Raw genomic sequence first — 53,406 nt, forward strand, 5'->3', positions numbered from 1 at the left:
ATCAGCGCCAGGGCGCCGAAGGCCGATATGAGATATTTGTTCATTTTCATCTTGTCGAATCGTTATTATCGCGTGGTTCCGGCGTCGTCGCCGTTTTCGGCGTCGTCTTCATCGGTCATGTTGGCCAGTTTCTTTTTCGGATAGGCCTGGTAGTAATAGTCCATGTTCGCGGGTTCGTTGGAGAAGCCGGCCAGATTGCCTTGCTCATCCTTTCCTTCCTGGTTGAACAGCAGCGTGAAGGGGTCCCACCAGTCGAGAGCCGGGTGATAGAGCACCCAGTCGGGCAGGGCGCCGGTCATACGGTTGAGGTTCAGGGCGAGCATCCTCAACTGGGGCATCACGCGCTTGATCCGGTTCTTGACCAGGATACACTCCCCTGCAGCATCCTTGAGCGAGTCGGGAGCCTCGGTGTAGACGGGTATCGACTCGTCGTCCTTGAAGTCGGGGATCGGTCCCTGGAGATAGTTCACCGAGAGGATCAGCGTGTCGAGGCCCGTAACGGTCTGCTCGCCTTCGGATGTCGTGACCTCTCCGGGCTCCCATTTGAACAGCCACGAGGGGAATTCTCCGAAGCTGCCCATATTCGAGTCATATTTGGTATGCTGATAGAGGCCTCCGAAGTTGGTGGCGATGTTGTTGCTCAAATCGTAGACCAGGCGGCGCTGGTTGTTTGCCATGCGCAGGACGTGGAGCTTCGGGAAGTTCGTCGGGTTGATGATGTCGGGGATCTTCTCGAAGTTGTTGCTGCTCAGGTCGAGGTACTCAAGGTTCCGCAGGTTGGTGAAGTTCTCGTCGAGTTCCGTCAGTCCGTATGCACCGATGGTCAGGCGCTTCAGCTGGCTGAGTTCGCAGATGTACGGGCCGGTGCTGAGGCTGAGTTGGAAGGTGTTGACGTTGCTGTAGAACTCCAGTTCTTCGGCTGCGGTGAGGTATTTCACCTCGAAGGGAATCCCCTCCTTGATGGAGAACATGTAGAAGCGGGCGGCCTTGACACGGCCCTTGAGCGAGTCGACATACCCCTCCATTCCCTCTTCCCAGAGGGTTACGCCGGCCCAGTTGTCCATTTTTTCGCCGGAGCTTTCCCAACTGGATGCCCAGACTTCGAGTGTGCGGGCGATGCTGAGCAGGGCCACGGAGTCGCCTTCGCGCGAATTCGGGGTGATAGGCTCTGCGGCGCTCTGTTCGATGGTGAGCTTGTCGTTGCGGGCGAGCATTTCGGAGGTCACGTTGCTCTCCGAGGTGGGGACGAAGGAGACTTCGGCGGAGCGTTCGTCTCCGGAGTTGATGCCCCAGTTGAAGCGGATGGTGACCTCGCGCGGGCGGAGCCCGTGGTCGAGAGCGACGTCATAGCGGTCGAACTTCACCCAGCTGGTCTTGTCGTCGGGGACCTTGACGTCGAAATCGACATTGGTCCTGACCTTGACGTCGAAGTAGCGTTTGTCGAGCGAGGCGTAGTTTTCGATATTGACCGTCGGCTCGTCGAGCGTGATGGCGTAATCGAATCCCTTCTGTTCGATCCGGATTTCCTGGTATTCGGCGCTGTTTCCGGTTTTGACGATACGCACGACGCCGTTTCTGACGGTGTTCGTGATGGCCGAGTCGATGTTCAGGCTGCACTCCGTGGACTTGTATCCGTTTGCAGGGGATACGGTGATCCAGGGCACGTTCGAGATGGCGACCCAGTTTTCATTGGCCGAGACCTTGATTTTTTTCGTACCTCCGACGGCATCGATGGAAATCGAGTTGGTGTCGGTTCCGAAAGCGACGGATTCGTCGGCCGTGGAGCAGGCTGCCAGAAGTGCCGCTGCCGCGAGGAGCGAGGTTGCGATATGGTTGCGTATTTTCATGGTTATTCGAGCATTTCGGGACAGTTGATGATATTCTGCGTTTTGTCGTAGATCAGGTTGTAGGCGCCGGCCTGCCAGTAGTAGCAAATATCCGAGGCATCGAACGTGATGTTGGGGTTGTCGCTGATGTCGAGGTTGTAGATCAGGTAGGAGATCGTGTCGTCGATTTTCCGCAGGTCGTTCGAGCCGACGAAGAGCCCTCTCAGTCCGGTGTGCTTGTAGATTCCCGTAGGCCACTCCTTCAGGCAGCGGTTACCGTTTGCATCGCGCTGGCCGCGGACGGCGTAGACCGTCAGGGTCAGGGCATCGGTCGCCTCCCAGGGGAATGACGAGAAGCTGTTGTAGGAGACGTCGACTCCGTAGAGATAGGGCAGCGATCCGGCATGGAAATCCTTGGGGAATTTCGTCAGACTGTTGTATGTCAGGTCGATCGAGATGAGGTTGGCCATGTGGGTGGGCTTGGGGCTGGTGAAGCACTCCTCCTCGAATCCCGTCATGCCGTTACCGGCCAGCAGGATGTAGCTGATCTGCGAGTTGCTCTTGGCCAGGCAGGCGGGGTACTTCTCGATCCGGTTGCCCGAGAGGGTGAAGGTCGTGACGTTGATACCCTGATAGGTTCCGTCGTCGGCGTTTTCGAAGCCGTCGATCTGGTTGTATGCGAAGTTGGCGCTTGAGAGGAAATACGCGCTGGTGCTTGAGAAGATGTCGGGGACCTTCGTGAGCTGATTGTACGACGCCGAGAAGGTATCCAGGTCATCGGTATTGCAGAAGATCCTGCGGCTGTTGTGGTCGACGGTCCTGAAGCCCTTGATCAGGTTGTTGTCGAGGTATAAATCCACGGGTCTGAAGTTGTTGCCCGGGGCGTCGATATAGCCGTCGCCGGTCGATCCGATCTTGTTGTTGGCCAAGTCGAGCAGTCCGAGACGTCCCATTTTGGCGAGGTCTGCGGAGGGGAACTCTTCGAGGAGGTTGTCGCGGGCGTAGAGCATCTGAATGACGCCCTGCGAGCTGCCTTCAGCCAGATTGTGGATGGTCTGCAACATCTCCTCGTTGCTCCAGCCGGGGTTTTCGGCGGTGCCCTTGTTGCAGGAGAGGTTGACCTGGATCAGGGCGGGCATCTCTTTGACCTCATCGGGCAGGCCGTGGAGGTTGGGGCAGTTGTAGACTTCGAACAGGGTGCAGGACTCCAGTTTCCCGATCGTCGAAGGGAGTTCCGCGATGGGGCTGTTGGCGATGTAGAGGTATTCGAGCTTGGTCAGGTTGCCGATTTCGTCGGGCAGGCCCGTGAGGTTGTTGCAGAACCGTCCGGCGATGACATCCTTGGGCTGGATTTCGAGTTGTTTTCCGGTTTTCCGGTCGAAGATCTGGTCTTCGGTATACCCCTGTTCGTAGAGGTACATGGCCGGGCTTGTGAGGCTGTGCTCCTTGAGGGCCAGGGCGCAGGGGTAGGACATCTGGGGCTGGATGTGCGTAGCGGCCAGATATTGGCGGTTGTACTCCATCCGGTTCCGGTTCCGCTCTTCGAGCGACTTCGACTGGTCGAGCATCGGGTCGTAGGTTCCGGTGTTCATGTCGTTGTGCGTACCGAGATAGAGCTCGACGAGCTCGGTGAGCTGGCCCAGGGCTGCGGGCATGTCGCCGCTGATCCCGAACTCGCTCAGCACGAGTTTGGCCACGCGGCCGTTGGAGTGCACCTCGACACCGGGCTGGGTGGTCCAGAGGTCGGGGGACTTGTTGAAGTCCCAGTTGCAGCCCTTGGCGTAGGTCTGACCTCCGTAGTACCAGTTTTCGCCGTCGAGGGCCTCCCAGATGGCCTTCAGGGCGTATCCGTCCTGAATGTACTCGTCGGCCTCGTAGAGGGTTACGGGGACTTCGGCATCGACGGTCTCGTTGTCCGCAACGGTGAAGTTGCTGTCGGGGAACTCCTCTCCGGTGTGGGATTCGAGCACGAGTTTGTTGGAGTCGTAGGTGACGAACCCGGTGATTTCGTAGGTTGCGGCGGGGAGCGAGAGGAGCGAGTCGCAGGTGATCGACGAGGTCTGATACCCGAAGTCGTCGCTTTCGCGGTCCTCCTCGTCGAAGTGGATCGAGAAGGTGGACTCCAGGTAGGTGAAGGTGATCTCCTGTTCGTCGGAGTTCACCTTGTGGACGGTGACGTCGAAATAGGCGATTTCGTCGAAGGTATACTCCCGGGTTCGCGAGGAGGCGCGGGATTTCCACTCGCCGGTGAGCTGTGAAATGTCCTTGATCAGGTTGAAGCGGACCTTGCCGCGGGGGGCGACATTGGCCGTGAGGTCGTGGACGGTCAGGCCGCCTGCGACGATATTTACGATATTGTTGTTATTGGAGTGGTCGGGCGTACCGCGGTAAATCTCCTCATCGTCCACGTCGTAGAGGCTGAAGGATACGATCTGGTACTCTCCGGCCAGGAGCTGGAGCTTGTCGCTGCGCAGGCCGAATTCGGCGCTTTGGTTGTCGGCGGCGCTGAGGACCATGGTCTGCACGATGGATGTATTTCCGGAGCGGAGCTCGACGCTCAGTTTCCGGGCGGCATGCAGGTAATCGAGTTCATCGACAACGGCCCGGGACTGCGAGGCGGGAGCTCCGGGATAGGAGGCCTCCTTGTAGATTTTGAACTGGATGTATCCGTAGTCCCTTTCGCGGTTGTCGATACCGTCGTCGTCGGAACAGGCTGCGGAGCAGAGTGCGGCACAACCTGCGGCGAAGGCGAATATGGTTTTGAAATTGAAAAGTTTCATGGAAAACTAATGTCTTGTAAACTCTTTAATTATAGTTTTTGAAAACAGGGGCCCCGCCCCATTCAACGGGGCCCTGTTTTGCTTTCTGTCGGTGTCAGAATTCTCGGATGCAGATGATGCAGGCCAGCTGGCTGTTGTTCGAGTCGTAAATGCGGATGAATCCCTGACCGCCGGTGTACGTATTGCCTGGAGCATCCATGGTGACATAGATTTCGTTGTCATAGGATTCGGTACCCAGCCAATTCCCCGCCGATGAGGCTGTGATGTTGGCGTATTCTCCGTTCAACAGGAAAGAGATGCTTCCCATCAGGTCGAAAGATTTATAGGTCAATCGGTACAGTTTGCCTCCGGCTTCGATAACATCCCAGTTGTTGGCGATGTCCTCATCGGCATCGGGATCTCCGTTGGTCAGATCCTCAAACGTATAGTAACCCAGTTGTTGATACATCTGGTTGCTTTCACTCTCCGAGATGGAGAATCCGCCTTCGCTTCCGCCTTCACCCGCTTGTTCAATGGTGGCGCAGACATACTGTTTGTACTCCTCCTTGACGTCGGTACTTTCGGTGTTGAAAAGGTCAAAGTTGGGATCGGTGATCTTCTCGGCGAGGACCTTCGGCAGGGCAATTACGAGCACTTCGCGGGTTTCACCCTCGTTGGCCTTGACGCTGACGGTATAGTCGTGCAGCTGGAAGGCACTGCCCTTCTCATCCCACGAATCCGCGATTGTCACCCAATCGTGTTGGGATGCCTCGTAGCCATAATACCACTCGCCTTTCTTTTCGCCGATATAGAATACCACGTCTTTGGCGCTGTACAGACTTCCAGTGCTCGACTTTTCTTCGCTGACCGTACCGTTGGAATCGACGGCATACCCTTCGGCATTGAACGAGAAGGCGGCGGTTGCTGCGCCCGAGCCGTTGCGGACTACCTTGGTCAAATCGGGCAGGACGAAGCAGTAGCGGTTGTGGGCGTTGTTGCCCGGATCCGTAGCGGGGTCGATGTTGCTGTCATAGAAGTCGATCATGCCGATGGCACCGTTGATCTCCTGTTCGGTGATCTGTGCGAAGTCGGCCGTGACGAAGTACTCGCCCTCCATGGGACGTGCCGTAAAGGTGAGCCAGTCGGGGGTCGAGGCGAGCCACTCGAAGTTGCTCTCCGCCTTGAATACCTGCATGTATCCGGTCTTTCCGGTGAACCAGATCAACTCCGGTGCTCCCTCGGGGGCCACTTCGGGCACGCTGCTCTCCGTGTATTTGGCAACCGGGGTTTCGCTGTATTCGTAGGAGAAGTCATACGCCTCCTGCGTACCCTCGTCCGTGAGGAATCCCGACAGATAGATGTCGAATTCGCGTGCGGCGGTCTGACGGGTAACCTTGGCGATGACCTGGGTCTGTCCGCCCATGGTGAGCGACACTTCGCACGAGGGGGTCTCGTCATAGACATCCTGGTCGGTCGTGATTACCTGGATGGTGACGGGTTCGGTGCTGGCCTTGCCCGAGATCGAGGAGGTCTCTACGACGCCGTCGCTCAGGCTGAACCACTTCGAGGTTTCGGCATCGGTCGGGATGCTCACGGTCCAGTCCATATTGGGAGTGAATGAGACGTTGCAGGAGGTCTCACCCGCCGGGATGTTCAGTGTGGCCATATCCGGGAATACGGGGGTAGGATCACTCGTGTCTTTGCCGTTGTCCTCCGAGCAGGCGGAGAGCAGCAGGGCCGAACTTGCCAACAGAACCGATGTCCAGTGTAAAATCTTGGTTTTCATAAGACATTGCGTTTAGTTGTACTATAATTAAAGAGAATGGGATTTTTGAATCGTTCGCATGTTATTCCCGATCCGCGTTGCCCTGATTGTTGCGGGGATAATCCGGATCGTCTCTGGGGTCCCGAGCCCCCGACATGTTGTTTTCGATTTTCAGCCGCACGGCCTCTTCGAGCGATACCCATTCCAGGACATTGTAGTAATGTCCGACCGTTCCCACCATCGTTCCGAGGTCTTTCAGATAGACGTACAGCCAGATGGATGCGTATTTTTGGCACGTATTGTAGTAAGAGTCGTAATAGGGGCTCACGGTACCCAGGATCTTGTTGTCGGCATTGATCTGCCCGAAGACGGTCTGTTCATCGCTGAGGACCTGATCCTCGTCCATTTCGATGACGGGTTCCATGGGGTCGTCGTTCGTCAGCCGCATGGTGACGTCATAGCCGTCGTAGAGGAAGTCGTGAAGGATGATCGTATTGGGCTCCGTGGGGTGCTTCTCGGTGAGGATCAACCGCTGGTAGTTCTGATCCAGCGCGCTGGGGTAGTCGTAGAGCAGCAGCGACGTGACCACGCACCAGCCGTCGAAGGCGTCCAGATCGTAGTCGCAACCCTTGTAGAAGACGACTTTCGTGTAGTCGCTGCCGGCATAGAGCCCGGTCCAGTGTACCTGGTCGGGGACCAGCAGGTGGAGCTTGAATCCCAGGGAGTCGGTATCCTGAATATGGTCATAGATACCTGCGACCTCGACATTGGCGGTACGTTCTCCGGCGGGGATGGTGATCGTGTTGGATTTCAGACGGTAGTGGTAGCCTTCGATGGCGTTGCTGCCCTGGTCGATGACCTCGACGGCGAAGGTGCGGTCGTAGTCGCAGGCGACGGTCGATGCAACCGGAATCGAGAAATAGGCCCCGTCCGGGAATACCATGTTGGTCGACAGGGTGTCGGCGAACATGATGTATTCGGCATCGGAGTAGGTTTTTTTATCCGAGTTACATCCTGCAGCGAAGAGGCCGGCCAGGGCGGTCGCACACAGTATTGCGGTAATTCGTCTCATATTGGGTATAGGTCTTTGAAATCGTTGAATGCGTTAGTTGTTGCTCTCGTTGGGCTCGATTTCTGAACCGGGAGCTTCGAGTTCGTGGCGCGGGATGGGCCATACGAACCGGGGGTCATCGGCTTCGATCTTGAGCGAGCTGCCTTCGGCGAGCGAGCACGACTGGGGCGTGCGCTCGAATCCCATGTGCCAGCGTTTGAGGTCGTTGAGGCGGAATCCCTCCATGTAGAGCTCGCGCACGCGCTCCTCGGAGATGGTTTCGAGCCAGTTGTCGGCGCTGACGGTGATGGCGCCGGCCCCTCCGCTGTATCGTTTCTGGCGCAGGTCGGAGAGGTCCTTTCCGGCAGCGGCGAAGTTGGGGGTATCGAGGCGGCAGTAGGCCTCGGCCCGGATCAGATACTGCTCCGACAGGCGGAAGAGCTTGGGCATGCAGTACATGTAGAGTTTGTCGGCAGCGATGAGCTCCTGGTTACCGAAATACTTGACCAGTACGGGCCATGTCAGGCCGTTGGCATATCCCGTCGTTACCTCCTGGAAGTAGGTGCTGTACCGCAGGTCGTAGCCTGTGGCGTAGGCGTCGAGCACCCACTGTGCGGGGACGTAGTCGGGATAGTAGTGCTGGTAGTCGCGGTTGATGTTGAGGAACACCTGTCCGAGGGCTCCGCCATAGGAGGTGGATGTGTATCCGATCTGCCAGATGATCTCGGTACCCCAGTCGTATGCCCACATGTAGGCGAGGTAGGTCGTCGAGCCGGAGATGACCGAGACGTCGGTGAGTTTGATTCCGGCCTTGTTGTCGATGACCTTCGAGGCGTAGTCGATTGCCGTCTGGAAGTCCTGCATGTAGAGGGCCACGCGGGCATGGAGAGCCTGTGCGGCGGCGGCGGTGGCGTAGATGGAGTTGTACTGGTCGTAGTCGTTGTCGAGCAGCTCCTCGGCGTGGCGGAGGTCCTCCAGTACGAACTCGTAGGAGGCCTTGAGCGAGGCGCGCTTCATGGGCTCGGGCTCGGAGTACTTCGAGCGCAGCACGACACCGAGTTCGTTCTCGGCCGTATCGGGATCGTAGGCCTTGCAGAAGCACTCGATGAGTTTCGAGTAGCAGAGGGCCCGGATGGTGTACACCTCACCGGTGTAGAAATCCAGATAGGTGAGGTTGTCGACATCGGTCTCCTGCTGCTTGACCTGGCCGATGCGCTCCAGGAAGAAGTTACAGCGGCTGATGATGGCGTAGAGCCCGGCATAGACGGATTCGACGTCGCTGTCGGTGGAGAGGATGTTCCAGAGCCAGGCGGGTCCGTATGTATTCGAGAAGTCCTCGACGGCATAGGCCAGGTCGGCCTGGATGTCGGGCATGACGGTGAGGGTCCCGCTGAAGAGCGAGCTGCTTTTCAGTCCGGCATAGATTCCGGTCAGGATCTGTTCCGCGTCTTCGAAGGTCTGCATGGCCTCGCCTTCGGGGATGGCCGATTCGGGCAGTTTGTCGAGACACGACGAGGTCGCGCCTACCAGCAGCATTGCGGCGATAAGGGTTTTTATATTTCGTAACATGGTTGTCGTCAATCGTTTTAGAACATGAGGTCGAGGCCGAAGGTGAATTGCCGCGACATGGGGTACTGGGCCTGGTACATGTTGCCCACGCCTTCGGGGTCGAGACCCGAGAACTTGGTGAACGTCAGCAGGTTCTGCGCCTGGGCATAGATTTTCAGGCCGCTGATGAACCGGGTCTTGCGGATCAGTTCCTCGGGGAATGTGTAGCTGATCATGAGGTTCTTCAGACGCAGGAAGGAGGCATCTTCGAGCAGGCGGTCGTCGAATTCGGTATAGACGCCGTGGCGGGGGATGTCGGTGTTGTCACCGGGCTGTTTCCAGCGGTCGAGCAGTCTGCGCGACTGATTGTAGGTGCTGAACCGGCCGTTCGATTCGTCGAAGTAGCGGTCGTTGTTCATCATCCAGCGGTCGGCGACCCAGGAGAACTGCGCCGAGAGGGAGATTCCCTTCCAGGCGAGGGTCGTCCCGAAGCCTCCGGCCCAGGGGGCGTACATGCTTTTCCCGACGAGGACCTTGTCTTCGTCGCGCATTTCGGTGGTTATTTCGCCGTCCTTGGTGTACCAGAGGGCGTCGCCGTTGGCGGGGTTCACGCCGGCGAAGCGGTTGACGTAGAACTCTCCGGAGTCGTGTCCGACGACGAGTTTCATCGACGTGGCGGCCATTTCATACTCCTGTACGCCGTTGTAGAGCTCGACGATCTTGTTTTTGTTGTAGGAGACGTTCGCGTTGAGGGTCCAGATGAAGTCCTTCGCGGCGACGACCGTACCGGAGAGGTTGATTTCGGCGCCGCGGTTGACCATCACGCCGATGTTGTCCCAATAGTATCCGTAACCCTTGTAGGCGTAGGACTGGGGCACCTGCATGAGCATGTCGGTGGTGCGTTTGTTGTAGAGTTCGAGGTCGACGTTGAGCCGGTTCCAGAATCCGAGGTGGAAGGCGAGGTTCGTGGTCCAGAGCTTCTCCCACCCGAGGTCCTCGCTGGCGGGCTGGCTGGGGGCCATACCGGCATTGCCGTAGTAGTCGAGGCCTCCGCTCACGAGGGCCAGGTGCACGTAGTTGTTCGGTACGGAGGAGTTGCCCGAGGTACCGGTGCTGACGGCGATCTGGGCGTTGGTGAGCCAGCGCCGTGCCCCCTCCATGAAACCTTCGTTGCGGAGGTTCCACATGAAGCCCAGGGACCAGAATCCGGCCCAGCGGCGGTTGGCGCCGAAGCGCGACGAGGCGTCGGCACGGATCGAGAAGTCGGCATAGTAGCGGTCGTCGTAGTTGTACTCGCCACGCCCGAAGAACGAGAGGTAGGCATAGTCGTTGTCGGTGGTGTCGAGCCACGACGAGGTGCGGGTACCGGAGGAGATATTGACGAGTTTGTCGTTGTTCTGGCCTTCGGTGAGGATCGAGAAGTCCTCGTAGTGGTAGTCGAGGCCCTCCTGGCCGAGGAGGAAGTTGAAGGCGTGCTTGCCGTTTACGCGGAACTGGTAGTTCAGGGTATTGGTGACCGAGAGCGTGAGGCCGTCGGTGGACATGCGCTGGGCGCTTCCTTCGCCGAGGTTGGGGGCATAGCTCGGGGTGGAGGAGCCGAACCCGGTCATGTGGGTGTAGTCGACGTTGAACTGCGACTTGAAGGTCAGGCCGTCGATGATGGTCGCTTCGGCGAAGAGGCTCGACACGAGTTTGTATTTCTTGTATTCGCGGCGGTTGTTTTCGAGCCATTCGAGGGGGTTCTGCCCGTCTCCGAGCCAGGAGCCGTCATTTACCGAAGCGAGCGATCCGTCGGGACGGTACGGGTTCCAGTAGGGGAGCATGAAGCGGGCCGCGGAGATCGGGGTGACGAGCCTGTATTCGCCGTCGTCGGCCTGCTCGATGTTCTGGTAGTTGAGCATGGTGTTGGTCCCGATTTTGAGCCACTTGGCGGCTCTCTGTTCGATGTTTGCGCGGAGCGAGTAGCGGTCGAAGTTCGATCCGAGGGCGATACCCTCCTGGCTGTAGTAGCCGCCGGAAACGAAGTAATTGGTCTTTTCGTTGGCGCCCGATACGGAGAGCTCGTAGTTTTGGAGCATGGCGGCGCTGTTGTATACTTCGTCGAGCCAGCAGATGTCGGTTTTGCCCAACAGGTCGTAGTCCTTTCCGGAGGAGAGTCCGATCTCCTTTTCATACTGGATTCGCTCGGCGGTGTTCATCAGGTCCCAGTTTCCCTTTGCGAGCTGGGAGAATCCGAGCTGCATGCGGTATGTGATGTTGGGTTTTTCGGCCATTCGTCCGCGCTTGGTGGTGATCACGATCACGCCGTTTGCGGCCCGGGCGCCGTAGATCGAGGTCGACGAGGCGTCCTTCAGCACGGAAATCGACTCGATGTCGGCGGGGTTGATGGCGTTGAAGTCACCGCTTGAGATGGCGATACCGTCGAGGATGTAGAGGGGAGCCGTCCCGGAGTTGATGGAGTTCGTACCGCGGATATTCATGGTTGCGGCGACGCTGGGTTCACCGGAACTGGAGAGGACGGTCAGGCCGGGGACCTGTCCCTGGAGGGCCTGGTCGAAAGCCGCGGTGGGTGTCGACTCGACCTTTTCGGCCTTGACGGTGGATACGGATCCGGCGATGGTTCCCTTTTTGCGGACGCCGTATGCGATTACGACGACATCGTCGAGGGCCTGTGCTTCGGGCTGGAGTTCGACGTTGTGTGTGATCCGGGCATTCCCGTCGGGGACGGTGAATTCGACGACCTTGTAACCGATGTAGTGGTAAGAAAGGATGGTTCCGGGCGCGACGGCGATGGAGTAGGAGCCGTCGGCGAGCGTACTGACGCCGCTTGCGTTTCCGGAAATCACGTGTACGCCGATCAGAGGGCTTTTGTCCTCGGCCGACGTGACGAGACCGCTAACCGTGATGGATTTCCCCCCCCCTTGGGCTAAGGCGGGAAATGCACACAACAGGAAAGCGAATTTCAGGAGTAAAGATTTTGTTTTTTGCATGGTGAAATTCTTTCTGTCGGTGCAAAAGAAGGGATTATAAATGATTAAAACAAGTCGTATGTGAGGCTGGAATGTAAGTGCGGTGGGCTGAATCGTGTTTTCAGCTGCATTTCTCAAATAATTTAATATATTGATTGACAGTTGTTTGTTTTGATGTTACGATTTGTAACCGAAAAGGTGAAAAAATAGATAAAAAAAATTTTCAAAATTTGAAAAAAGGGGGGAAACGGCCTGTTTTTGCGGAAAAGCGGTTGGAGAAACGAGGGTCCCGGAGGGTGCGTTGTTTTCTTTTCTTTGAGCCCCTGAATCTACCAAAAATGGCTTTATGTGCGTATTTTAGAGGGTTTTGTGAATTGGTTCTCCATTTTGGGAGCCGGAAAACAGGTGCTGTTGCGACCGAAAAAAAGGAGCGGCATATCGATCGCGTTTATAGGGGATATGAAAAGTTACGATTTGTAATCAAATTCGGGAAAAACGCTGACGAACCGGAATTTTTGTCGATTTGAAAGGGCTCTTCAAAGCGCACCCTGTCCTGGAAACTTTTTCGTCCGTTTCTGCCCGGGGCTTCGGATCTGTTCAACCGGGTCTCCGCGGGTGCGGTTCCGGCATCCGCAAGGGGGTGTGCCGACACTTTTCCGGGCCGTCGGTCGGGTGTTTGCGGCGGAACGGGGATCAGCGGATCAGTCCGGCTTCGTAGTAGATGATGATCTGCTCGATCATCCGGTCTTCACCCTCCTTGTCGTAGTGGGATTTGAGGTCCTGCCCGAATATTTTGGAGATTCCCTGCCAGAATCCGGCGACGAATCCTCCGCGGAACTCCTTGAGGACCTCATAGGCGGTATATTCGGTTTCGCGGTCGATGAGTTTGAGCAGGACGCGTCCTTCGGTGCGGGTCATGCGTTTTGCTACGGGGGTGTACTCCTCCTTGATTTCGTGGTATATTTTCCGGATGTACTCTTTCTGTGCCTTTTTGGTCGGGAGCCGGCAGAGTTCCTCCTCCATGTCTGCCATTTTCGCGCGGGCGATCTTGGCGATGGGGTATACCTTCTTGACGGCCTCGACCAGCCTTCTGTATCTGCGCAGGTCGACCGGGCGGCTGAACACATAGACGGGGAGGATGTGTACCATCGGGATCGAATCCCCGTTCTCGACCTCCCACTCCTGATGCCAGAACCCGCGGCCCCCCTGTGCCTGCACTCCGGAGAGTGCGGCCCCCAGGGCGAGGAGGAGCAGGATCCACTTTTTCACGGCCATCGATCTTATCTCTCTATTCACGGGGTCCATCCCCGGGACATCCGAATCCGAAAATGACGTTTTCATTTGGCCCGGCGCACGACTTTGCGTATCTTTGCACGGGCTCCGGGTCTGTGCAAAGATAGGAAAAGTTCCGTGGAGGAGCAAATCTCCGCGTCGGGTCAGCGGATCCGGCGGGCGGGGCGATGCAGACCGACGGGGTTGCGAATGAACGGATCACGAACAGTAAAAAAACGAAAAGAAGATGCTTGAAACAGGACTTTCAGCCCGCAGCGTCACGACGGTGACGGCGGAGAATACGGCGGCCGCGATGGGCTCGGGCGACCTTCCGGTGTTTGCGACGCCGGCGATGATTGCACTGATGGAACACGCGGCGATGGATGCGGTTGCGGGTTCGCTGCCTGCGGGTTCGACGACGGTGGGTTCGGAGATGAACGCCACGCACCTGAAACCGTCGGGACTGGGGGCGGAGATCTCGGCGACGGCGGTTCTGACGGCGGTCGAGGGCCGCAAACTGACCTTCAACGTCGGGGCGCGCGACGCGCAGGGCATGATCGGCGAGGGGACGCACGTGCGTTATATCGTCGACCGGGAGAAGTTCATGTCGAAACTCGGTTGACGGTCCCGGCATACGGGAGACTCGTCGTTGGTTCGGGGCGAATATGCGGATTTTTTGATGCCGGGATTTGGAATTGTAAATTTTTCGTTATCTTTGTCCCGCTTTCGAGCGCGAGTTTGAGCTGTGGTGTAATGGTAACACAGCAGATTTTGGTTCTGTCGTTCTGGGTTCGAGTCCCGGCAGCTCAACCTGAAAAAGGTGGTCGCAAGACCACCTTTTTCTGTTTTATCGAGAGATGCCGGTCCGGTATGGGCGGAGCGGTTTCTGGCGGGTTTCAGCTCCGGGGCCGGGGTATTTCCTGTTTTCCGGCCTTGTCCCGGGGCATCTCCTTTGCCGGTGTTTTCTGTGCCGATTGTCTTCGGTCCGGGGATTCGGGGTTCTTCGGATCCGGGAGGTCGGAGCAGCGGGTCGATCGGTCGATTCTGCCGTTCAGGAGCGTGATGGCATCCAGGTCTTCGGCATCGGGATCGTGCTTCGGGGCACTCATCGGCTGTTCTGTTTTTTCGCCGCATGTGTTTTGCGGCGGGAGATCCATGCGGCGATCCAGAGCAGGAGGATGGCGCCGATTACGGCCGTGGCGAGACTTCCGAGGGTTCCGACGGGGATCCAGCCGATCAGGGAGAAGATCCATCCGCCGAGGATTCCGCCGATCAATCCGACGATGAGGTTTACGATGAGTCCGGAGCCGGAGCCCTTGACGATCAGATTGGCGAGCCACCCGGCAGCCAGTCCGATAAGCAGATACCAGATAAAGTACATTTTTCTGTAAGTTTGATTCGGGAAGCGGAGGTGCAAAATCCGTTCCGAACCGGCTTTTCGGTCTTACAGATCCATTTTCTGTTGCGCGGCAGGGGGGGGTGCGGGTTATTCAGGGGCGCATTCCGCTGCGTTACAGGGCGGATTTGAGGGCCCGGGCGAGCTGGTCGGGACAGGATGTTCCCTTGTGGTTGCAGTCGATTCCTTCGAGTCGACGGATGACCTCGCCGACCTCCATGCCGCAGACGAGGGCGGCTACTCCCCGGGTATTTCCGTGACAGCCGCCGGTGAAGGAGACCCGGCGGACGATACCGTCCTCGATCTCAATATCAATCTGTCGGGAGCAGGTTCCCTGACAGGTGTGCGTGATTTTCTGGATCATGGTGTGTTCGGATTTTCGTTGCGGGTGGCAAATATACGAAAGCGGATCGTTTCCGCCAAACGGAGCCGGGGTCGGGGAGGGAAAAGAGCCGCATCCAGCGCGTGGATGCGGCTCTTTTTCCGGTCGATGGTAAGCGGTATTTCGGCTTCGGGGGGGCGACTTTACGCCCAGCGGAACTGCGGCCTTTTCGGCCTGACGGCTGTTTCGGCCCCTCCCTTCGGCCCGCCGGTTCTCCGATTCCGGGACGGCTGTTTCGGCCCCTTCCTTCGGCCCCGCCGGTTCTCCGATTCCGGGACGGCTGTTTCGGCCCCTCCCTCGGTCTCTTACTGACGCTGTGCGTTGGAGTTGTCGGCCACGACCATGTTCTTGTCGATGCGCAGCGTGACGTTGCTGTCGACCTCGATGAGCAGGGTGTTCTCCTTGATCTCCTTGACGGTGCCGTAGATTCCGCCGGCGGTGATGATCTTGTCACCCTTTTTGAGTCCGTCGCGGAAAGCCTGCATCTGCTTGCGGCGCTTGGCTTCGGGACGCCACATGAAGAGCCAGAGCACCAGCACCATCAGCGCGATCATAATGATGAAACTGTACTGCTCCATGAATCCCGGCTGCGGTTTCATGGGAACGGTTTCGAGGAATTGAATCATAATGTTTGTTCTGTTTTTAAGTGAAAATTCCGGGTGTTTGGAAAAGTTAACGCGACAAAGATAGAAAATATTGTCGAAAAAACAAGAGATCAGTCAATATCGGCTTCGACGAGCAGGCGGAATGTCCTGGGCGCCCCGGCGATGAGGAGTTCGACGCTTTTGAGTTGCCATCCGTGCTCGCCGCGGGAGTCGAACGTGATCTCTACGGGGAGGGTTCCGCCGGGCGGAACGGGCTGTTTGTCAAATTCGAGCGACGTGCATCCGCAGCTGGTCCGGTAGGAGGTGACGACGACGGGCTTTTCGGTCCGGTTCTCGATGCGGAGTCGGGACAGGGCGATTTCGCCGGATCCGAGATGCCCGAAGCGGATGGTATCCGACCCTCCGTTCCGAAGAACGGAGTCCGTGAGTGCGATGATGCGGCCCGCCGGGGGCAGCTGTCGGGCTGCGGTCCGGGGCTTGCAGGCGGCGAGTCCCGCGACGACGGCCGTGAGGAGCATTCCGCGGAGGAGGTATCGGGAGGGGAACATAGAGCCTGTCAGGAATCAGATAAGTCCCCGCCCGGCCTTTTTGATGCGTCCCTCTTCGGTAAGGGAGGCGACGATCTTGTCGAGGACTCCGTTGATGAAGGTGCTGCTTCCGGGCGTGGAGTAGTACTTCGAGATTTCGATCCACTCGTCGAGGGTCACCTTGACGGGGATCGAGGGGAAGGAGGTGAGCTCGGCCATGGCGGTTCCGATGATGAGGTTGTCCATGAAGACGATGCGCTCGACATCCCAGTTAGCGGTGAATTTCTCGATGTAGTCCTGATAGGAGTTGTAGTTGATGAGGGCCTTTTCGAAGAGCGTCTTGACGAATTCGGGATCCTCCTCGCTCTTGAACTTCGCGGGGACGCGGATTTCGGTGTGGGAGGCCCGGAGTCCGGAGAGGGTGCGGAGGATCATGACGACGATGTAGGGGAGGTCGTCGGTCCAGAGCATGGAGATCTCCTCGAGGACGTCGTCGAGGCTTTCGGAGTTTTGGAGTTCCTTGAAGAATTCTTCGAGCAGGCGTTTGTCGTCGTCGAAGGATCGTTCCTCGCGGAGCATGTACTCCTTGTAGTACTCGCTTTCGGTGAGTTGGGTATAGAGTGTGCGGATGATTTCGGGGTATTTGGTCCAACCGAGTTTCCGGGCTGCGATTCGGTCGTTTACGGCGTCGGAGTTTGCGATGGTCCGGATGACGGCGTTGTCGACGAATTTGGTGTTTGGGTTGAGGTCTTCGAATGTGGGCAGTTTCTTTTGTTTTGCGATTTCCTGCCGCTGTTCGGCGTAACGGGCGATTTCGACGGGGAGGACAAGGATCTGGAAATAGAGATCGTAGGCCTTGTCGACGGAGGCCATGAGGTTTTTTTCCGACGCCATCATGTTGTCGGCTCCGGACTTGATGTGTGCGAAGAGAGCCTTGATGACCTTGATGCGGAGTAATCTTCTGCTCAACATAGATAGAACGATTTTTTTCGGGCGCAAAGGTAGTGAAAAGGGATTTAAAAATGAAAAATTTCGCATTAAATTCCTAATTTTGCAGCCGTATGGAAGAACAGACGGAAAAACAGGGATACGACGTGATCGTCGTGGGAGCCGGGGCTGCGGGCCTGATGGCCGCGGGCACGGCGGCACGGAACGGGAAGCGGGTCCTGCTGCTGGAAAAGATGGAGAAGTCGGGGCGCAAGGTGCGCATCACGGGCAAGGGCCGCTGTAACGTGACGAATGCGCGTCCGGCGGAGGAGTTCGCCTCGCAGGTCCGCACGAACGGGGCGTTTTTTGCGTCGGCGTTTGCGGGCTTCGACAACCGGGCGACGATCCGCTTTTTCGAGCGACAGGGCGTGAAGCTGGAGGTGGAGCGCGGCGACCGGGTCTTCCCGAAGAGCGGCAAGGCGTGGGACATCGCCAATGCGCTGCTGGACTACTGCGTCGACAACGGCGTTGAGATCCGCTACGATACGCGGGTTACGGGCATCCTGACCCTCGGGGGCCGGGTTTTCGGCGTGAAATACCTTAATAAACGGGGCTTCGAACGCAAGGAGGAGTGCCCGGCTGTGATCCTTGCCACAGGCGGGGTCTCCTACCCGGCGACGGGTTCGACGGGCGACGGGTATGCGTTTGCCGCGGACCTGGGCCACACGATCGAGCCGCTGCGGCCGTCGCTGACGCCGCTCGTGACGTCGCACCCGATGGTGCGCAGCCTGCACAAGCTGCTGCTGCGGAACATCCGCGCGACACTTTATATTGACAATGTTCCGGCGCGCGAGGAGTTCGGCGAACTGGGCTTTTCGGATCGGGGGATCGAGGGTGCCGTTGCGCTGCGCATGAGCCGCGATGCGGTGGATGCGCTGATCGACGAGCGCCGCGTGAAACTGGTCGTGGACCTGAAACCGGCATTGAGCGAAGAGATCCTGCGCGAACGCATTGCGCGGGAGCGTGCCGAGTTGGCTCCGACGGAGTTTTTCGGCGAGCTGCTCCGCAAACTGGTTCCGCAGCCGCTGGTCCGTCCGCTGGCGCGGGAGCTGGACATCCCTGCGGAGGAGTACGTGGGCAAGCTCACCGACGAGCGGGTTGCGCGTCTGATCCGGACGCTCAAAGGGCTGACCTTCCCCATTACGGACTATGCACCGTTCGAATACGCCGTGACTACGGCCGGCGGGGTGCGCTGCGAGGAGGTGAATCCCGCGACGATGGAGTCGTTGAAGGTCCCGGGCCTCTACTTTGCGGGCGAGGTGCTGGACCTGGACGCCAATACGGGCGGCTATAACCTCCAAATCGCCTTTTCGACGGGTCGTCTGGCGGGCCAACTGAAAAAACAAAAGGGATGAAACTGGCCGGCCATCGCCTGACCCTGCATCTTCCGCGACGGGTTTCGGAACTTCGCAACCGCCTTTCGCGGGCGCGCTATTTCCGGGGACACGGCGTCCACTCGCCGTTTGTCTACGCCATCGTGCGGGAGGTCTTCATGCGCCGGGAGCTGCTTCCGGGCGACCGGTCGCTGTATGAAGCGTTGCTCGGCACGGGGCTTTCGCGTCGTCGGGCGGTCCAGTTGCAGAATCTGATGATCCATTGCGGCTATGCGACCTTCGGCATGAATCGTGCGGATGCGGATCTGTGCATCGCCACGCGCGACCTTCCGCGTGCGGAGACGCTGGCGCTGGTCCGAGCGGCGTCCGAGGGGCGTCATACGGTTGCCGTGCTGTCGCCCTATGAGGGTCGGGATCGTCAGGCGCTGTGCGCGCAGATCGTTGCGGGGCACCGTTCGACGACGGTGGACAACCGGGCCTACCTGCTGATATTCAACAATCACTTGCCGAAACAACATTTCCGGATATGAAGGTTTACACGAAGACGGGCGATCGGGGCCAAACCTCCCTGATCGGGGGGACGCGGGTCCCGAAGACGGACGAACGGGTCGAAGCCTACGGTACGGTGGACGAGTTGAGTGCCTTCACGGCATTGCTGACGGACCACCTGCGGGATGATGCACGGCTTGCGGGGACGGTAGACGACCTGCACCGGATCCTTTCGCGGATGATGACGGTCGAGGCTTTGCTGGCGGCCGACGAACAGGGCCGCGGGAAGCTGCCGCCGCTTCCGGAGGATTCGGTTGCCTGGTTGGAGGGGCGGATCGACGCGATGCAGGCGACGCTTCCGGCGATCGACAAGTTCACGATTCCGGGGGGACACCCGGCGGTGTCGTTGAGCCATGTCTGCCGGACGGTCTGCCGGCGTGCGGAGCGTGCTGCGCTGCGTGCGGATGCGGCGTACGGGACGGATGGTGCGGTTCTGATGTGGCTGAACCGCCTTTCGGATTACTTCTACGTGCTGGGCCGATACCTGACGCTTCATTTCGGGGTTGAGGAGACGTTGTGGATTCCCTGATCGGCGGGCCGTGGCGGTTCTGGCGGTTCTGGCGGTTCTGGCGGTTCTGGCGGCGGATTGGCGTTCGGAGTCGTCAGGGCGGTTCCGGCGGTGGATTTTGATATTTCCGGCATGTATCCGTTTTTTCGATGTCCCGGCGGCTTACGGCCGGATCCGGCTGGGATCCGGATCTCCGAAGTTTTGGAACCGGGGGGGGGTAGGAAAAAGGGAGAATTGCAAAAAAGTGCGGAAAAAAAGTTGCTAATTTGAAAAATAGCCTTATCTTTGCACTCGCAATACGAAAAACGGTGCGTTAGTTCAGCTGGTTAGAATACGTGCCTGTCACGCACGGGGTCAGGGGTTCGAGTCCCCTACGCACCGCCAGGGACCGATAAGAGAAGCCGGGCAAAACCGGAAGAGAAGGTCCGAATGAAGCAAAAGCCTTGTAAACGATGAGTTTACGAGGCTTTTTGTTTTTGGATTGTCTGCACGGGAAAGCAAAAGCAACCTTTTTTCAAGCCGGTTCGATACGAATAGTCGGTCATGTCCTGTCTTTCAGACGGTTAATTATGTCATTGCAGGTGTTGAGAACTTTCTTGTCGATAAAATACTGGATACAGATACCTGCAAGGAGAGCAACGCACATAAAGGTTATGGCAGCGACGCCTCGCTCCGGGATGCGGAATGAGTTGTGGATTTCAGGAAATAAGAAGCACATGAGGCCTACCGCCAAAATCCATGAGACCGTATTGACGATCATGTAGTTCCGTTTGAAATTCCTTAATCTGGTTACCGTCGCGAGGACGTTGTCTGTGCCGTATTCTATTTTCCCGAGTTTGTGGTATATGAGTACATAGCCGATCAGCATGAGTACATAGAATGCTGCAATCATACCGGCGAGGCACATGTCAAGTCCCCGGAGATAGGAAGCCGCCAATGTGATGAGAATCGCTGCGCTTGCACTGTACAGGGTTGTTCTTCTGTTTGCATCCAGCACCCTGACCTTGCTCCGGAAAACCATTTCCATAAGTTGGCTGTTGATTATCACCTGCTTGTCCATATCTGCTTTGAGATACGCGTAATCCGACATCATCTGCCGGAGTTCATCCTGCATGGATAAATTGTCATTCTGCATAGCCATTGATTTAGATGTTCATTTTTTCAGTTCCTCTTTGATTCTGTAAAGCTGGAAGGAGACATTTTTTACGGAAATGCCTATGACAGCTCCGATTTCTTCATAAGACAACCCTTCGAGCCACAAGAGAATCAGTGCGCGGTCGACAAGTCCGAGGCGGTTTATCCTGTCATAGAGGCGTCTGACCTGCAATGTCCTGTCGCTAATTTCTCCAAAGAAATCGACATCGATGTTTAACGGGATATGTGTAGTTTTTCTTTTCTTTTTTTTCTGTGCGTTTATGCAGGTGTTGAGACTGACGCGGTAGATCCAGGTTCTGACATCCGACTCTCCGCGGAAAGAGTCATATCCTTTCCAGAGCCTGACCAGCACATCCTGAAAAAGGTCTTCCGCCTCCTCTCTGCTTCCGGAAAACATATAGCAGACGGTATAGACAAGGGTCTTGTGCATTTCTGCCAATCGGGTGAATTCCTGTTCCTTCTGTTCCATCATGTTTCAGATTTTTATCCTATTAGACAACAGAGTCTCCGAAAAACTATAAATTATCTGTCTGTTCGCATTGAGGCGGTCAAATACTGTATAAATTAAATCCCTGTCAATCTCATTGATTGACAGGGATTTAATAATCGTTTCCGTGCTTAAAACCGCACTAATATTCTTCCTCGTTGAAGAAGAAGTCGTCTTTGGAGGGGTAGTCGGGCCAAATATCCTCGATGGATTCGTATATTTCGCCTTCGTCTTCGATCTCCTGCAAGTTTTCGAGCACTTCGAGCGGAGCTCCCGAACGAACCGCATAGTCGATCAACTCGTCTTTCGTTGCGGGCCAGGGTGCATCTTCGAGCTTCGAGGCCAGTTCCAGCGTCCAATACATAGTTATAAAATTTTAAGTTTTTGACAATCAGCAGTTTGGTCGTCCAACAGGGCTTGCGGCCCTTATGACCGATTTGCAAAAGTATAAAAAAAACGAGAAAAACAAATAAAAATTGCAGTTTCTTGAATTCGTGGCGGGAAAACGAACAGAAATTGTTCGAAACCCGAACTCTTCCGACAGCTTCCGCCCGATTTTTCCGTCGCGGAAACCGGCTGTCGGACGTTCGTTCCGCCCTCGGATACCGTTATTTCGTAGCGATGAAGAAGAGGTCGTAACATCCCTCGGCGACGGGACCTATGCGGTAGTCGTCCATGCGGATCGAGGTTGTCAGATCGTTGTTTTCATGGAGGAGCCGCCGCCTGTTGAGGCGGTTGAGCAGGTCGTAGGGGATCTGCAACATCCAGCGGGGGAGCCGGTGTTGAAGGTCGAGAGGGTCGAATCGCGTGATGCGCTCCACGCCGCGTCGGTTTTTCTCGTAATAGGCTGCGACGCGCTCGTTTCCGAAGACTCCGAGTGCTTCGACCTGCGGGAATACGGAGTCGAGGAGTTCGCGGAGTTCGTCGGCGGTGTATTCGCGCACGTGCCAGGGATTCCGCGTGAGCGACATCGGGGCATTGGGCGTCGTGACGATGAAGCGGCCTCCGGGGCGCAGTACGCGGTGGATTTCGCGGACGAACAGCCGGTCGTTGCGGATGTGCTCGATGACCTGGAACGAGATCACGCAGTCGAACGTTTCGTCGGGGAATCCGAGGGGCGGGACGACGGCCTGCCGGAACTCGACGTCGGGACGGGCGAGCAGTTCGGGAGCGGGGCAGTGCTTGTCGATGGTGACGAACCGCCGGGCGTTGGGCGCCACGACCTCGATGCCGTACCCGGCCCCGGTTCCGATTTCGAGCACGTCGCCTGCGATGCGTTCTGCGGCGGCGTGATAGGCGAGCAGCGAGCGCTGGAAGACGAAGTTGTCGGAGACTTCGCGGGAGACGCGCTCCGCGGTATTGATTTTCGGCATGGTCGCTTGCGGTTTTATTTTTTCAGACGGATACCGTCGTCGAGGACCTCGACCGTGCCGCGTTTGAGCAGCATGCCGAGCGAGCGTTTGAAGACTTTCTTGCTCATGCGGGTGCTTTGCCGGATGACTTCGGGGTCGCTGTCGTCGTTCAGGGGGAGGACCCCGCCGTTTTCGCGCAGCATGCGCAGGAGGGTTTCGGCCGAATCGCGGACCTGTGCGAGTCCGGACTGTTGGAGACTGATGTCGATTCGGTTGTCGTCGGTGATGCGGGCGACGTATGCGGTCAGGCGGTCTCCGACGGCGACGGGCTGAAAGATCTGGTTGCGGTAGATCATGCCCCAGTGGCGGTTGTTGACGACGACTCGGAATCCGATCGGGCTTTCCGAAGCGACGAGGATCGAGACCTGTTCGCGGGGTTTGACCCTGATGAGTTCGTTGTTGACGAAAGCTTTGAGTTTTTCGGTTGCCACGCATCGTCCGGTGATGTCGTCTTCGTAGAGACAGACGAGATACTCGTGCCCGACGAGTACGCCACCCTGCTGGTTCCGGTTCGGGAGGAAGAGGTCCTTTCCGTGGAGTCCCCAGTCGAGGAATGCGCCGTGCGGGGTTTTGTCGACGACGCGCAGGAATCCGACCTCACCGACACGCAGCAGGGGTGTTTCGGTGGTAGCGACGAGCCGGTCTTCGGAGTCGTGGTAGATGAAGACCTTCTTTTTGTCGCCGACCTTGTCGGTCAGCGAGGTGTAACGGTTGGGCAGCAGGACTTCGTACTGCTCCTCATCGGCGAGGTAGATTCCGTATTCGGAGATTCGGCTTACGGTCAGGGTTTCGGTGCGTCCGGCTTTGAGCATGTTCGGTGATGCGATTGATCCGGTGCAAAAGTACGTTTTTTTCGCGGGTTTTCCAATTCCGGGGCCGGGGGTTGCCGTTTTGCGGGGAAAATCGTATCTTTACGGCATCCGGGAGCTGGTGTTCCGGAGACATGAAAAACGACGAACAGGATGGATTTCCGAACCGGTCTTGAATTGAGTTTTCTGCAACTGGATGCCTCGAAGCCCGTTTCGTCCCGGCTTTCGGCGGTAGGGGAGCGGGTTCTGCAAGCCCCCGGAGACCTTGTTGTCCTTCCGGAGATGTTTGCCACGGGTTTCCGGACCGATGCTGCGGCGGTGGCGCAGCCGATGGACGGAGCGGTCGTTGCCTCCATGCGCGAATGGGCGGTCCGTAGCCGGAAAGCCGTTGCGGGGAGCGTTGCGGTAGCCGACGGGGGCGGTTTCCGCAACCGGATGCTCTTTGTCCGTCCATCGGGAGAAATTTCGTGGTACGACAAGCGTCACCTGTTCCGCCCGGGCGGTGAGACGGATTCGTTCCGGCCCGGCAACCGCCGTGAGGTGGTCGAATTCCGGGGAATCCGGTTTCTGCTGCTGGTCTGCTACGATCTGCGTTTTCCGGTTTGGAGCCGTTGCCGGGGGGATTACGACGTGATCCTGTGCAGTGCGGCGTGGCCCGAGTCGCGGTGCGACGTGTGGCGGACGCTGCTGCGTGCGCGAGCGTTGGAAAATCAGGCGTGGGTCGTGGGTGTGAACTTTGCGGGCGCGGATGCCGCGGGGCGCTATGCCGGGAGTTCGGCGATCATCGACTGCTTCGGCCGCCTCCGCGCCGAGGCTCCGCCGCAGGGTGCGGCGTGCCGCACGGCGCGTTTCCTGGCGGAGGAGCAGAGCGCCTTCCGGGAGCGCTTCCCGACGGCGCTCGATGCGGACGACTTCACGCTGACGCAATAAAATCGCGGAAAATATCGTATCTTTGCACGATCCGCCGCTCCGAAGCGGGGCGACGGTGCCGTTTTACCTCGTCCGGACCGGTTTCGGACGAGACGCAAGCATGAATTCCGGGATATGGAGGAAACGATCAAGATAGAGGGCGCTCGGGTCCACAACCTGAAAAACGTGGATCTGGAAATTCCGCGCCGCAAACTGGTGGTCATCACGGGTCTTTCGGGGTCGGGGAAGTCGTCGCTGGCCTTCGACACGATCTACGCCGAGGGACAGCGCCGCTACATGGAGACGTTGTCGACCTATGCGCGTCAGTTCGTGGGGACGATGGAGCGTCCCGACGTGGACAAGATCTCGGGTTTGAGCCCGGTTGTCGCCATCGAGCAGAAGACCACGAACAAGAACCCGCGTTCGACGGTGGGGACCGTGACGGAGATCAACGACTTTCTGCGTCTTCTTTATGCGCGGGCGTCGCGGGCCTACTCGCCGGTGACGGGCGAGGAGATGGTCCACTACACGGACGACCGGATTGCGGAGCTGATTCTCGAAGGCTTTGCCGGGCGGCGCATTGCGCTGATGGCTCCGGTGGTGAAGGGTCGCAAGGGCCACTACCGGGAGTTGTTCGAGTCGCTGGCGCGGAAGGGGTATATCTACGCACGGATCGACGGTGAGATCCGCGAGATCTCGTCGGGGATGCGCCTCGACCGCTACAAGATCCACACGATCGACCTGGTTGTCGACCGGCTGATCGTGGGGGAGGAGTCGCGCGACCGGCTTGTCACCTCGTTGAAGGAGTCGATGCGCCAGGGCAAGGGGACGATGGCGGTCTACGACTACGGGACCGGGCAGCAGCGCTTCTATTCGCGGCACCTGATGTGCCCGACGACGGGCATAGCGTTCGAGGACCCGGCCCCGCACACCTTCTCGTTCAACTCGCCGAAGGGCGCCTGCCCGCACTGCAACGGATTGGGCGAGGAGGCGGTCTTCGATCTGGGGAAGATCATCCCCGACATGCACCTTTCGCTGCGCGAGGGGGCCGTGGAGCCGCTGGGCAAATACCGCAACAACATGCTCTTCGCGACGCTGGAAATGCTGGGCCGTCGCTACGACTTCACGCTGGACGATCCGCTGGACAGCTTCTCGGAGGAGGCGCTCAACGCGGTGCTGTACGGTGATTCGGAGCCTTTGACGGTCGACCTGACGGAGTTCAGCTCTTCGGGCGGGCGCCAGTTCCTCTCGTGGGAGGGCGTCGCGGAGTACATCGGCCGCACGGAGGACGACGACTCGAAACGGGGCCAGAAGTGGCGCGAGCAGTTCCTCGTCTACCGGAAATGTTCGGTCTGCGGGGGCACGCGCCTGAAAAAGGAGGCGTTGCAGTTCCGCATTGCGGGGAAGAACATCGCGGAGGTCTCGGCGATGTCGATCGCGGAGTTCTCGGAGTGGGTTCCGACGCTGCGCGGGGCGATGAGCGACAAGGAGTGGCGCATCGCGCAGGAGATCGTCAAGGAGATTTCGGAGCGTCTTCGCTTCCTGATGGACGTAGGCTTGGGCTACCTGTCGCTGGCGCGGTCGTCGCGGTCGCTGTCGGGGGGCGAGAGCCAGCGGATCCGGCTGGCGACGCAGATCGGCTCGAAGCTGGTGAACGTGCTCTACATTCTGGACGAGCCCTCGATCGGGCTTCACCAGCGGGACAACCGGCGGCTGATCCGGAGCCTCGAGGAGCTTCGCGACGCCGGCAACTCGGTGATCGTCGTGGAGCACGACGAGGAGATGATGCGCGCCGCGGACTTCATCGTGGACGTGGGCCCGAAGGCGGGCCGGCGGGGCGGACTGATCGTGGCTGCGGGGACGTTCGACGACATCGTGAAGACGAACACCATCACGGCCGACTATCTGACGGGCCGCCGCCGGATCGAGATTCCGGAGACGCTGCGTCCGGGCACGGGCGAGGCGGTCACGATCCGCGGGGCGCGGGGCAACAACCTGAAAAACGTCACGGTGCGCTTCCCGCTGGGGAAACTCATCTGCGTGACGGGCGTGAGCGGCTCGGGGAAGTCGACGCTGGTGAACGAGACGCTGCGTCCGATCCTTTCGAAGGCGCTCTACCGGTCGTTGGACCAGCCTTTGGAATACGATTCGATCGAGGGGATCGAGCATATCGACAAACTGGTCGTCGTGGACCAGTCTCCGATCGGGCGGACGCCGCGCTCGAATCCGGCGACCTATTCGAACGTCTTCGCGGACATCCGGAAGTTGTTCGAGATGACGCCCGACGCGCAGATCCGGGGCTTCAAGGCGGGGCGCTTCTCGTTCAACGTGAAGGGAGGCCGGTGCGAGGAGTGCCGGGGTGCGGGCGTGCAGACCATCGAGATGAACTTCCTGCCGGACGTCTACGTGCGCTGCAAGGCGTGCGGCGGCCACCGCTACAACCGCGAGACGCTCGAAGTGCGCTACAAGGGGAAGAACATCGACGACGTGCTGAACATGACGGTGAACATGGCGGTGGAGTTCTTCGAGAACATCCCGGCGATCCACCAGAAGTTGAAGGCGATCCAGGACGTGGGCCTGGGCTACCTGACGCTGGGCCAGCCCTGTACGACGCTGTCGGGGGGCGAGAGCCAGCGGATCAAGCTCTCGGCGGAGCTTTCGAAGCGCGACACGGGCCGCACCCTTTATATATTGGACGAGCCGACGACGGGACTCCACTTCGAGGACATCCGGCTGCTGCTCGACGTGCTGAACAAGCTGGTGGACCGGGGGAATACGGTGATCGTGATCGAGCATAACCTCGACGTGGTGAAGGTTGCCGACCACCTGATCGACATCGGTCCGGAGGGCGGAGCTGCGGGCGGAGAGATCATCGCCGAGGGTACGCCGCACGAGGTTGCGCAGTGCGGGAGGAGCTATACGGGCCGGTTCCTGAAACAGATGGGACTTTGATCCGTATCGGCCGGGCGCGGGAGTTCTCCGTCCGGCCGTTTTTTTCGGGAATGCGGGATCTCGTCCTGTGTTTCGGGAAGTCCGGACCCCGGCAGCAACCGCTTCGGACGCAGGTTGTAGTGACGGCGGGCTGTTCCACGCGCCGGGACGCGGAGACCCCGGCCTGTGGCATCGATTTTGTGTTCATGGCCGATACCAAATCTATGTGCCATGAAAAAAACAGCCATTTTTGTTGCGGGCCTGCTGCTGTGTGCGGGGGCCGTCACCGTGATCGGACAGAAGAAGGTGCTCTCTCCGAAGCAGGAGCAGCGCGAGGTCCGCGAACAGCGTCGTGCGGAACGTATCGCCAACTATGAGAAGACGATGGATTCGATCGTTCTGTCGCGGAATTTCCAGTTCAACCCGCAGACGATGCAGCAGCAGCCGGCGGGCCCGATGCGTCAGATCATGAACCCGACGTTCAACGTGGGGATCTGGGACGGGACTGCGGACATCTGCCTTCCCTACATCAAGGGCTATGTTCCTCCCTACTACACGACGGTCCTGAACTATACGGTTTCGAACTTGCAGGGTTATACGACCGAGCAGACGCACGAGGGGTGGATGGTGACCTTCTCGACGTCGCTGTTCTCGGCCTCGAACTATACGTTCACGTTCGAGATCTTCTCGCGCACGGGCGGTGCGAACCTGACGATCACGAATCCGTGGTACAATGCGGTCCAGTATTCGGGGTCGATCTCGCAGCTCTACTGATCGGCGCCGACCGGCGAAAAAAAGCCTCTCCGATTTTCGGAGAGGCTTTTTTTACGGCCTGCGGCCCGTTTCGGTCAAGGCCGGAAGATGAGCGCCACGGCGGAGACGGATACGCCCTCCTCGCGGCCCTCGAATCCGAGCTGCTCGGTGGTCGTGGCCTTGACCGATACGCGGTCGGCGTCGATTCCGAGATCTGCGGCCAGCGCTTCGCGCATGCGGTCGATGTAGGGGCGGAGTTTGGGGCGCTGCATGCGGATCGTGCAGTCGACGTTGCCGATCGCGTACCCCTTTTTGCGGAGGAGCGCGGCGACGCGGCGCAGGAGAATCCGGGAGTCTATTCCGCGGAATTCGTCGGAGGAGTCGGGGAAGTGGAGCCCGATATCCCCGAGAGCGGCGGCGCCGAGCAGGGCGTCGCAGAGAGCGTGGATGGCGACATCGCCGTCCGAATGGGCGACGCATCCTTTGGCGTGAGGGATCTCCACGCCTCCGAGGACGAGCCGCAGCCCGTCGTCAAGTGCGTGCACGTCGTAACCGTGCCCGATTCTGAAATCCGTCATAACATAGCGTTTTGAGTTGCCAAAATAGGGAAAAAAGCGTAACTTTGCAAAAATACATGAAGCCTATGTCAGCAATTTCTACTTTGGAACCGCGCCTGGTGTGGGAGCAGTTCGATGCGATCACGCAGGTTCCCCGCCCCTCGAAGAAGGAGGGCAGGATCATCGAATTTCTGGTCGATTTCGCCCGGCGGCACAACATCGAATACAAGAAGGACGCCATCGGGAACGTGGTGATGCGCAAGCCTGCGACGCCGGGTTACGAGGACCGCCCGGCGGTGATCCTGCAATCGCACATGGACATGGTGTGCGAGAAGAACTCGGACGTGGAGTTCGACTTCGAGCACGACGCGATCCGCACGCGGATCGACGGCGAGTGGGTGAAGGCCGAGGGGACGACGCTGGGTGCCGACTGCGGCATCGGGATGGCGGCGGCTCTGGCCGTGCTGCTGGACCCTGCGGTGCAGCACGGGCCGCTGGAAGCGCTCTTCACGGTGGACGAGGAGACGGGCCTGACGGGGGCCTTCGAACTGGGCGAGGGGATGCTCACGGGCAAATACCTCATCAACCTCGACTCGGAGGACGAGGGCGAGCTTTTTATCGGCTGCGCGGGGGGCATCGACACGATCGCGACGTTCCACGGCACGATGGAGCCGGCGCCGAAGAACTACGCCTTTTTCCGGGTGGACGTTTCGGACCTGCTGGGCGGCCACTCGGGGGACGACATCGACAAGGGGCGCGTCAATTCGAACAAGACGGTTGCGCGGCTCTTGTGGGACGGGATGCAGTCGTGCGAGCTTCGGTTGAGCTACTTCAACGGGGGCAACCTGCGGAATGCGATCCCGCGCGAGGCCTACGCGATCTTCGGCGTTCCGGCGCGCCTGAAAGACGATTTCGTGAAACGCTACCGGTTGTTCGCCGCGGATCTCGAAGCGGAGTTCCGCTTCCGGGAGCCGAATTTCAAGATCACGCTGAACGAGATGCCGGAGGTCGAGGAGGTGCTCGACGCACGGACGCAGTTCGGGCTGGTCTACTCGCTGGTAGGTGTGCCCAACGGGGTGGTTGCCATGTCGTTTGCGGTTCCGGGGCTGGTGGAGACCTCGACGAACCTCGCATCGGTGAAGTTCGAGGATCGTAACCGCATCGTGGTGACGTCGTCGCAGCGGTCGTCGGTCGAGAGCGCGAAGACCTACGTGATGCAGATGGTCGAGTCGGTCTTTGCGCTGGCGGGTGCCGACGTGGCGCATTCGGACGGCTATCCGGGGTGGACGCCGAATCCCGATTCGCGGTTGTTGCAGGTTACCGAGGAGGCCTACGAGCGGCTCTTCGCGGCGAAGCCGAAGGTTCGTGCGATCCACGCGGGTCTGGAATGCGGCCTTTTCCTGGAAAAGTACCCCGATCTGGAAATGGTGTCGTTCGGGCCGACGCTTCGGGGCGTCCACTCTCCGGACGAGCGGTTGGAGATCGCCACGGTTCCGAAGTTCTGGTCGCTGCTGTGCGAGACGCTGCGTAATCTCTGACGGCGCCTTTGCCGCGGAATAGCTATGCGGGGCTGCAACTCGATGTTGCGGCCCCGTTTTTTGAGAGTTGAGAGTCCTTTGTCATGGAAATGTAACCGACTTGTCGCGCCGCTGCAAAATCTGTTTCAGACCTTTGCCGTCGGAAAAACACGACTTTCGGTTATGAAGAGCCTCCTGCTGACCCTGCTTCTGACCTCCGGCCTGCTGCTGTCGGAATCCACAGCCGCCACGACGGCCTCGGACGCTGTGCCGGATACGCTTCGGACGGCTCCTGCGCTTCCGGCCCGCGGACCGGCCGACACCCAGACCCGGGACTCTGATCCGACCTTCACGGTGCAGCTCCACGGAACGGTCCGTGCGAAATTCGAGTACCAGCCGGAGATCGACAAGGGTCGCTTCGAGGTGCGCAACGCCCGCTTCAGCCTTTCGGGCAGCGTGACGCGGGCGGTGGACTACAAGGCGGAGATCGACCTTTCGGACGAGGGTTCGATCAAGATGCTGGACGCCTATGCGCGGCTGAACCTGCTGGACCGGCGCGTGCGCTTCACGATCGGCCAGATGCGCGTTCCGTTCACGATCGACGCACACCGCTCGCCGCACGAGCAGTACTTTGCCAACCGCTCGTTCATCGCCAAGCAGGCGGGCAACGTCCGCGATGTGGGTGCGACGGTGGGGTGGCGCTTCGGAAAGCGGGTTCCGGTGACGCTGGAAGGGGGTCTTTTCAACGGATCGGGGCTCACCGACCAGAAGGACTTCTGGACCGGGACGTTCAACTATTCGGCGAAGGTGCAGGTGGAGTTTGCCGAGCGGGTCAACCTGACGATGAGCATCCAGAAGACGCACCCGGACCGGGTCGACATCCGGATGTATGATGCGGGGCTTTTCTACGAGGACCGCTTCTGGCATGTCGAGGCGGAATACCTGCGTAAGAACTACGCCTCGGACGCCTTCCCCGGTGTGGATGTGTGGGATGCCTTCGTCTGCCGGAATCTTCCGTTGAGGCATTGCCGGGCGTTGCGTCAGATCTCGCTGCTGGCGCGCTATGACTACATGTCGGACCACAGCACGGGAGTCGCGGACCCGACGACGGGATGCCTTGTTGCGGACGATCCGGAGCGTCACCGCGTGACGGGCGGCGTGACGTTCAGCCTGGGTCTTCCCTTCCGTGCGGACGTGCGTCTCAACTACGAGGCCTATTTCTACCGAGCGACGGCCACGCCGGCGCTCTCCGAGCAGGACAAGATCGTCGCGGAGTTCATGGTCCGCTTCTGATTGCCGGCCGTTGAAAAACGGCCCGGGGGTTTCCGAAATTGCTATGTTTTGCTATCTTTGTGCTATGCAGGAAGCCGCGACAGGGCCGGACCCGGACTGCGGCTTCGGCAGTCCAGACGATGCAACAAGCCTTTCGGCATATCTCCCGGATTCTCCTCGGCCTGCTGACGACCGCGTGTTTCGACACGCTGTCGATCCTCCCGGCCGCGGCCCAGTCTTATTCCGACGATGAATACTACTACCCGTATGCGGAGCGTGAGGAGCGTCGTCCGCTGCTGACCTCCGACACGACGCTCTTCTACCGGGCGGTTCAGGGCGCCGAGGATCTCTACGGCCGTTATACGGATTTTGCGCTGCCTCCGGTCGCGCTCCGCCGCCGGGGTCTGGACTACACCTCCGAGCGCAACACCCTTTCGGGCATCGGCCTCTCCTACCGTTACTTCACGCTTCTGCGCCTGCTCGGCGCCGAGGAGAACCGCAACCCGGGTCTCCAATCGGCCCCGGGCATGCTTCCGGGTACGGGCGGCGGGACCCTTTTCCGCTTTCCGGACGGGGAGCCGCTGCAACCTTACCTGGTCTCGGTGCGTTTCGCCGACCGCAACTATTGCTTCGGCACGCGGGTTTCGGGCACGGTGCGCCTTTCCGGGGGCTGGCGCCTTGCGGCGGGAGCCGACTTCCGGACGGGCCGCGACCTGCACGTCGAGGGGGTCTTCACGAATGCCGTGACGGCGGGCTTCCGTCTTTCGCGCACCTTCGACGGAGGCGATGCGCTGTCGCTGCTCTGCATCGTGCCCGTTTCGATGCAGGGGATGCGCCTGTCGACCTCGGAGGAGGCCTTCGCGCTCACCGGCGACCGGCTCTATAACCCGGCGTGGGGTTTCCAGAACGGCCGGGTGCGCAATTCGCGGGTCCGCCGCGAGACGCTTCCGCTGACCGTGGCGGCGTGGGAGAGGTCGCTTGCGCCGTCGACGGCGCTGCACCTGACGCTGGGCGCCACCGCGGGCAAGAACCGGTACAGCTCGCTGGGGTGGTACGACGCCCGGACGCCGATGCCGGACAACTACCGTTACCTTCCGAGTTATACGGGCGACCGGGCGACCGAGACGGCGTGGCTCTCCGACGACCCGCACTATACGCAGATCGACTGGGACGAACTGATCCGCCAGAACCGGATGGCGGGCGGGCATGCGGTCTATGCGTTGGAGGACCGGGTCGAGCGGCGCTGGGACGCGACCCTGCGCGCGCTTTTCACGACGGAGGTCGATCGCAGCCTGACGCTCCGCTATGGTGCCGAGGTGCGGCTGGACGACCGACGCAACTACAAGGAGATGCGCGATCTGCTGGGCGCGGACCATATCGTCGACATCGACCAGTACCTGATCGACGACGACACCTACGGCACGCTGCTCCAAAACGATCTCCGGCATCCGGACCGGACGATCCGCACGGGCGACCGCTTCGGCTACGACTATACGCTCACGACGCGGCATGCGCAGGCGTTTTTCGAGGCGGACTACCGCTCGGACCGCTTTCTCGGAGCGTTGTGGCTCTCGCTCGGCCACTCGTCGGTGAACCGCCGGGGCCACTACGAGAAGGAGCTCTTCCCGGGCTCGCAGTCCTACGGACCGTCGCGCACGCTGCGCTTTGCGCCGTGGACGGTGCGTGCGACGGCGGGGTGGTCCTTCACGCCGCGGCACTATGCGTCGCTGACGCTTCTGGCGTCGTCGCGCACGCCCGAGGCGTCGGATCTCTTCTACCAGCCGCTCTACAACAACCGCACGGTCGGTGATGCCCGTGCGGAGCGGAGCTTTGCGGCCGAAGCCGCCTACCGCCTGACGGGCCCGCGGGTGGATTTCCAGGCGACGCTCTTCACGGTGCTGACGCGCGACGGCATGCAGACGCGCCGCTACTACGACGACATGTCCTACGTCTATTGCGACCTCGCGGTCACGGGCATCGGTACGTGGTCCTGCGGTGTGGAGCTGGCCGCCGACATCCGGCTTGCGGATCGCTGGGAGCTGACGCTGGCGGCCTCGGCGGGGCGTTACCGTTACGTGCGGGATCCGGTCGTGACGGTTCTCTCCGACGTGGACAATACGCCTGTGGACCGGGGTTCCCGGAGCCGGATGGGCGGCTGCGCGGTGGGCGGTGCTCCGCAGCTGACCGCCGCGTGCGAACTGTCGTGGTTCGGCCGCCGGGGCTGGGGCGTTCACCTGTCGACGGGCTACGCGGGCCGCCGGTTCGTGGAGCCGATGGCGCTGCGGCGTACGGACCGGCTTGCGGGACAGGGCGGCATCACGCCGGAGGCCTTCGCGGCCTTCACCTGCCAGGAGCGCCTTCCGGACGCCTTCACGCTCGACGGCTCGCTGTTCAAGACCTTCTGGTTTTCGCATTCGCGGCTCACGGTGTCGTTGCTGTTGAAGAATCTGCTGGGCGACAGCGATATACCCTATAACGGTTACGAATCGCTCCGCGTGCGCCGCATCTCGTCGGGCGACGCGACTTACTACACGCCGCACGCCACGCGCTATATGTACCTGCTCCCGCGGACGTTCTACCTTACGATCTCTTACCGATTCTGACGCGGAGATAAAAATCGGATGATTTTTTTGGGATTTCGGTTTTGAATTCGTATTTTGTAGGGGTAAAACCTTAAAAACTTCAACCCATGATTGTCGGAATTCCAAAAGAGATCAAGAACAACGAGAATCGCGTTGGTCTGACCCCTGCCGGGGCCCGGGAGCTCGTGAAGCGGGGACACCAAGTCTATGTACAGGCTTCGGCCGGAGAGAACAGCGGCTTTCCCGATGCGGCCTATACGGCTGTGGGGGCGGAGCTTCTTCCGACGATCGAGGATGTCTACGCTGCGGCGGAGATGATCGTGAAGGTGAAGGAGCCGATCGCTCCGGAGTACAAGCTGATCCGCCGCGACCAGTTGGTTTTCACCTACTTCCATTTTGCGAGCAGCGAGCCGCTGACGCATGCGATGCTCGACAGCGGGGCGGTTTGCTGCGCCTACGAGACGGTCGAGCGAGCCGACGGGTCGCTTCCGCTGCTGATTCCGATGTCGGAGGTTGCGGGGCGCATGGCGACGCAGGAGGGCCGTTACTTTCTGGAAAAGCCGCGCGGCGGCAAGGGGGTGCTGCTGGGCGGCGTTCCGGGCGTGAAGCCGGCGAAGGTCTTCGTGATCGGCGCGGGAGTCGTGGGTACGGCCGCGGCACGGACGGCAGCCGGGACGGGTGCCGACGTAACGATCTGCGACATCTCGCTGCAACGGCTGACCTACCTGGCTGACGTGATGCCGAAGAACGTGAAGACGCTCATGTCGTCGGAGTACAACATCCGCGAGGAGCTGAAACACGCCGATCTGGTGATCGGTTCGGTGCTGATTCCGGGGGCGAAGGCGCCGAAGCTGGTCACGCGGGAGATGTTGAAGGATATGGAGCCGGGGACGGTGATGGTGGATGTTGCGATCGACCAGGGCGGCTGCTTCGAGACGTCGCGTCCGACGACGCACGAGGATCCGGTCTACTACGTGGACGGGATCCTGCACTACTGTGTGGCGAACATTCCGGGTGCGGTTCCGCGCACGTCGACGCTGGCGCTGACGAATGCGACGCTTCCCTACGTGCTGCAACTGGCCGACAAGGGCTGGCAGCGGGCGGCTCGCGAGAATGCGGAGCTGGCTTTGGGACTGAACATTGTCTCGGGGAAGACGGTCTACCGGCCGGTTGCCGAGGCGTGGGGACTTCCCTATGAGCCGCTGACGTTGTAACGGGAGCATTCCGAGTGTATTGCGGCCCTCCGACCTTCGGGATCGGGGGGCCGCTTTCGTGTAAAGAATCGAAATTTGTGGTTTTTGTTTTTGAAAATCTTAAAAAATTATTATATTTGCCAAAGAACGAGCACGTTATGTGAGTGAGTGATGTTTCATTCCGGCAGGGAAAGACGTGCATATCCGTTCGGATTTCAGTTTGGAAACGGGATCTGATTACGGATTGTAAGTGAAAAGCCAGTAAACGGTGGCGTTTGCCGCACGGGAAGCGTGAGGGGGCGTCACTGCATTTTTATCCTTTCATAAAAAGGTTCGAGTATGAGCGAGAGACTGTACATTTTCGACACCACGTTGCGCGACGGGGAGCAGGTTCCCGGTTGCCAGTTGAACACCACGGAGAAGATCGAGGTCGCCAAGCTGCTGGAAGCGCTGGGCGTTGACATCATCGAGGCGGGCTTTCCGATTTCGAGTCCGGGAGACTTCAACTCGGTTCTTGAAATTTCGAAAGCGGTATCGGAGCCGACGATCTGCGCCTTGACGCGGGCCGTGGAGAAGGATATCGACGTTGCGGCGGATGCGCTGCGCCTGGCCAAACGGAAACGGATCCACACGGGTATCGGTGTTTCGCCGCAGCATATCTACGACAAGTTGCGCTCGACGCCGGAGGAGATTCTCGAACGGGCGATCGCGGCGGTGAAGTACGCGAAGCGTTATGTCGAGGACGTTGAGTTCTACGCCGAGGATGCGGGTCGTGCGGACGTGGTCTACCTGGCGCGGGTCGTCGAGGCGGTGATTGCCGCGGGTGCGACGGTGGTGAACATTCCGGACACGACGGGCTACTGCCTTCCGAACGAATACGGCGCGAAGATCAAGTACCTGATGGACCACGTTCCGAACATCGACCGTGCGATTCTCTCGACGCACTGCCACAACGATCTGGGCATGGCCACGGCGAACACGTTGAGCGGCGTTCTGAACGGGGCACGGCAGGCGGAGGTGACGATCAACGGCATCGGCGAACGGGCGGGCAACACGTCGCTCGAAGAGGTGGTGATGACGCTCCGCTGCCACAAGGACGTGGCGATCGACACGGGGATCGACTCTCGCCTGATCACGAAGGCGTCGCACCTGGTTTCGAGCCTGATGAACATGCCGGTCCAGCCGAACAAGGCGATCGTGGGCCGTAATGCCTTCGCGCACTCGTCGGGCATCCACCAGGACGGGGTCCTGAAGGACCGCCAAACCTACGAGATCATCGACCCGCAGGATATCGGCCTGAACGAGTCGGTCATTGCGCTGACGGCTCGGAGCGGACGTGCGGCACTGGTCCACCGGCTGGAACTGCTGGGCTACGACCTGACGCAGGAGGAGCTGGACGCGACCTACGAGAAGTTCCTGGCGCTGGCCGACAAGAAGAAGGAGATCCACGACTACGACCTGTTGTACCTGGTGGGAGACATCGACCGGATGAAACAGCAGTCCGTGGCGTTGAAGTTCTTGCAGGTGACGACCGGGACGCTGGTTCCGACGGCCACGGTGGTGCTGAAATTCGGCGACCACGAGCGGATGGCGATCGCCACGGGCAACGGGCCGGTGGATGCTGCGGTTTCGGCGATCAAGACGCTGATCAACGAGAAGGTGGTGCTGACGGAGTTCCTGATGCAGGCCATCACGCGGGGCTCGAACGACGTGGGCCGTGTCCACGTTCAGGTGGCGTGCGGCAACCGCACGGTACACGGTTTCGCGGCCCATACGGATACGACGCGGGCGTCGGTCGAGGCGTTCCTCGACGCACTCCGCGCCCTGAATGTTACGGAACGCAAGGAAGAAGAGGAGGCGTGATATGGGAAAGACGCTTTTGGACAAGATTTGGGACGCACACACGGTGCGTATCGAGGACGGGGGCCGTTGTGTGCTTTACATCGACCGCCAGTATATCCATGAAGTAACTTCGCCGGTGGCCTTTGCGGGTCTGGACCGGCGGGGGATCGGCGTGGCGCGTCCGTCGCAGATCACGGCGACGGCGGACCACAACATCCCGACTGTGAACCAGCACCTGCCGATCGGGGAACCGGAGTCGCGGCGTCAGGTCGAGGCTCTGGCGGCGAACTGCGCGAAACACGGCATCGAGCACTTCGGCGTGGGGAACCCGCGTCAGGGCATCGTGCACATCATCGGCCCGGAGCTGGGCTTCACGCAGCCGGGGATGACGATCGTGTGCGGCGACAGCCACACGTCGACGCACGGGGCGCTGGGGGCCGTGGCCTTCGGCGTGGGGACTTCGGAGGTGGAGATGGTCTTCGCGAGCCAGTGCATCATCCAGACCAAGCCGCGGACGATGCGCATCACGGTCGACGGGGCGCTGCGCCCGGGCGTGGAGGCGAAGGATGTGATTCTATATATTATTTCGCAGATCACGGCTTCGGGCGGCACGGGCTACTTCATCGAGTTCGCCGGGAGCACGATCCGCTCGTTGTCGATGGAGGGCCGGATGACGGTCTGCAACATGAGCATCGAGTGCGGGGCGCGGGGCGGCATGATCGCTCCGGACGAGAAGACGTTCGCCTACCTGCGGGGCCGCGAACGGGTGCCGCAGGGTGCGGCGTTCGATGAGGCCGTATCGCGTTGGCGGGAGCTTTACAGCGATGCGGATGCGGTTTTCGACAAGGAGTACCGGTTCGACGCCGCCGACATCGCGCCGATGATCACCTACGGCACGAACCCCGGCATGGGGATGGCGATCGACGGCGAGATCCCGGCCGCTGCGGACCCGAAGGCGCTGGAATACATGGGCTTCAAGGCGGGCGAACGGATGCTGGGCAAGCCGGTCGATTATGTCTTCGTCGGGAGCTGCACGAACGGGCGGATCGAGGACCTGCGGCGCTTTGCCGAGCTGGTCCGGGGCCGCCGGAAGGCTGCGGGCGTCACGGCGTGGATCGTCCCGGGCTCGAAGGGCGTGGAGGCGCAGGCCGTGGCCGAGGGCCTGGACCGGATCCTTGCGGATGCGGGCTTCGAACTGCGGCAGCCGGGCTGCTCGGCGTGCCTGGCGATGAACGCGGACAAGATCCCGGCAGGGAAATACAGCGTTTCGACCTCGAACCGCAACTTCGAGGGGCGCCAGGGCCCCGGAGCGCGGACGATGCTTGCGGGCATTGCGGTAGCCGCAGCTGCCGCGGTGACGGGGCGCATCACCGACCCGCGCGAACTTTTCGGATTTTAAAAACACGAACGACATGTCGATACCCAAATTCGAGACCTTCACTTCGGGGGCGGTGCCCGTCGAGGTGGAGAACATAGATACCGACCAGATCATCCCGGCACGCTTTCTGAAAGCTACGGAGCGCAAGGGCTTCGGGGACAACCTCTTCCGCGACTGGCGCTACGATGCGGCGAACCGTCCCGTTGCGACGTTTCCGCTGAACGACCCGCGCTACGGGGGGCAGATCCTCGTGGCGGGGCGGAACTTCGGCTGCGGGAGTTCGCGCGAACACGCCGCGTGGGCCATTGCCGACTACGGTTTCCGGGTCGTTGTGTCGAGCTTCTTCGCGGACATTTTCCGCAACAACGCGCTGAACAACGGCCTGCTGCCGGTGCGGGTCAGCGAGGAGTTCCTCCGTGCGATCTTCGACGAGATCCGCCGCGACCCGTCGGCGCAGTTCACGGTCGACCTGGACAACCAGCTTTTCACGATCGTGTCGAGCGGTGCGAGCACGCCGTTCGAGATCGACGCCTATAAGAAACGGTGCCTGCAAAACGGCTACGACGACGTGGACTACCTGCGGAGCATCTCGGCGGAGATCGAATCCTACGAGCGGCAACGATGCGGAACGACGGAATGACGACCCGGACGGTCGAGATTCTGGACACGACGCTTCGCGACGGGGAACAGACCTCGGGCGTGTCGTTCAACGCGCGCGAGAAGCTGTCGATCGCGCGTCTGCTGCTCGAAGAGCTGCGCGTGAACCGGATCGAGATCGCCTCGGCGCGGGTTTCGCAGGGCGAGGAGCAGGCCGTGCGGGCGATTGCCGAGTGGGCCTCCGGGAAGGGATACGCGGACCGGGTCGAGGCTTTGGGCTTCATCGACGGGGGCGTCTCGGTCGAGTGGCTGTGGACGGCGGGCTGCCGGGTTGTGAATCTGCTGGCGAAGGGTTCGCGTCGCCACTGCGAGGAGCAGCTGCGGCGCACGCCGGCGGAGCATCTTTCGGACGTGCGTGCGGAGATCCTGCGGGCCGCGGAGCGGGGGATGGGCGTGAACCTCTACCTCGAAGACTGGTCGAACGGCATGCGCCGCTCGCCGGATTATGTCTATGCGATGCTCGACGCCCTGGCTGACCTTCCGGTTCGGCGCTTCATGTGCCCCGACACGCTGGGGGTGCTGGACCCCTGCGACACGGAGCACTTCTGCCGCGAAATGACGACGCGCTACCCGTCGCTTCACTTCGATTTCCACGCCCACAACGACTACGACCTGGCGGTTGCGAATACGGCCGCCGCGGTCCGTGCGGGCTTCGGGGGCGTCCACGTGACGATCAACGGACTGGGCGAACGGGCGGGCAACGCGCCGTTGTCGAGCACCGTGGCGGTGCTCCACGACCGGCTGGGGTGCCGAACCGACATCGACGAGTCGCGGATCTACCGCGTGAGCCGCACCGTGGAGTCGCATACGGGCGTGCGGATTCCGGCGAACCGCCCGATCGTGGGCGCGAACGTCTTCACGCAGTGTGCGGGGGTCCATGCCGACGGCGACAACAAGAATGGCCTCTACTTCAACGAACTGCTTCCGGAGCGCTTCGGCCGGGTCCGGGAATACGCCCTGGGCAAGACGTCGGGGAAGGCGAACATCCTGAAAAACCTCGAAGTGCTGGGCATTGAGCTGGACGAGACGGCGATGCGGAAGGTGACGGAGCGGGTCGTGGAGTTGAGCGACAAGAAGGAGCTGGTGACGCTGGACGACCTTCCGTATATCGTTGCGGACGTGCTTCGCTACGACCAGACGGACGCTCCGGTGCGGATTCTGAATTACAGCCTGTCGCTGGCACAGGGTTTGCGGCCCGTTGCGACGCTGCGGATCGAGATCCACGGCGAGCAGTACGAGCAGACGTCGGCGGGCGACGGGCAATACGACGCCTTCATGCGTGCGCTTCGCCAGATCTACCGCGAGCAGCTGGGGCGCCGGTTCCCGATGCTTCGGGACTATGCGGTGTCGATTCCTCCGGGCGGACGGACGGACGCCTTCGTGCAGACGATCATCACGTGGGAGTCGGAGGGGCGCACGTTCCGCACGCACGGGCTGGACGCCGACCAGACGGAAGCGGCGATCAAGGCGACGGTCAAGATGTTGAATATCATCGAAACAAACCATACGAATCATGGAAATCAAGATTGCATTGTTGCCCGGTGACGGCATCGGCCCCGAAATCATCGCGGAGGCCGTGAAGGTTTTGGACCGGGTTGCCGAACGTTTCGGCCATCGGATCAGCTATACGCGGGCGCTGGTGGGCGCTGCGGCGATCGACGCGGTGGGGGATCCCTACCCGGAGGAGACGCACCGGATCTGCCAGTCGGCGGACGCGGTGCTGTTCGGGGCGATCGGGGACCCGAAGTACGACAACGACCCGACGTCGAAGGTGCGCCCCGAACAGGGTCTGCTTCGGATGCGCAAGTCGCTGGGACTGTTTGCGAACCTGCGGCCTGTGGCGCTGTTCGAGGCGTTGGCGGACCGATCTCCGCTGCGCCCGGAGGTGGTGCGGGGCACGGACTTCGTGTGCGTTCGCGAGCTGACGGGCGGCATCTACTTCGGGCGTCCGCAGGGGCGCGACGAAGGGGGCAAAAGGGCCTTCGACACCTGCACCTATACGGTCGGGGAGATCGAGCGGGTGCTGCATGTGGCGTTCCGTCTGGCGATGACGCGCCGCCGCCGTCTGACGGTCGTCGACAAGGCGAACGTGCTGGAAACCTCGCGGCTGTGGCGGGAGACGGCGCAGCGCGTCTCGGCCGAATACCCGGAGGTGAAGGTGGACTACATGTTCGTGGACAACGCGGCGATGCAGATCATCCGCCAGCCGACGCATTTCGACGTGATCGTCACGGAGAACATGTTCGGGGACATCCTGACCGACGAGGCGAGTGTCATCAGCGGGTCGCTGGGGATGCTGTCGTCGGCGAGTGTCGGGGCGGATGCGGCCCTTTTCGAGCCGATCCACGGATCTTACCCGCAGGCTGCGGGGAAGAACATCGCCAACCCGATGGCGACGATCCTCTCGGCGGCGATGCTTCTCGAACACCTGGGTCTCGACGCCGAGGGCCGTGCCGTTCGCGAGGCGGTGAATGCCGCTTTGGCGGCGGGGATCGTCACGGAGGACCTGACGGCCCCCGGGGCACGGCGCTATACGACCTCGGAGGTGGGCGACTACGTGGCGGCTCACGTGTAGCGTGGCGGCGGCCCGGATTTCCTGGGTTTCTGCTGATTTTCTTCCGGCCCCTCCGGCCGCTCGCGGACCCGGATGCTTCCGGTTCTGCCGCACATCGGTTCCTCCCGGCCCCGGTTTCCGGCGGGGGGGGTGCCCGAGTTCCGGAATTTCTCTCTTGTGCAGACCGTTTTCGCGGTCTGCATTTTTTGTACTATCTTTGCAGGCGGAAAACCCGCACCGGCGCCGATTGCCGGCTGCGTCAAATGCAGAAAAGCGTATGGCAGGATCGAATTTCGTGGATTACGTCAAGATTTTCGCCCGTTCGGGACACGGCGGCGCGGGCTCGGCACACTTCCGGCGCGAGAAGTTCGTGGCCTTCGGGGGCCCGGACGGCGGCGACGGCGGCAAGGGGGGCAGCATCGTGCTGGTGGGCGACAAACAGTACTGGACGCTGATCCACCTGAAATACCAGCGCCACCAGTTCGCCGAGGACGGCGAGAACGGCTCCGGGGCGCGCTCTTCGGGCAAGGATGCGAAGGACATCGTGATTCCGGTACCGCTGGGCACGGTGGCGCGGCGCGTGGTGGAGCTGGAGGACGGCACGACGACGCTCGAACCGGTGGGGGAGGTGACCGAAGACGGCGAGCGCCTCGTCCTGCTGAAAGGGGGGCGCGGCGGCCTCGGGAACTGGCACTTCAAGAGCGCCACGAACCAGACGCCGCGCTATGCGCAGCCGGGCGAGGAGGGCGACGAAGGGGCCTTCGTGCTGGAATTGAAGGTGCTGGCAGACGTCGGGCTGGTAGGGTTCCCGAATGCGGGGAAATCGACGCTGCTGTCGGTTGTCTCGGCGGCGAAGCCCAAGATCGCGAACTACGCCTTCACGACGCTGGAACCGAATCTGGGGATCGTCGAGGTGCGCGACCACAAGTCGTTCGTGATGGCCGACATTCCGGGGATCATCGAGGGTGCGCACGAAGGCCGGGGTCTGGGTACGCGCTTTCTGCGGCATATCGAACGCAACTCGGTGCTGTTGTTCATGATTCCGGCCGACAGCGACGACATCCGGCGGGACTACGACATCCTGCTGGGCGAGCTGACCCAGTATAACCCCGAGCTGCTGGACAAGGAGCGGCTGCTGGCTGTCACGAAGTGCGACATGCTGGACGAGGAGCTGATGGCGGAGATGCGCACACACCTGCCGGAGGGTGTTCCGTCGGTATTTATCTCCTCCGTTTCGGGTCTGAACATCCGGACGCTGAAAGACATGCTCTGGGAGGCGCTGCAACGGTAAGCCGTCGGCATCGCCTCACGATTCCGGGTCTGCGTTTGTTCCGACCTCGGCCTTTTCGGCGACGGCGTCGCCGAACCCCCCCCCTTCGTAAAGGAACCTTTCTCCTTCTGTAACAGGGAATTCCTTTTCCCGGAAGGTGACCCGGAGGGTGTATTTTCCTCCGAAATAATCGATCACGCCGGTCAGGGCGCCGTCGCCTTCGGGCAGCGGTTCGGTTCCGTAGTAGCAACTCCACAGGGTCCTGACGAAGAATCGGTTTCCGTCGGAATCGACGATTTCGCGTTCGGTGGAGACGAGACGCCCGGTTTCGGGATCGGTATCGCACCATGCGGCTCCGGTTTCGACGAAGCGTACCCCTTCGAACCGCACGCGGGTGTCGACGTGACGTTCCGTCACCTCCCCGAAGCGCAGGATCCGTATCCGGGGCTCCGTTTCTGCTGTACCGACCGTGCGGAGATAGCGATCGATCTCCTCTTCGGGAATTTCACCGGGTTTTCCGTCGTCGCCGGGTTCCGTTCCGATCTCGATTTTGCCACCGTAATCGCAGAGCGATAGTCCGTTGCATCGGATCTCCACGATGGCTCCGAACGGGAATCGGTCGGCGAGCTGCTGGCTTTCGATGGCGACGGTGATTCCGCCCGTATCGTCCTGGATGATGATCTCACGTAGGAACTCTCCGTACAGATCGTTTGCGACGACTTCGCCGCAAATGGTCGCATCGCGGGCGATGAGTGCGGAAGCAGCTCCGTCGCAGAGGGTTTTGAGCCCGGCGATCGAGATGCGGGTTGCTTCGGGAGTTTGGTCGAAACGGGGTTCGGAGGAGCTGTCGCACCCGACGGCCAGCAGCAGGCTAATGCACGCAATCGTTTTCATCACGGAGTTTCAGCAGGAATCGTCCCTCGCCGGTGTTGTCGTATTGCAGGATGCCGGTCAGCGCGACCTCGCCTACGGGCACGTCGTTTCCGGCGAATGCGGCATAGTTGCGCACGTAGGTGCAGACGGAGTTTCCATCCTTGTCGGAGAAGTTTTTGTATCCGCTCCAAGCGCTTTCCGCGAGCTCTTCGGGGTCGTAATGCAGCCCTTCGATCCGGACCAGGGTTCCGCACCGTCCGACCGTTAGTTCCGGGATGCTCATCGGTGTGGGGACCAGGGGAAGGATGCGTTCGGATGTTCGGACGAGAATCCGGTCCAGTTCGGCTTTTGAACCGATGTAGTCTGTATCGTACCCGCTTCCGGGCGCGGGCGCCTTTCCGACCTGGAGGACGCCGCGGCTTTCGGCCACGGTGAGTCCTTTCAGGTGGAGCGCCACGCGGCATCCGATCGGGAAATCGTTGTGCAGGCGGTCGATTCCGGCCATGATTTCGAGTGCCGCGCCATTCTCCTCGATGCAGATCGTGCGGTAGAAGTTCTGCGCCTGATCGGAGGAGATGACGACTCCGGCGACGGCGATGTCGGTCTCCACGACGAACGGAGTTCCGAGAAATCGGTCTTTGAGTCCGGCGATGGTCTGGGTGACGGACTCTTCGGTCTGCGAGGGGTCCGGACTGCGGAATCCGCTGTCGTAGCACCCCGTTGCCGCAAGAGCCGTCAGCGCGGCGATTGCGGCAGCCTTCGGGAGGGATCTGCGGCAGAGCGGGATCATTTTCGGCGAACGACGGGGGGCGCGGGGTCAGGCCTCGATTCTCGAATCCTTCAGGCCGAGGAAATAGAGTATTCCGTCGAGCCCGATGGTCGAGATGGACTGACGGGCCGTGGCCTTGACTTTCGGTTTTGCATGGAACGCGATGCCGAGTCCCGCGAGGTTGAGCATCGGGAGGTCGTTGGCTCCGTCTCCGACGGCGACGGACTGTGCGATGTTGATCGACTCGAACTGGCAGAGCAGACGGAGGAGTTCGGCCTTTCGGCGACCGTCGACGATCTCGCCGACGTATCGTCCGGTGAGTTTTCCGTTTTCGATTTCGAGTTCGTTGGCGTATACGTAGTCGAACCCGAATTTCTGGCGGAGGTAGTTTCCGAAGTAGGTGAATCCTCCGGATAGGATGGCGGTTTTGTATCCGACCCGTTTGAGGATGGTCATCATCCGTTCGAGTCCTTCGGTGATGGGGAGGTTGCGAGCGATCTCCTCCATGACGGATACGTCGAGACCTTTGAGCAGGGCGACGCGCTGTGTGAAGCTTTCGCGGAAGTCGATTTCGCCGCGCATGGCGCTGGCGGTGATTTCGCGGACGCGGTCGCCGACTCCGGCGCGTTCGGCGAGTTCGTCGATGACTTCGGTTTCGATGAGCGTGGAGTCCATGTCGAAGCAGATCAGGCGGCGGCTTCGGCGGTAGATGTCATCCTTCTGGAAGGAGACGTCGAGTCCGATTTCGGAGAGGTTCATGAATCCCTCCTGCATGGTGCTTCGCTCCTCGTCGGAGAGCGAACCGCGCACGGAGAGTTCGATGCAGGACTTTGCGGCGCGGTTGTCCTCTTTGAGGGGCATTCGTCCGGTGAGTCGTTTGATGGCGTCGATGTTGAGTCCGTGTTCGGCGACGACCTTCGTGACTTCGGCGATGTGTCGGGCGGTTACGGTTCGACCGAGGAGGGTGATGATGTATCGGTTTTTGCCCTGTCTTCCGACCCAGTCGTTGTACTTCTCCTCGGAGATGGGCGTGAAACGGATCATGACTCCGAGTTCGGAGGCCTTGAAGAGGAGCTCCTTCATGATGAATCCGGACTTGTCGGACGTGGTTTTGATGAGGATTCCGAGCGTGAGCGACTGATGGATGTTGGCCTGTCCGATGTCGAGGATGAAAGCGTCGTATCGGGCGAGGATTTCGGTCAGCGAGGAGGTCATGCCGGGCTTGTCCTCTCCGGAGATGTTTATCTGAATGATTTCGACGTTGTTCTGCATGGTTTGACGAAGGGTGTTTTGGGCGTTTCGGTAAAAAGCATAGACAAAGTTAATAAAGTTCTGCTTTTTTTGGCTATTTTTGTGCGATAAAAGAGGGAACCGGGAGATCAAAAGCGTATTTCGGACGTATTTTTGCAGCCCGTACCCCAAACGACAGGAACCATGTGGACATTATTTGCAACCGATACTCCCGCGGCGCCGCTCATGGTGCCGGACAGCGTCCAGAAGGCGAAGTTTGCGGAGACCGTCAACCGCCTGATGAATTTGGATTTCAGTGAGATTTCGCGCAATCTGCTGTCGGAGGCGCTGTGGGTTGTTATCAAGATCGTGATTGCGCTGGTTGTTTACTACCTCGGGCGGTGGGTTCTTCGTCGGCTGATCCGGCTGCTGGACGTGGCGATGGAGCGGCGCAACGTGGACCAGTCGCTTCGGGCCTTTTCGCGGAGTTCGGTCCGTGCGGTCTTCACGCTGCTGCTGATTCTGATCGTTGTATCGACGCTTGGTGTGAACGTGACGTCGCTGATTGCGGTGGCTTCGGCGGCGACGCTGGCCATCGGTATGGCGTTGAGCGGCACGGCGCAGAACTTTGCGGGCGGGGTTATGATCCTCTTGATGAAGCCCTACCGGGTGGGGGACTACATTTCGGCGCAGGGACAGTCGGGCACGGTCCGGGAGATCAAACTCTTCTCGACGGTGATCACGACGACGGACAACCAGACGATCTACATTCCGAACAACTCGATCGCGACGGCGATCATCGACAACTACTCGACGGCCGAGCTTCGGCGTGTGGACTGGACGGTCGGGATCTCCTACGGCGACGATGTGGATACGGCCCGGAGTGTGATTCTGGGGATGCTGAACGGCGATGCGCGGATTCTTCCGGACCCGGCTCCGGTGGTGTGGGTTGCGGCGCTGGCGGACAGTTCGGTGAACCTGACGATCCGGGTGTGGACGCGGAACGAGGATTACTGGGCGGTTTTTTTCGAATACAACGAACGCTTCTACAAGGAGCTTCCGAAGGCGGGGATCAACTTCCCGTTCCCGCAGATGGACGTGCATGTGAAGAATGATTGACGGAGGTCTGATACCTCCGCGGACCAATAGGAAATAGAACCAAATCAAGAAGAAACTATGGAATTGAAAGAGATTCTGGCCATTTCGGGCCAGCCGGGGTTGTATAAGTACGTGGCGCAGTCGACGCGCGGCGTGATCGTGGAGTCGCTGCTGGACGGTCGCCGGATGAACGCTTCGGCGAATGCGCGGGTGAGTGCGCTGTCGGAGATTTCGATGTTCACCGAGGGTGACGACATCGCGCTGGCGGATGTTTTCACACGGATTTACGAACATACGGGCGGCAAGACGGCCATCGACCCGAAGTCGTCGCCCGAGGCGTTGAAGGCGGCCTTTGCGGAGGTTCTTCCGGAGTACGACCGGGAGCGGGTGCATGTTTCGGACATCAAGAAATGCTTTTCGTGGTATAACCTGCTGGTGAGCGTGGGCTTCACGGAGTTCAAGCTTCCGGTCGAGGAGGATGCGGCTGCGGAGCAGCAATAAACTTGTCATTGGAATCGTATGGAAAGTCGGATGAAACGGGTTCTGGCGCTGGTTGCGCACGACAACATGAAGCGCGACCTGGCGGAGTGGGTGGACTGGAACAGCGACAAGTTGGGCCGCCACCATCTGGTGTGTACGGGAACGACGGGCAAGATGGTCGAGAAGACGCTTCGGGACCATCGTGCGGAGCATGAGGCCGCGGAAGGCACGGCCCCGGATTTGGAGATCACGCTGTTGAAATCGGGTCCGCTGGGGGGCGACCAGCAGTTGGGGTCGATGATTGCCGACGGAAAGATCCATGCGTTGATCTTCTTCTGGGATCCGATGTCGGCGCAGCCGCATGATGTGGATGTGAAGGCGCTGCTTCGTCTGGCGACGCTGTATAACGTTCCGACGGCGGTGAACCGCTCTTCGGCGGACTTTCTGATCTCGTCGCCGCTGTTCGAGGACGACGACTACAAGCCGGAGGTGAAGGACTATAAGGCTTACATCGAACGGGTTCTGAAATAGGCGCCGGGGCGGGGAAAAATCCAGCCGGGGCCGGGAGATATCCGGAAAAGTTCTGCTGGACCGGCTCCCTGCCGACATTCCGTCCGGATCGTTCCATGTATTAGAAAATCCATCCGTACTCGGATGGATTTTTTTGTACCTTTTGTTTCCGGTCCGGACCGCCGGCCCGGTGTCAGAGATCGTGGGAGAGGGGTGCGGGCACGGCCCGGGAGAGATCATACCCGCCCCAGCGCTCGGCCACGCAGTCGAGCGTGGCGAAGAGTTCGTCGATGTCGAGCGACGTGACGAGTTTCAGGCGTGTGGACTTGAAGTCGGGCAACCCCTTGAAGTAGTTGGTGAGATGTCGCCTCATTTCGAGAATCCCGACATGAGGGCCCTTGATTTCGAGCGACTTGCGGAGATGCTCCTTGGCGATGGCGACGCGCTCCACGACCGACGGCTGGGGCAGGATCTCTCCCGTAGCGAGGAAATGCTTGATTTCGCGGAAGATCCAGGGGCGGCCGTAGGTGGCGCGCCCGATCATCACGCCGTCGACGCCGTATCGGTCGAACATCTCGCGGGCCTTGGGCCCCGAGTCGACGTCTCCGTTTCCGATGATGGGGATGCGGATGGCGGGGTTGTTCTTGACGGCGCCGATGAGGGTCCAGTCGGCCTCTCCGCGGTACATCTGGGCGCGGGTGCGTCCGTGAATGGTGAGCGCGGCGATCCCGACGTCCTGCAAGCGGAGCGCGATCTCCCCGATGTTCTTCGAATTGTCGTCCCATCCGAGGCGGGTCTTGACCGTCACGGGGGTATGTACTGCCCGGACGATCTGTCGGGTCATTTCGACCATGAGGTCGGGGTTGCGCATCATGCCGGAGCCGGCTCCGCGCCCGGCGATCTTCTTCACCGGGCATCCGAAATTGATGTCGATGATGTCGGGTCGGGCGGCTTCGGCCATGCGTGCGGCCTCGACCATGGGCTCGATCAGATGGCCGTAGATCTGGATGCCGACGGGCCGTTCGGCGTCGTCGATTTCGAGTTTTTTGAGCGACTTGGCGGCGTCGCGGATCAGCCCGTCGGAGGAGATGAATTCGGTGTATACGACATCGGCGCCGAAGCGTTTGCACATGTATCGGAACGAGGGGTCGGTGACGTCCTCCATGGGTGCGAGCAGCAGGGGCTGTTCTCCGAGGTCTATGTCGGCGATTTTCATGCTTCTTCGGGTTCTTGCGGACGGTGGGTGACGAGTATTTTGTCGATTCGGGCTCCGTCCATGTCGACGATTTCGAACGAGAAACCGCACCATTCGAGTTTTTCGCCCGTTGCGGGGATATGTCCGAGCAGGTCGAGGATCAGACCGCTGACGGTGTTGTAGGCATTGGCGGGGAAGTCGTCCTCGACGCCGAACGCGGCGAGGAAGTCGTAGAAGGGGCACTGCCCGTCGACGAGTGCGCTACCGTCGTCGCGTCGCACGATGTCGGGTTCCTCGCGGGGGTCGGGGAGTTCGCCGACGAGCGCCTCGAAGATGTCTTTGAGGGTGATGATTCCGCGGGTGACACCGAATTCGTCGCAGATGATTCCGTACCCGAGCTGTTCGCTGCGGAGCTGTTCGAGGGCGTTGTAGACTTCGAACTCCTCGTGGAAGAATTTTCCGGGAGTGATCAGTTTTCGGATGTCGAATCCGGGCTCGGCCAGATGGAGGAAGAGGTCTTTGAGGTAGACCACGCCGAGGATCCTGTCGAGGCTTCCGTCGCCGACGGGGTAACGGTTGTGGGGGGCCTGCGCGACGATTCCGTGAATCTGTTCGGGCGTCATGGCGACGTCGATCCATGCGATTTCGCTGCGGTGGGTCATGATCGACTTGACGGTCCGGTCCCCGAGCGAGAAGACGCGTCCGACGATCTGCTGTTCGACCTGCTGCACCTCGCCGTCCTCGGCACCCTCCTGGATGATGGATCGGATTTCGGCCTCTGTGACCTTGCTTCCGGACTCCCGGAGCCCCAGCAGCCGGGTCACGGCGGCGGTGCTTTTTGCGAGGAGCCAGACGAAGGGCGAGGCGATGGCAGCGAGGAGTCCCATGGGGCGCGCTACGATCTTTGCGGCGCGTTCTGCGGCGTTCATGCCGATGCGTTTGGGGACGAGTTCGCCGAAGATGATGGTCAGGTAGGTGACGACGATGACGATGGCGACCTGTGCGATGACGGTTGCCGTCCGGACGGGTATTCCGAGGGTGGCGAGGCTGGTTCCGAACCTGGCGGCGAGGGTATCTCCGGAGTAGATACCGGTAAGGATTCCGATCAGGGTGATTCCGATCTGCACGGTGGATAGGAATCGGTCGGGGTCTTTGGCGAGTTTGAGGGCTTTTCGTGCACCTTTGCTGCCCTGCCGGGCCTGCATTTCGAGGTTCGACTTCCGGGCGGAGACGAGAGCCATTTCGGACATGGCGAATACTCCGTTGAGGAGGATCAGGATGACGATGATGAGAATTTCCATGTGTCGGTTCGGGGTATTTCGGAAGACAAAGATAATGCAAGCGGAGCGAAAAGCCAAAAGAAAGGGGTGCAGGCGATTGGTTATTCGGTGAAAAGCGTTAAATTTGCGGTCGAAAATCAAAAGGACATGAATATCGAGAACTATATTTCGGGAGCGGTTCGGCAGGCGGTCGAGGCGCTTTACGGGGAGCTCGGCGGGGAGCCGTTGCAGATCCAGAAGACACGCCGGGAGTTCGAGGGCGACTATACGCTGGTCACGTTCCCGCTGCTTCGCCGGAGCCGGAAGTCTCCGGAGGCCACGGCGACGGAGATCGGGGAGTACCTGACGTCGCACGTTGCGGAGATCCGGGCCTATAACGTGATCAAGGGCTTCCTGAATCTCTCGCTGGCGGGTTCGTTCTGGGCGTCGCGCTTCACGGAGCTGGCTGCCGACGACCATTATGGGGAGCTGCCCCCGACGGGGCGTACGGTGATGATCGAATACTCGTCTCCGAACACGAACAAGCCCTTGCACCTGGGTCATATCCGCAACAACCTGCTGGGCTATTCGGTTGCGCAGATTTTGCAGGCGAACGGCCACCGGGTGATCAAGGCGAACCTGGTGAACGACCGTGGGATCCACATCTGCAAGTCGATGCTGGCGTGGAAGCTCTACGGCGGGGGTGAGACTCCCGAATCGTCGGGCATGAAGGGCGACCACCTCGTGGGGAAATACTACGTGGAGTTCGACAAGCACTATAAGGCGCAGGTGAAGGAGCTGATGGCCGCGGGCCAGACGGAGGAGGAAGCGAAGAAGAACGCACCGATCATGCGCGAGGCGCAGGAGATGCTCCGCAAGTGGGAGGCGAAGGACCCGGAGGTCTACTCGCTTTGGGAGATGATGAACGGCTGGGTCTACGCGGGCTTCGACGTGACGTACAAGGCGCTGGGCGTGGATTTCGACAAGGTCTATTATGAGTCGCAGACCTACCTTCTGGGCAAGTCGCTCGTGGAGGAGGGCTTGCAGAAGGGGGTCTTCTACCGCCGGGCGGACAACTCGGTGTGGATCGACCTGACGGGTGACGGACTGGACGAGAAGCTGCTGCTGCGCGGCGACGGGACGTCGGTCTACATGACGCAGGACCTGGGCACGGCCTACCGGCGTTTCGAGGACAACAAGCTCGACGACATGATCTACGTCGTGGGCAACGAGCAGAACTACCACTTCCAGGTGCTGAAACTGGTCTTGAAGAAGCTGGGCTACGCCGAGTGGAGCGACCACATCACGCACCTGTCATACGGTATGGTGGAGCTCCCCGAAGGGAAGATGAAGTCGCGTGAGGGCACGGTGGTGGATGCCGACGACCTGATTGCGGACATGGTGCAGACGGCGCGTGAGATGTCTGCGGAGTTGGGCAAGCTGGACGGCTGCACGGAGGCGGAGGCCGACGCGGTCTCGACGATGGTCGGACTGGGAGCCCTGAAATACTTCATCCTGAAGGTGGACCCGAAGAAGACGATGCTGTTCGACCCGCGCGAGTCGATCGACTTCAACGGCAATACGGGCCCGTTCATCCAATACACGCACGCACGGATCTGCTCGGTGCTTCGGAAGGCTGCGGAGAGCGGGGTAGCGGTTCCTGCGGGGATCGACTCGACCGTTTCGCTGCTTCCGGAGGAGACGGACCTGATCAAGACGCTGACGGAGTACCCGGCTGCGGTGAAGGCTGCGGGCGACAACTTTGCGCCTTCGCTCATCGGGGCCTACGTCTACGACCTGGCGAAGCAGTTCAACGGCTACTACCACGACCATTCGATCCTCCGCGAGGAGGACGCTGCGGTTCGGGGGATGCGGCTGGCGTTGGCGCAGCAGGTTGCGCGAGTGATCCGGCGAGGGATGTCGCTGCTGGGCATCGAGGTTCCGGAGCGGATGTAGGGAATCGGAAACGATGGAATGCGGAGACCTTCGCCGGAGGGTCTCCGTTTTTGTTTGGGGGAGCGTTGGATTTGTGTGGTACGAATGTTGCGAAGCAGGGGAGACGTAACCAACACTCAACAGATGTGAAAACAAACGTAAGAATCATCGCACTCACGGTTGCGATGTGTGCCGCTGCCGGGGCGACGGCGCAGACGACGAGCCGGACGACGACTCCGGCGGCCGATACCGTGCTGCTTTCGGAGCGGGTCGACGGAGACTATCTCGTGCGGACGTATCGGATCCAGAACACGGAGGACGTGGATTACTCGATCCGCTATCGGATCAGCGTGGCGAAGCTGAATGCGGCCCTGAACGGGAATACGGCGGCGCTGGATGAACTGAACGGCTTCGTGAACGGGCTGATGCAGGACACGACGAAGAAGGTCCGCCAGGTGATCATCACGGGCTATGCGTCGCCGGACGGACCTGCGGCCTACAACGCGAAACTTGCGATGCAGCGAGCGACCGACTTCAAGGGTTATGTGGATCAGAAGTACGGTTTTTCGCAGAAGTACGCCGTGACGGTGAATTCCGTGGTCGATGACTGGGCGATGTGCCGCAGTGCGGTTTCGTCGTCGACGATTCCGGATCGGGCGTGGGTTTTGCAGATCATTGACGGGCCGCAGAGTTCGAGTGCAAAGGAGCAGATGCTGAAACGCAACGCGGGCGTCTGGAACTACCTGGCGCAGGAGATTCTGCCTCCGATGCGGCGTGTGGAGGTGATGATCGACTACGACACGTCGCGGATCGTCGAGCAGCGGACGCTGATCCAGCGGCCGAAACCGGCTCCGAAGCCGGCTCCGGCACAGGATTATGTGGTTGTCGAGGAGAACGTGAACGGCGTGATCGTAGAGATGCCGGAGAAGGAGTTCCGCGAGGAGCGGCGGGAGATGAAGCAGGACGAGAGGGCGGCCGCGCGGATTGCGAAACGCGAGGCGCGGGAGGCCGCAAAGATTGCCCGGGCACAGGAAAAGGCCGCGAAGAGGATAGCGAAGAAGGAGGCGAAAGCCGCGAAGAAGGCCGCGAAGGCTGCGAAGAAGACCTATAAGGATCTGGAAAAGATGTAATGAACGCTGCGCGAAATGAGGAGCCCGGCCTGAAAAGGCCGGGCTTTTTACGTGTGCTATAACAACAGATTCGCTACATTAGCTTGCCGCATTTTTACGCTCGTCGGGACGGGTGGTCCCGCCCCTTGGCGCTGGCCGTTCCCCGACCGATGAGCTTAAAAGTGTTAACAG

The 53,406-nt window shown here is 60.2% G+C and carries 47 protein-coding genes and 2 tRNA genes (1 of these 49 running past the window's edge); 24 read left to right on the forward strand and 25 right to left on the reverse strand.

All coding sequences use genetic code 11. From position 1 onward, the window contains the following. From B5G16_RS12855 to B5G16_RS06115, 8 genes are all read right to left on the reverse strand, one after another. Nucleotides 1-50: the start of a S8 family peptidase gene (locus tag B5G16_RS12855; protein WP_162612030.1), read on the reverse strand. 2,095 nt of this gene lie to the left of the window's left edge; only the first 50 of its 2,145 coding nucleotides appear in the window; the start codon lies at nt 48-50; the stop codon falls past the left edge of the window. A 15-nt stretch (nt 51-65) separates the two neighbouring features. Then, on the reverse strand, nt 66-1,847 hold the full coding sequence (locus B5G16_RS06080) for a BACON domain-containing protein (RefSeq protein ID WP_239405998.1): 1,782 nt from the start codon (nt 1,845-1,847) through the stop codon (nt 66-68). A 2-nt stretch (nt 1,848-1,849) separates the two neighbouring features. Continuing rightward, nucleotides 1,850-4,606 carry a DUF4458 domain-containing protein gene (locus B5G16_RS06085; protein ID WP_087262255.1) on the reverse strand — a complete coding sequence of 919 codons (2,757 nt, stop codon included), beginning with the start codon at nt 4,604-4,606 and terminating at the stop codon, nt 1,850-1,852. A 94-nt stretch (nt 4,607-4,700) separates the two neighbouring features. Beyond that, nucleotides 4,701-6,371: a hypothetical protein gene (locus B5G16_RS06090; RefSeq protein WP_143260841.1), complete on the reverse strand. Its 1,671-nt coding sequence runs from the start codon at nt 6,369-6,371 to the stop codon at nt 4,701-4,703. Between the two features lie 61 nt (nt 6,372-6,432). Then, nucleotides 6,433-7,422 carry a DUF4984 domain-containing protein gene (locus B5G16_RS06095; protein ID WP_087262259.1) on the reverse strand — a complete coding sequence of 330 codons (990 nt, stop codon included), beginning with the start codon at nt 7,420-7,422 and terminating at the stop codon, nt 6,433-6,435. Between the two features lie 33 nt (nt 7,423-7,455). Next, a complete protein-coding gene (locus B5G16_RS06100) occupies nt 7,456-8,970 on the reverse strand; it encodes a RagB/SusD family nutrient uptake outer membrane protein (protein WP_087262260.1) in 1,515 nt (504 codons plus the stop codon). Between the two features lie 17 nt (nt 8,971-8,987). Further along, on the reverse strand, nt 8,988-11,939 hold the full coding sequence (locus B5G16_RS06105) for a SusC/RagA family TonB-linked outer membrane protein (RefSeq protein WP_087262263.1): 2,952 nt from the start codon (nt 11,937-11,939) through the stop codon (nt 8,988-8,990). Nucleotides 11,940-12,611: 672 nt separating this feature from the next. After that, nucleotides 12,612-13,193, reverse strand: a complete 582-nt coding sequence (locus tag B5G16_RS06115; RefSeq protein WP_300257738.1) for a DUF4294 domain-containing protein — start codon at nt 13,191-13,193, stop codon at nt 12,612-12,614. Between the two features lie 244 nt (nt 13,194-13,437). Here B5G16_RS06115 and B5G16_RS06120 point away from each other — a divergent pair, with 244 nt between their 5' ends. Continuing rightward, nucleotides 13,438-13,812 (forward strand): thioesterase family protein, encoded by a 375-nt coding sequence (locus B5G16_RS06120; RefSeq protein ID WP_087262267.1) that lies wholly within the window; start codon nt 13,438-13,440, stop codon nt 13,810-13,812. Nucleotides 13,813-13,929: 117 nt separating this feature from the next. Next, a tRNA-Gln gene (locus B5G16_RS06125) sits at nt 13,930-14,000 on the forward strand. An 86-nt stretch (nt 14,001-14,086) separates the two neighbouring features. On the opposite strand, the gene B5G16_RS06130 is transcribed toward B5G16_RS06125, so the two are convergent. The 6 genes from B5G16_RS06130 to B5G16_RS06155 form a co-directional block, all read right to left on the reverse strand. Next, nucleotides 14,087-14,299 carry a hypothetical protein gene (locus B5G16_RS06130; RefSeq protein WP_087262269.1) on the reverse strand — a complete coding sequence of 71 codons (213 nt, stop codon included), beginning with the start codon at nt 14,297-14,299 and terminating at the stop codon, nt 14,087-14,089. Next, the gene (locus tag B5G16_RS06135; protein WP_087262271.1) at nt 14,296-14,571 is read right to left on the reverse strand and encodes a GlsB/YeaQ/YmgE family stress response membrane protein; all 276 of its coding nucleotides are present in this window, start codon (nt 14,569-14,571) and stop codon (nt 14,296-14,298) included. Before B5G16_RS06135 ends, B5G16_RS06130 begins: the two co-directional genes overlap by 4 nt. 130 nt (nt 14,572-14,701) lie before the next feature. Then, the gene (locus B5G16_RS06140) at nt 14,702-14,950 is read right to left on the reverse strand and encodes a TIGR03905 family TSCPD domain-containing protein (RefSeq protein WP_087262273.1); all 249 of its coding nucleotides are present in this window, start codon (nt 14,948-14,950) and stop codon (nt 14,702-14,704) included. Nucleotides 14,951-15,273: 323 nt separating this feature from the next. Next, nucleotides 15,274-15,594: a preprotein translocase subunit YajC gene (gene yajC / locus B5G16_RS06145; protein ID WP_204228038.1), complete on the reverse strand. Its 321-nt coding sequence runs from the start codon at nt 15,592-15,594 to the stop codon at nt 15,274-15,276. Between the two features lie 89 nt (nt 15,595-15,683). Further along, on the reverse strand, nt 15,684-16,121 hold the full coding sequence (locus tag B5G16_RS06150; RefSeq protein ID WP_087262275.1) for a DUF1573 domain-containing protein: 438 nt from the start codon (nt 16,119-16,121) through the stop codon (nt 15,684-15,686). Between the two features lie 15 nt (nt 16,122-16,136). Next, nucleotides 16,137-17,072 carry a transcription antitermination protein NusB gene (locus B5G16_RS06155; RefSeq protein WP_087262277.1) on the reverse strand — a complete coding sequence of 312 codons (936 nt, stop codon included), beginning with the start codon at nt 17,070-17,072 and terminating at the stop codon, nt 16,137-16,139. 89 nt (nt 17,073-17,161) lie between these two features. On the opposite strand from B5G16_RS06155, the gene B5G16_RS06160 reads away from it, so the two are divergent. The 4 genes from B5G16_RS06160 to B5G16_RS06175 all read left to right on the forward strand — a co-directional run bounded on the left by B5G16_RS06160 (nt 17,162) and on the right by B5G16_RS06175 (nt 19,862). Further along, the gene (locus B5G16_RS06160) at nt 17,162-18,442 is read left to right on the forward strand and encodes an NAD(P)/FAD-dependent oxidoreductase (protein ID WP_087262279.1); all 1,281 of its coding nucleotides are present in this window, start codon (nt 17,162-17,164) and stop codon (nt 18,440-18,442) included. After that, entirely contained in the window at nt 18,439-18,951 is a 513-nt protein-coding gene (locus tag B5G16_RS06165) for a hypothetical protein (protein ID WP_087262281.1), read from the forward strand. The genes B5G16_RS06160 and B5G16_RS06165 overlap by 4 nt, the downstream gene beginning before the upstream one ends. Then, nucleotides 18,948-19,499: a cob(I)yrinic acid a,c-diamide adenosyltransferase gene (locus tag B5G16_RS06170; RefSeq protein WP_087262283.1), complete on the forward strand. Its 552-nt coding sequence runs from the start codon at nt 18,948-18,950 to the stop codon at nt 19,497-19,499. Before B5G16_RS06165 ends, B5G16_RS06170 begins: the two co-directional genes overlap by 4 nt. 286 nt (nt 19,500-19,785) lie before the next feature. After that, nucleotides 19,786-19,862: transfer RNA gene (locus B5G16_RS06175), tRNA-Asp, on the forward strand. A gap of 157 nt (nt 19,863-20,019) precedes the next feature. Here B5G16_RS06175 and B5G16_RS06180 read toward each other — a convergent pair. The 5 genes from B5G16_RS06180 to B5G16_RS06200 form a co-directional block, all read right to left on the reverse strand. After that, nucleotides 20,020-20,619 carry a hypothetical protein gene (locus tag B5G16_RS06180; protein ID WP_087262285.1) on the reverse strand — a complete coding sequence of 200 codons (600 nt, stop codon included), beginning with the start codon at nt 20,617-20,619 and terminating at the stop codon, nt 20,020-20,022. 12 nt (nt 20,620-20,631) lie between these two features. After that, nucleotides 20,632-21,102: an RNA polymerase sigma factor gene (locus B5G16_RS06185; RefSeq protein ID WP_087262351.1), complete on the reverse strand. Its 471-nt coding sequence runs from the start codon at nt 21,100-21,102 to the stop codon at nt 20,632-20,634. Between the two features lie 160 nt (nt 21,103-21,262). Next, on the reverse strand, nt 21,263-21,484 hold the full coding sequence (locus tag B5G16_RS06190; protein WP_009597992.1) for a DUF2795 domain-containing protein: 222 nt from the start codon (nt 21,482-21,484) through the stop codon (nt 21,263-21,265). Nucleotides 21,485-21,728: 244 nt separating this feature from the next. Beyond that, nucleotides 21,729-22,493 carry a class I SAM-dependent methyltransferase gene (locus B5G16_RS06195; protein WP_087262287.1) on the reverse strand — a complete coding sequence of 255 codons (765 nt, stop codon included), beginning with the start codon at nt 22,491-22,493 and terminating at the stop codon, nt 21,729-21,731. Between the two features lie 14 nt (nt 22,494-22,507). Next, the gene (locus tag B5G16_RS06200; protein WP_087262289.1) at nt 22,508-23,344 is read right to left on the reverse strand and encodes a CvfB family protein; all 837 of its coding nucleotides are present in this window, start codon (nt 23,342-23,344) and stop codon (nt 22,508-22,510) included. 150 nt (nt 23,345-23,494) lie between these two features. On the opposite strand from B5G16_RS06200, the gene B5G16_RS06205 reads away from it, so the two are divergent. The 3 genes from B5G16_RS06205 (at nt 23,495) to B5G16_RS06215 (ending at nt 27,955) form a co-directional block, all read left to right on the forward strand. Beyond that, nucleotides 23,495-24,271, forward strand: a complete 777-nt coding sequence (locus tag B5G16_RS06205) for a nitrilase-related carbon-nitrogen hydrolase (RefSeq protein WP_087262291.1) — start codon at nt 23,495-23,497, stop codon at nt 24,269-24,271. A 114-nt stretch (nt 24,272-24,385) separates the two neighbouring features. Next, the gene (gene uvrA, locus B5G16_RS06210) at nt 24,386-27,202 is read left to right on the forward strand and encodes an excinuclease ABC subunit UvrA (protein WP_087262293.1); all 2,817 of its coding nucleotides are present in this window, start codon (nt 24,386-24,388) and stop codon (nt 27,200-27,202) included. A 210-nt stretch (nt 27,203-27,412) separates the two neighbouring features. Continuing rightward, entirely contained in the window at nt 27,413-27,955 is a 543-nt protein-coding gene (locus tag B5G16_RS06215; RefSeq protein ID WP_087262295.1) for a DUF4251 domain-containing protein, read from the forward strand. 74 nt (nt 27,956-28,029) lie between these two features. On the opposite strand, the gene ispF is transcribed toward B5G16_RS06215, so the two are convergent. Further along, nucleotides 28,030-28,512, reverse strand: a complete 483-nt coding sequence (ispF, locus tag B5G16_RS06220) for a 2-C-methyl-D-erythritol 2,4-cyclodiphosphate synthase (RefSeq protein ID WP_087262297.1) — start codon at nt 28,510-28,512, stop codon at nt 28,030-28,032. Between the two features lie 65 nt (nt 28,513-28,577). Here ispF and B5G16_RS06225 point away from each other — a divergent pair, with 65 nt between their 5' ends. The 10 genes from B5G16_RS06225 to obgE all read left to right on the forward strand — a co-directional run bounded on the left by B5G16_RS06225 (nt 28,578) and on the right by obgE (nt 42,777). After that, nucleotides 28,578-30,029 (forward strand): aminoacyl-histidine dipeptidase, encoded by a 1,452-nt coding sequence (locus B5G16_RS06225; protein WP_087262299.1) that lies wholly within the window; start codon nt 28,578-28,580, stop codon nt 30,027-30,029. A 162-nt stretch (nt 30,030-30,191) separates the two neighbouring features. After that, complete coding sequence (locus B5G16_RS06230; RefSeq protein WP_087262301.1) at nt 30,192-31,301, forward strand: porin; 1,110 nt, start codon at nt 30,192-30,194, stop codon at nt 31,299-31,301. A gap of 119 nt (nt 31,302-31,420) precedes the next feature. Further along, the gene (locus B5G16_RS06235; protein WP_239406000.1) at nt 31,421-33,883 is read left to right on the forward strand and encodes a TonB-dependent receptor; all 2,463 of its coding nucleotides are present in this window, start codon (nt 31,421-31,423) and stop codon (nt 33,881-33,883) included. Nucleotides 33,884-33,969: 86 nt separating this feature from the next. Continuing rightward, nucleotides 33,970-35,076: an alanine dehydrogenase gene (gene ald / locus B5G16_RS06240; protein ID WP_087262303.1), complete on the forward strand. Its 1,107-nt coding sequence runs from the start codon at nt 33,970-33,972 to the stop codon at nt 35,074-35,076. Nucleotides 35,077-35,394: 318 nt separating this feature from the next. Then, nucleotides 35,395-36,918 (forward strand): 2-isopropylmalate synthase, encoded by a 1,524-nt coding sequence (locus B5G16_RS06245; RefSeq protein WP_087262305.1) that lies wholly within the window; start codon nt 35,395-35,397, stop codon nt 36,916-36,918. A 1-nt stretch (nt 36,919) separates the two neighbouring features. Then, complete coding sequence (leuC, locus tag B5G16_RS06250; RefSeq protein ID WP_087262307.1) at nt 36,920-38,296, forward strand: 3-isopropylmalate dehydratase large subunit; 1,377 nt, start codon at nt 36,920-36,922, stop codon at nt 38,294-38,296. A 13-nt stretch (nt 38,297-38,309) separates the two neighbouring features. Continuing rightward, the gene (leuD, locus tag B5G16_RS06255; protein WP_087262309.1) at nt 38,310-38,915 is read left to right on the forward strand and encodes a 3-isopropylmalate dehydratase small subunit; all 606 of its coding nucleotides are present in this window, start codon (nt 38,310-38,312) and stop codon (nt 38,913-38,915) included. After that, complete coding sequence (locus B5G16_RS06260) at nt 38,897-40,477, forward strand: alpha-isopropylmalate synthase regulatory domain-containing protein (RefSeq protein WP_239406002.1); 1,581 nt, start codon at nt 38,897-38,899, stop codon at nt 40,475-40,477. The genes leuD and B5G16_RS06260 overlap by 19 nt, the downstream gene beginning before the upstream one ends. Beyond that, a complete protein-coding gene (leuB, locus tag B5G16_RS06265; RefSeq protein WP_087262311.1) occupies nt 40,446-41,507 on the forward strand; it encodes a 3-isopropylmalate dehydrogenase in 1,062 nt (353 codons plus the stop codon). Before B5G16_RS06260 ends, leuB begins: the two co-directional genes overlap by 32 nt. Before the next feature lie 256 nt (nt 41,508-41,763). Further along, nucleotides 41,764-42,777 carry a GTPase ObgE gene (gene obgE, locus B5G16_RS06270; protein WP_087262312.1) on the forward strand — a complete coding sequence of 338 codons (1,014 nt, stop codon included), beginning with the start codon at nt 41,764-41,766 and terminating at the stop codon, nt 42,775-42,777. A gap of 15 nt (nt 42,778-42,792) precedes the next feature. On the opposite strand, the gene B5G16_RS06275 is transcribed toward obgE, so the two are convergent. The 3 genes from B5G16_RS06275 to serB are packed head-to-tail and all read right to left on the reverse strand — an operon-like array spanning nt 42,793 to nt 45,670. Next, nucleotides 42,793-43,650, reverse strand: a complete 858-nt coding sequence (locus tag B5G16_RS06275; protein WP_204228040.1) for a DUF5689 domain-containing protein — start codon at nt 43,648-43,650, stop codon at nt 42,793-42,795. After that, on the reverse strand, nt 43,628-44,419 hold the full coding sequence (locus B5G16_RS06280) for a DUF5689 domain-containing protein (protein WP_239406004.1): 792 nt from the start codon (nt 44,417-44,419) through the stop codon (nt 43,628-43,630). The genes B5G16_RS06275 and B5G16_RS06280 overlap by 23 nt, the downstream gene beginning before the upstream one ends. A gap of 27 nt (nt 44,420-44,446) precedes the next feature. After that, nucleotides 44,447-45,670, reverse strand: coding sequence for a phosphoserine phosphatase SerB (gene serB, locus B5G16_RS06285; protein WP_087262314.1), 1,224 nt, complete (start codon nt 45,668-45,670; stop codon nt 44,447-44,449). A 162-nt stretch (nt 45,671-45,832) separates the two neighbouring features. On the opposite strand from serB, the gene B5G16_RS06290 reads away from it, so the two are divergent. Genes B5G16_RS06290 through B5G16_RS06300 form a run of 3 tightly spaced genes read left to right on the forward strand, consistent with a single transcriptional unit; the run spans nt 45,833 to nt 47,737 of the window. Then, complete coding sequence (locus B5G16_RS06290; protein ID WP_087262316.1) at nt 45,833-46,747, forward strand: mechanosensitive ion channel family protein; 915 nt, start codon at nt 45,833-45,835, stop codon at nt 46,745-46,747. A gap of 57 nt (nt 46,748-46,804) precedes the next feature. Then, nucleotides 46,805-47,227 carry a DUF5606 family protein gene (locus B5G16_RS06295; RefSeq protein ID WP_087262318.1) on the forward strand — a complete coding sequence of 141 codons (423 nt, stop codon included), beginning with the start codon at nt 46,805-46,807 and terminating at the stop codon, nt 47,225-47,227. 18 nt (nt 47,228-47,245) lie between these two features. Continuing rightward, nucleotides 47,246-47,737 (forward strand): methylglyoxal synthase, encoded by a 492-nt coding sequence (locus B5G16_RS06300; protein ID WP_087262320.1) that lies wholly within the window; start codon nt 47,246-47,248, stop codon nt 47,735-47,737. A 172-nt stretch (nt 47,738-47,909) separates the two neighbouring features. Here the strand turns inward: B5G16_RS06300 and dusB are convergent, their stop codons facing one another. Both dusB and B5G16_RS06310 read right to left on the reverse strand, forming a co-directional pair. Continuing rightward, a complete protein-coding gene (gene dusB / locus B5G16_RS06305) occupies nt 47,910-48,932 on the reverse strand; it encodes a tRNA dihydrouridine synthase DusB (protein ID WP_087262322.1) in 1,023 nt (340 codons plus the stop codon). Next, complete coding sequence (locus B5G16_RS06310; protein WP_087262324.1) at nt 48,929-50,212, reverse strand: hemolysin family protein; 1,284 nt, start codon at nt 50,210-50,212, stop codon at nt 48,929-48,931. The genes dusB and B5G16_RS06310 overlap by 4 nt, the downstream gene beginning before the upstream one ends. Before the next feature lie 126 nt (nt 50,213-50,338). Here B5G16_RS06310 and argS point away from each other — a divergent pair, with 126 nt between their 5' ends. Beyond that, a complete protein-coding gene (argS, locus tag B5G16_RS06315) occupies nt 50,339-52,126 on the forward strand; it encodes an arginine--tRNA ligase (RefSeq protein ID WP_087262326.1) in 1,788 nt (595 codons plus the stop codon). Nucleotides 52,127-52,251: 125 nt separating this feature from the next. After that, complete coding sequence (locus B5G16_RS06320) at nt 52,252-53,235, forward strand: hypothetical protein (protein WP_239406005.1); 984 nt, start codon at nt 52,252-52,254, stop codon at nt 53,233-53,235. Nucleotides 53,236-53,406: the final 171 nt, after the last annotated feature.

The sequence above is a fragment of the Alistipes sp. An66 genome, assembly GCF_002161445.1.
Taxonomy (GTDB): Bacteria; Bacteroidota; Bacteroidia; order Bacteroidales; family Rikenellaceae; genus Alistipes; species Alistipes cottocaccae.

Coding starts and splice junctions, on each gene's coding strand:
- B5G16_RS06080 (WP_239405998.1), bottom strand. CDS start 1,847: ATGAAAATACGCAACCATATCGCAACCTCGCTCCTCGCGGCAGCGGCA.
- B5G16_RS06085 (WP_087262255.1), bottom strand. CDS start 4,606: ATGAAACTTTTCAATTTCAAAACCATATTCGCCTTCGCCGCAGGTTGT.
- B5G16_RS06090 (WP_143260841.1), bottom strand. CDS start 6,371: ATGAAAACCAAGATTTTACACTGGACATCGGTTCTGTTGGCAAGTTCG.
- B5G16_RS06095 (WP_087262259.1), bottom strand. CDS start 7,422: ATGAGACGAATTACCGCAATACTGTGTGCGACCGCCCTGGCCGGCCTC.
- B5G16_RS06100 (WP_087262260.1), bottom strand. CDS start 8,970: ATGTTACGAAATATAAAAACCCTTATCGCCGCAATGCTGCTGGTAGGC.
- B5G16_RS06105 (WP_087262263.1), bottom strand. CDS start 11,939: ATGCAAAAAACAAAATCTTTACTCCTGAAATTCGCTTTCCTGTTGTGT.
- B5G16_RS06115 (WP_300257738.1), bottom strand. CDS start 13,193: ATGGCCGTGAAAAAGTGGATCCTGCTCCTCCTCGCCCTGGGGGCCGCA.
- B5G16_RS06120 (WP_087262267.1), top strand. CDS start 13,438: ATGCTTGAAACAGGACTTTCAGCCCGCAGCGTCACGACGGTGACGGCG.
- B5G16_RS06130 (WP_087262269.1), bottom strand. CDS start 14,299: ATGAGTGCCCCGAAGCACGATCCCGATGCCGAAGACCTGGATGCCATC.
- B5G16_RS06135 (WP_087262271.1), bottom strand. CDS start 14,571: ATGTACTTTATCTGGTATCTGCTTATCGGACTGGCTGCCGGGTGGCTC.
- B5G16_RS06140 (WP_087262273.1), bottom strand. CDS start 14,950: ATGATCCAGAAAATCACGCACACCTGTCAGGGAACCTGCTCCCGACAG.
- yajC (WP_204228038.1), bottom strand. CDS start 15,594: ATGATTCAATTCCTCGAAACCGTTCCCATGAAACCGCAGCCGGGATTC.
- B5G16_RS06150 (WP_087262275.1), bottom strand. CDS start 16,121: ATGTTCCCCTCCCGATACCTCCTCCGCGGAATGCTCCTCACGGCCGTC.
- B5G16_RS06155 (WP_087262277.1), bottom strand. CDS start 17,072: ATGTTGAGCAGAAGATTACTCCGCATCAAGGTCATCAAGGCTCTCTTC.
- B5G16_RS06160 (WP_087262279.1), top strand. CDS start 17,162: ATGGAAGAACAGACGGAAAAACAGGGATACGACGTGATCGTCGTGGGA.
- B5G16_RS06165 (WP_087262281.1), top strand. CDS start 18,439: ATGAAACTGGCCGGCCATCGCCTGACCCTGCATCTTCCGCGACGGGTT.
- B5G16_RS06170 (WP_087262283.1), top strand. CDS start 18,948: ATGAAGGTTTACACGAAGACGGGCGATCGGGGCCAAACCTCCCTGATC.
- B5G16_RS06180 (WP_087262285.1), bottom strand. CDS start 20,619: ATGGCTATGCAGAATGACAATTTATCCATGCAGGATGAACTCCGGCAG.
- B5G16_RS06185 (WP_087262351.1), bottom strand. CDS start 21,102: ATGGAACAGAAGGAACAGGAATTCACCCGATTGGCAGAAATGCACAAG.
- B5G16_RS06190 (WP_009597992.1), bottom strand. CDS start 21,484: ATGTATTGGACGCTGGAACTGGCCTCGAAGCTCGAAGATGCACCCTGG.
- B5G16_RS06195 (WP_087262287.1), bottom strand. CDS start 22,493: ATGCCGAAAATCAATACCGCGGAGCGCGTCTCCCGCGAAGTCTCCGAC.
- B5G16_RS06200 (WP_087262289.1), bottom strand. CDS start 23,344: ATGCTCAAAGCCGGACGCACCGAAACCCTGACCGTAAGCCGAATCTCC.
- B5G16_RS06205 (WP_087262291.1), top strand. CDS start 23,495: ATGGATTTCCGAACCGGTCTTGAATTGAGTTTTCTGCAACTGGATGCC.
- uvrA (WP_087262293.1), top strand. CDS start 24,386: ATGGAGGAAACGATCAAGATAGAGGGCGCTCGGGTCCACAACCTGAAA.
- B5G16_RS06215 (WP_087262295.1), top strand. CDS start 27,413: ATGAAAAAAACAGCCATTTTTGTTGCGGGCCTGCTGCTGTGTGCGGGG.
- ispF (WP_087262297.1), bottom strand. CDS start 28,512: ATGACGGATTTCAGAATCGGGCACGGTTACGACGTGCACGCACTTGAC.
- B5G16_RS06225 (WP_087262299.1), top strand. CDS start 28,578: ATGTCAGCAATTTCTACTTTGGAACCGCGCCTGGTGTGGGAGCAGTTC.
- B5G16_RS06230 (WP_087262301.1), top strand. CDS start 30,192: ATGAAGAGCCTCCTGCTGACCCTGCTTCTGACCTCCGGCCTGCTGCTG.
- B5G16_RS06235 (WP_239406000.1), top strand. CDS start 31,421: ATGCAACAAGCCTTTCGGCATATCTCCCGGATTCTCCTCGGCCTGCTG.
- ald (WP_087262303.1), top strand. CDS start 33,970: ATGATTGTCGGAATTCCAAAAGAGATCAAGAACAACGAGAATCGCGTT.
- B5G16_RS06245 (WP_087262305.1), top strand. CDS start 35,395: ATGAGCGAGAGACTGTACATTTTCGACACCACGTTGCGCGACGGGGAG.
- leuC (WP_087262307.1), top strand. CDS start 36,920: ATGGGAAAGACGCTTTTGGACAAGATTTGGGACGCACACACGGTGCGT.
- leuD (WP_087262309.1), top strand. CDS start 38,310: ATGTCGATACCCAAATTCGAGACCTTCACTTCGGGGGCGGTGCCCGTC.
- B5G16_RS06260 (WP_239406002.1), top strand. CDS start 38,897: ATGCGGAACGACGGAATGACGACCCGGACGGTCGAGATTCTGGACACG.
- leuB (WP_087262311.1), top strand. CDS start 40,446: ATGGAAATCAAGATTGCATTGTTGCCCGGTGACGGCATCGGCCCCGAA.
- obgE (WP_087262312.1), top strand. CDS start 41,764: ATGGCAGGATCGAATTTCGTGGATTACGTCAAGATTTTCGCCCGTTCG.
- B5G16_RS06275 (WP_204228040.1), bottom strand. CDS start 43,650: ATGAAAACGATTGCGTGCATTAGCCTGCTGCTGGCCGTCGGGTGCGAC.
- B5G16_RS06280 (WP_239406004.1), bottom strand. CDS start 44,419: ATGATCCCGCTCTGCCGCAGATCCCTCCCGAAGGCTGCCGCAATCGCC.
- serB (WP_087262314.1), bottom strand. CDS start 45,670: ATGCAGAACAACGTCGAAATCATTCAGATAAACATCTCCGGAGAGGAC.
- B5G16_RS06290 (WP_087262316.1), top strand. CDS start 45,833: ATGTGGACATTATTTGCAACCGATACTCCCGCGGCGCCGCTCATGGTG.
- B5G16_RS06295 (WP_087262318.1), top strand. CDS start 46,805: ATGGAATTGAAAGAGATTCTGGCCATTTCGGGCCAGCCGGGGTTGTAT.
- B5G16_RS06300 (WP_087262320.1), top strand. CDS start 47,246: ATGGAAAGTCGGATGAAACGGGTTCTGGCGCTGGTTGCGCACGACAAC.
- dusB (WP_087262322.1), bottom strand. CDS start 48,932: ATGAAAATCGCCGACATAGACCTCGGAGAACAGCCCCTGCTGCTCGCA.
- B5G16_RS06310 (WP_087262324.1), bottom strand. CDS start 50,212: ATGGAAATTCTCATCATCGTCATCCTGATCCTCCTCAACGGAGTATTC.
- argS (WP_087262326.1), top strand. CDS start 50,339: ATGAATATCGAGAACTATATTTCGGGAGCGGTTCGGCAGGCGGTCGAG.